This is a genomic window from Burkholderia sp. MSMB1078WGS, assembly GCF_001528895.1.
In the GTDB taxonomy this organism is placed as follows: Bacteria; Pseudomonadota; Gammaproteobacteria; order Burkholderiales; family Burkholderiaceae; genus Burkholderia.
In genome coordinates this window covers 170,631-225,741 of the sequence record NZ_LPDI01000041.1, presented here as the reverse complement: position 1 = coordinate 225,741, position 55,111 = coordinate 170,631, and the positions used below count along the sequence as shown (strand labels likewise).

59 protein-coding genes and 1 pseudogene (2 of these 60 only partly in view) are annotated in these 55,111 nt (G+C 66.7%); 22 read left to right on the top strand and 38 right to left on the bottom strand.

Going from position 1 to position 55,111, the window contains the following annotated elements; genetic code table 11:
• Both clpB and WT24_RS13330 read right to left on the bottom strand, forming a co-directional pair.
• A protein-coding gene (gene clpB, locus WT24_RS13335) for an ATP-dependent chaperone ClpB (RefSeq protein ID WP_059504973.1) crosses the window boundary here: on the bottom strand, window positions 1–1,225 show its 5' portion. It extends 1,373 nt beyond the left edge of the window; the window shows 1,225 of its 2,598 coding nt (coding positions 1–1,225); its start codon is at window positions 1,223–1,225; its stop codon lies off the left edge, out of view.
• Between the two features lie 160 nt (window positions 1,226–1,385).
• Complete coding sequence (locus WT24_RS13330) at window positions 1,386–1,901, bottom strand: Rrf2 family transcriptional regulator (RefSeq protein ID WP_060033914.1); 516 nt, start codon at window positions 1,899–1,901, stop codon at window positions 1,386–1,388.
• Window positions 1,902–2,144: 243 nt separating this feature from the next.
• On the opposite strand from WT24_RS13330, the gene WT24_RS13325 reads away from it, so the two are divergent.
• A complete protein-coding gene (locus WT24_RS13325) occupies window positions 2,145–2,705 on the top strand; it encodes a group III truncated hemoglobin (protein ID WP_059504977.1) in 561 nt (186 codons plus the stop codon).
• Between the two features lie 62 nt (window positions 2,706–2,767).
• Here WT24_RS13325 and WT24_RS13320 read toward each other — a convergent pair whose 3' ends face one another.
• The 6 genes from WT24_RS13320 to WT24_RS13295 form a co-directional block, all read right to left on the bottom strand.
• Complete coding sequence (locus WT24_RS13320; protein WP_059790727.1) at window positions 2,768–3,244, bottom strand: molybdenum cofactor biosynthesis protein MoaE; 477 nt, start codon at window positions 3,242–3,244, stop codon at window positions 2,768–2,770.
• A 115-nt stretch (window positions 3,245–3,359) separates the two neighbouring features.
• Entirely contained in the window at window positions 3,360–3,617 is a 258-nt protein-coding gene (moaD, locus tag WT24_RS13315) for a molybdopterin converting factor subunit 1 (protein WP_060033911.1), read from the bottom strand.
• A gap of 19 nt (window positions 3,618–3,636) precedes the next feature.
• Complete coding sequence (gene glp, locus WT24_RS13310) at window positions 3,637–4,884, bottom strand: gephyrin-like molybdotransferase Glp (protein WP_059504980.1); 1,248 nt, start codon at window positions 4,882–4,884, stop codon at window positions 3,637–3,639.
• Window positions 4,885–5,117: 233 nt separating this feature from the next.
• A complete protein-coding gene (thrC, locus tag WT24_RS13305; RefSeq protein WP_059790721.1) occupies window positions 5,118–6,569 on the bottom strand; it encodes a threonine synthase in 1,452 nt (483 codons plus the stop codon).
• 10 nt (window positions 6,570–6,579) lie between these two features.
• Window positions 6,580–7,908 (bottom strand): homoserine dehydrogenase, encoded by a 1,329-nt coding sequence (locus WT24_RS13300; protein ID WP_059504983.1) that lies wholly within the window; start codon window positions 7,906–7,908, stop codon window positions 6,580–6,582.
• A gap of 54 nt (window positions 7,909–7,962) precedes the next feature.
• Window positions 7,963–9,201, bottom strand: a complete 1,239-nt coding sequence (locus WT24_RS13295) for a pyridoxal phosphate-dependent aminotransferase (protein WP_059504985.1) — start codon at window positions 9,199–9,201, stop codon at window positions 7,963–7,965.
• Between the two features lie 313 nt (window positions 9,202–9,514).
• Here WT24_RS13295 and WT24_RS13290 point away from each other — a divergent pair, with 313 nt between their 5' ends.
• From WT24_RS13290 to WT24_RS13250, 9 genes are all read left to right on the top strand, one after another.
• Window positions 9,515–9,889, top strand: coding sequence for an Mth938-like domain-containing protein (locus tag WT24_RS13290; protein ID WP_059504987.1), 375 nt, complete (start codon window positions 9,515–9,517; stop codon window positions 9,887–9,889).
• 123 nt (window positions 9,890–10,012) lie between these two features.
• On the top strand, window positions 10,013–11,689 hold the full coding sequence (locus WT24_RS13285; protein ID WP_059790719.1) for a glycosyltransferase family 39 protein: 1,677 nt from the start codon (window positions 10,013–10,015) through the stop codon (window positions 11,687–11,689).
• Between the two features lie 12 nt (window positions 11,690–11,701).
• Window positions 11,702–12,073, top strand: a complete 372-nt coding sequence (locus WT24_RS13280) for an EamA family transporter (protein ID WP_006482863.1) — start codon at window positions 11,702–11,704, stop codon at window positions 12,071–12,073.
• A gap of 130 nt (window positions 12,074–12,203) precedes the next feature.
• On the top strand, window positions 12,204–13,355 hold the full coding sequence (locus WT24_RS13275; protein WP_059504991.1) for a DegT/DnrJ/EryC1/StrS aminotransferase family protein: 1,152 nt from the start codon (window positions 12,204–12,206) through the stop codon (window positions 13,353–13,355).
• Between the two features lie 6 nt (window positions 13,356–13,361).
• Window positions 13,362–14,399: a glycosyltransferase gene (locus WT24_RS13270; protein ID WP_059504993.1), complete on the top strand. Its 1,038-nt coding sequence runs from the start codon at window positions 13,362–13,364 to the stop codon at window positions 14,397–14,399.
• A complete protein-coding gene (locus WT24_RS13265) occupies window positions 14,396–15,343 on the top strand; it encodes a formyltransferase (protein ID WP_059504995.1) in 948 nt (315 codons plus the stop codon). The genes WT24_RS13270 and WT24_RS13265 overlap by 4 nt, the downstream gene beginning before the upstream one ends.
• Entirely contained in the window at window positions 15,340–16,395 is a 1,056-nt protein-coding gene (locus tag WT24_RS13260) for a bifunctional UDP-4-keto-pentose/UDP-xylose synthase (RefSeq protein ID WP_059504997.1), read from the top strand. Before WT24_RS13265 ends, WT24_RS13260 begins: the two co-directional genes overlap by 4 nt.
• A 13-nt stretch (window positions 16,396–16,408) precedes the next feature.
• A complete protein-coding gene (locus WT24_RS13255) occupies window positions 16,409–17,305 on the top strand; it encodes a polysaccharide deacetylase family protein (RefSeq protein ID WP_059504999.1) in 897 nt (298 codons plus the stop codon).
• A 96-nt stretch (window positions 17,306–17,401) separates the two neighbouring features.
• Complete coding sequence (locus WT24_RS13250) at window positions 17,402–17,863, top strand: peroxiredoxin (protein ID WP_034207483.1); 462 nt, start codon at window positions 17,402–17,404, stop codon at window positions 17,861–17,863.
• 198 nt (window positions 17,864–18,061) lie between these two features.
• On the opposite strand, the pseudogene WT24_RS35750 reads toward WT24_RS13250, so the two are convergent.
• Window positions 18,062–18,303 (bottom strand): annotated as a pseudogene (locus WT24_RS35750) (hypothetical protein); the annotation flags it as partial.
• Between WT24_RS35750 and WT24_RS13245 the strand changes: the two are divergent.
• Together WT24_RS13245 and WT24_RS13240 are read left to right on the top strand one after the other, a co-directional pair.
• Complete coding sequence (locus tag WT24_RS13245; RefSeq protein ID WP_059790713.1) at window positions 18,199–20,001, top strand: PhoH family protein; 1,803 nt, start codon at window positions 18,199–18,201, stop codon at window positions 19,999–20,001. The pseudogene WT24_RS35750 and the gene WT24_RS13245 overlap by 105 nt on opposite strands.
• Before the next feature lie 237 nt (window positions 20,002–20,238).
• The gene (locus WT24_RS13240; protein ID WP_060033908.1) at window positions 20,239–21,324 is read left to right on the top strand and encodes a C40 family peptidase; all 1,086 of its coding nucleotides are present in this window, start codon (window positions 20,239–20,241) and stop codon (window positions 21,322–21,324) included.
• 150 nt (window positions 21,325–21,474) lie between these two features.
• On the opposite strand, the gene WT24_RS13235 is transcribed toward WT24_RS13240, so the two are convergent.
• The 10 genes from WT24_RS13235 to WT24_RS13190 form a co-directional block, all read right to left on the bottom strand.
• A complete protein-coding gene (locus tag WT24_RS13235; RefSeq protein WP_059505011.1) occupies window positions 21,475–22,485 on the bottom strand; it encodes an inorganic phosphate transporter in 1,011 nt (336 codons plus the stop codon).
• A gap of 10 nt (window positions 22,486–22,495) precedes the next feature.
• Complete coding sequence (locus WT24_RS13230; protein WP_006478627.1) at window positions 22,496–23,122, bottom strand: DUF47 domain-containing protein; 627 nt, start codon at window positions 23,120–23,122, stop codon at window positions 22,496–22,498.
• 138 nt (window positions 23,123–23,260) lie between these two features.
• Window positions 23,261–24,643, bottom strand: coding sequence for a replicative DNA helicase (locus tag WT24_RS13225; RefSeq protein ID WP_034207487.1), 1,383 nt, complete (start codon window positions 24,641–24,643; stop codon window positions 23,261–23,263).
• Between the two features lie 140 nt (window positions 24,644–24,783).
• Entirely contained in the window at window positions 24,784–25,236 is a 453-nt protein-coding gene (gene rplI, locus WT24_RS13220; protein WP_027784634.1) for a 50S ribosomal protein L9, read from the bottom strand.
• Window positions 25,237–25,263: 27 nt separating this feature from the next.
• Window positions 25,264–25,539 (bottom strand): 30S ribosomal protein S18, encoded by a 276-nt coding sequence (gene rpsR, locus WT24_RS13215; protein ID WP_006486248.1) that lies wholly within the window; start codon window positions 25,537–25,539, stop codon window positions 25,264–25,266.
• Window positions 25,540–25,543: 4 nt separating this feature from the next.
• The gene (gene priB / locus WT24_RS13210; protein ID WP_006486250.1) at window positions 25,544–25,843 is read right to left on the bottom strand and encodes a primosomal replication protein N; all 300 of its coding nucleotides are present in this window, start codon (window positions 25,841–25,843) and stop codon (window positions 25,544–25,546) included.
• A gap of 40 nt (window positions 25,844–25,883) precedes the next feature.
• Complete coding sequence (gene rpsF, locus WT24_RS13205; RefSeq protein ID WP_027784636.1) at window positions 25,884–26,258, bottom strand: 30S ribosomal protein S6; 375 nt, start codon at window positions 26,256–26,258, stop codon at window positions 25,884–25,886.
• A gap of 231 nt (window positions 26,259–26,489) precedes the next feature.
• Entirely contained in the window at window positions 26,490–27,383 is an 894-nt protein-coding gene (locus WT24_RS13200) for an anti-sigma factor (protein WP_060033905.1), read from the bottom strand.
• A complete protein-coding gene (locus tag WT24_RS13195) occupies window positions 27,373–28,014 on the bottom strand; it encodes an RNA polymerase sigma factor (RefSeq protein WP_060033902.1) in 642 nt (213 codons plus the stop codon). Before WT24_RS13195 ends, WT24_RS13200 begins: the two co-directional genes overlap by 11 nt.
• A 167-nt stretch (window positions 28,015–28,181) precedes the next feature.
• Window positions 28,182–29,093, bottom strand: coding sequence for a LysR family transcriptional regulator (locus WT24_RS13190; protein ID WP_059790707.1), 912 nt, complete (start codon window positions 29,091–29,093; stop codon window positions 28,182–28,184).
• Between the two features lie 166 nt (window positions 29,094–29,259).
• Here WT24_RS13190 and gcl point away from each other — a divergent pair, with 166 nt between their 5' ends.
• The 4 genes from gcl (at window position 29,260) to lysM (ending at window position 33,753) form a co-directional block, all read left to right on the top strand.
• Window positions 29,260–31,035 carry a glyoxylate carboligase gene (gene gcl, locus WT24_RS13185; RefSeq protein WP_060033900.1) on the top strand — a complete coding sequence of 592 codons (1,776 nt, stop codon included), beginning with the start codon at window positions 29,260–29,262 and terminating at the stop codon, window positions 31,033–31,035.
• 43 nt (window positions 31,036–31,078) lie between these two features.
• A complete protein-coding gene (gene hyi / locus WT24_RS13180) occupies window positions 31,079–31,888 on the top strand; it encodes a hydroxypyruvate isomerase (protein ID WP_034207492.1) in 810 nt (269 codons plus the stop codon).
• Window positions 31,889–31,929: 41 nt separating this feature from the next.
• Window positions 31,930–32,823: a 2-hydroxy-3-oxopropionate reductase gene (locus WT24_RS13175; protein ID WP_006485940.1), complete on the top strand. Its 894-nt coding sequence runs from the start codon at window positions 31,930–31,932 to the stop codon at window positions 32,821–32,823.
• A 459-nt stretch (window positions 32,824–33,282) separates the two neighbouring features.
• Window positions 33,283–33,753, top strand: coding sequence for a peptidoglycan-binding protein LysM (lysM, locus tag WT24_RS13170; protein ID WP_059505022.1), 471 nt, complete (start codon window positions 33,283–33,285; stop codon window positions 33,751–33,753).
• A 103-nt stretch (window positions 33,754–33,856) separates the two neighbouring features.
• Here the strand turns inward: lysM and WT24_RS13165 are convergent, their stop codons facing one another.
• The gene (locus tag WT24_RS13165) at window positions 33,857–34,879 is read right to left on the bottom strand and encodes an asparaginase (RefSeq protein ID WP_060033897.1); all 1,023 of its coding nucleotides are present in this window, start codon (window positions 34,877–34,879) and stop codon (window positions 33,857–33,859) included.
• A gap of 271 nt (window positions 34,880–35,150) precedes the next feature.
• Here WT24_RS13165 and WT24_RS13160 point away from each other — a divergent pair, with 271 nt between their 5' ends.
• The 3 genes from WT24_RS13160 to WT24_RS13150 all read left to right on the top strand — a co-directional run bounded on the left by WT24_RS13160 (window position 35,151) and on the right by WT24_RS13150 (window position 36,976).
• Window positions 35,151–35,441, top strand: a complete 291-nt coding sequence (locus WT24_RS13160) for a PsiF family protein (RefSeq protein ID WP_011549641.1) — start codon at window positions 35,151–35,153, stop codon at window positions 35,439–35,441.
• A gap of 258 nt (window positions 35,442–35,699) precedes the next feature.
• On the top strand, window positions 35,700–36,149 hold the full coding sequence (locus WT24_RS13155) for a hypothetical protein (RefSeq protein ID WP_059505027.1): 450 nt from the start codon (window positions 35,700–35,702) through the stop codon (window positions 36,147–36,149).
• Window positions 36,150–36,388: 239 nt separating this feature from the next.
• Window positions 36,389–36,976: a YSC84-related protein gene (locus WT24_RS13150; protein WP_034207498.1), complete on the top strand. Its 588-nt coding sequence runs from the start codon at window positions 36,389–36,391 to the stop codon at window positions 36,974–36,976.
• 123 nt (window positions 36,977–37,099) lie between these two features.
• Here WT24_RS13150 and WT24_RS13145 read toward each other — a convergent pair whose 3' ends face one another.
• From WT24_RS13145 to mltG, 9 genes are all read right to left on the bottom strand, one after another.
• Window positions 37,100–38,164 (bottom strand): glycosyltransferase family 4 protein, encoded by a 1,065-nt coding sequence (locus WT24_RS13145; RefSeq protein WP_059505029.1) that lies wholly within the window; start codon window positions 38,162–38,164, stop codon window positions 37,100–37,102.
• A gap of 282 nt (window positions 38,165–38,446) precedes the next feature.
• The gene (locus tag WT24_RS13140; protein WP_060033895.1) at window positions 38,447–39,622 is read right to left on the bottom strand and encodes an AAA family ATPase; all 1,176 of its coding nucleotides are present in this window, start codon (window positions 39,620–39,622) and stop codon (window positions 38,447–38,449) included.
• A 43-nt stretch (window positions 39,623–39,665) separates the two neighbouring features.
• Entirely contained in the window at window positions 39,666–40,838 is a 1,173-nt protein-coding gene (locus WT24_RS13135; RefSeq protein ID WP_059506078.1) for a mechanosensitive ion channel family protein, read from the bottom strand.
• 89 nt (window positions 40,839–40,927) lie between these two features.
• Window positions 40,928–41,284, bottom strand: a complete 357-nt coding sequence (locus WT24_RS13130) for a Rap1a/Tai family immunity protein (protein WP_059506076.1) — start codon at window positions 41,282–41,284, stop codon at window positions 40,928–40,930.
• Window positions 41,285–41,402: 118 nt separating this feature from the next.
• Entirely contained in the window at window positions 41,403–42,113 is a 711-nt protein-coding gene (locus tag WT24_RS13125; protein WP_059506074.1) for an ankyrin repeat domain-containing protein, read from the bottom strand.
• 43 nt (window positions 42,114–42,156) lie between these two features.
• Window positions 42,157–42,936, bottom strand: a complete 780-nt coding sequence (locus tag WT24_RS13120; protein WP_060033892.1) for a TatD family hydrolase — start codon at window positions 42,934–42,936, stop codon at window positions 42,157–42,159.
• Between the two features lie 141 nt (window positions 42,937–43,077).
• Window positions 43,078–44,106: a DNA polymerase III subunit delta' gene (locus WT24_RS13115; protein WP_059506070.1), complete on the bottom strand. Its 1,029-nt coding sequence runs from the start codon at window positions 44,104–44,106 to the stop codon at window positions 43,078–43,080.
• Between the two features lie 18 nt (window positions 44,107–44,124).
• Window positions 44,125–44,745, bottom strand: coding sequence for a dTMP kinase (gene tmk / locus WT24_RS13110; protein WP_034207505.1), 621 nt, complete (start codon window positions 44,743–44,745; stop codon window positions 44,125–44,127).
• Window positions 44,745–45,764 (bottom strand): endolytic transglycosylase MltG, encoded by a 1,020-nt coding sequence (gene mltG / locus WT24_RS13105; protein ID WP_060033889.1) that lies wholly within the window; start codon window positions 45,762–45,764, stop codon window positions 44,745–44,747. The genes tmk and mltG overlap by 1 nt, the downstream gene beginning before the upstream one ends.
• A gap of 77 nt (window positions 45,765–45,841) precedes the next feature.
• Between mltG and WT24_RS13100 the strand changes: the two genes are divergently transcribed.
• On the top strand, window positions 45,842–46,876 hold the full coding sequence (locus tag WT24_RS13100) for a folate-binding protein YgfZ (RefSeq protein WP_059790691.1): 1,035 nt from the start codon (window positions 45,842–45,844) through the stop codon (window positions 46,874–46,876).
• Window positions 46,877–46,952: 76 nt separating this feature from the next.
• A complete protein-coding gene (locus tag WT24_RS13095) occupies window positions 46,953–47,795 on the top strand; it encodes an NRDE family protein (protein ID WP_059790689.1) in 843 nt (280 codons plus the stop codon).
• Window positions 47,796–47,811: 16 nt separating this feature from the next.
• Here WT24_RS13095 and WT24_RS13090 read toward each other — a convergent pair whose 3' ends face one another.
• The 9 genes from WT24_RS13090 to WT24_RS13050 all read right to left on the bottom strand — a co-directional run bounded on the left by WT24_RS13090 (window position 47,812) and on the right by WT24_RS13050 (window position 54,134).
• Window positions 47,812–48,258 carry a GNAT family N-acetyltransferase gene (locus WT24_RS13090; RefSeq protein WP_060033887.1) on the bottom strand — a complete coding sequence of 149 codons (447 nt, stop codon included), beginning with the start codon at window positions 48,256–48,258 and terminating at the stop codon, window positions 47,812–47,814.
• A gap of 41 nt (window positions 48,259–48,299) precedes the next feature.
• Complete coding sequence (locus WT24_RS13085) at window positions 48,300–49,259, bottom strand: alpha/beta hydrolase (protein ID WP_060033884.1); 960 nt, start codon at window positions 49,257–49,259, stop codon at window positions 48,300–48,302.
• Between the two features lie 159 nt (window positions 49,260–49,418).
• A complete protein-coding gene (locus WT24_RS13080; RefSeq protein ID WP_006483907.1) occupies window positions 49,419–49,898 on the bottom strand; it encodes a PaaI family thioesterase in 480 nt (159 codons plus the stop codon).
• Window positions 49,895–50,209: a Dabb family protein gene (locus WT24_RS13075; protein ID WP_006483902.1), complete on the bottom strand. Its 315-nt coding sequence runs from the start codon at window positions 50,207–50,209 to the stop codon at window positions 49,895–49,897. The genes WT24_RS13080 and WT24_RS13075 overlap by 4 nt, the downstream gene beginning before the upstream one ends.
• A 741-nt stretch (window positions 50,210–50,950) precedes the next feature.
• Window positions 50,951–51,379: an arsenic resistance N-acetyltransferase ArsN2 gene (gene arsN2, locus WT24_RS13070; RefSeq protein WP_060033882.1), complete on the bottom strand. Its 429-nt coding sequence runs from the start codon at window positions 51,377–51,379 to the stop codon at window positions 50,951–50,953.
• A 21-nt stretch (window positions 51,380–51,400) separates the two neighbouring features.
• On the bottom strand, window positions 51,401–52,123 hold the full coding sequence (gene arsH, locus WT24_RS13065) for an arsenical resistance protein ArsH (protein WP_060033879.1): 723 nt from the start codon (window positions 52,121–52,123) through the stop codon (window positions 51,401–51,403).
• Window positions 52,124–52,143: 20 nt separating this feature from the next.
• A complete protein-coding gene (arsB, locus tag WT24_RS13060) occupies window positions 52,144–53,217 on the bottom strand; it encodes an ACR3 family arsenite efflux transporter (RefSeq protein WP_060033876.1) in 1,074 nt (357 codons plus the stop codon).
• Window positions 53,218–53,281: 64 nt separating this feature from the next.
• On the bottom strand, window positions 53,282–53,776 hold the full coding sequence (locus WT24_RS13055; RefSeq protein WP_060033872.1) for an arsenate reductase ArsC: 495 nt from the start codon (window positions 53,774–53,776) through the stop codon (window positions 53,282–53,284).
• A 22-nt stretch (window positions 53,777–53,798) separates the two neighbouring features.
• Window positions 53,799–54,134: a helix-turn-helix transcriptional regulator gene (locus WT24_RS13050; protein ID WP_059790679.1), complete on the bottom strand. Its 336-nt coding sequence runs from the start codon at window positions 54,132–54,134 to the stop codon at window positions 53,799–53,801.
• Between the two features lie 703 nt (window positions 54,135–54,837).
• Between WT24_RS13050 and WT24_RS13045 the strand changes: the two genes are divergently transcribed.
• Window positions 54,838–55,111: the beginning of a hypothetical protein gene (locus WT24_RS13045; RefSeq protein ID WP_060033869.1), read on the top strand. It continues 1,868 nt past the right edge of the window; only the first 274 of its 2,142 coding nucleotides appear in the window; the start codon lies at window positions 54,838–54,840; its stop codon lies off the right edge, out of view.

Below are 55,111 nucleotides of genomic sequence, written 5' to 3'. Positions count from 1 at the left end.
GCTTCGAATCGATTTCCATCTTGATCTTCGAAGCGGCCTCGTCGATCAGGTCGATGGCCTTGTCGGGCAGGAAGCGGTCGGTGATGTAGCGATGCGACAGCTCGGCCGCGGCGACGATCGCCGGGTCGGTGATGTCCACGCCGTGGTGCAGTTCGTACTTCTCCTGCAGCCCGCGCAGGATCGCGATCGTCGCCTCGACGCTCGGCTCGTCGACGAGCACCTTCTGGAAGCGGCGTTCGAGCGCGGCGTCCTTCTCGATGTACTTGCGGTATTCGTCGAGCGTGGTCGCGCCGATGCAGTGCAGCTCGCCGCGCGACAGCGCCGGCTTCAGCATGTTGCCCGCATCCATCGCGCCTTCGGCCTTGCCCGCCCCGACCATCGTGTGGATCTCGTCGATGAAGACGATCGTCTGCCCTTCGTCCTTCGCGATATCGTTGAGCACCGCCTTCAGGCGCTCCTCGAACTCGCCGCGATACTTCGCGCCGGCGAGCAGCGCGGCCATGTCGAGCGACAGCACGCGCTTGCCCTTCAGCGTCTCGGGCACTTCGCCGTTGACGATCCGCTGCGCGAGCCCTTCGACGATCGCGGTCTTGCCGACACCCGGCTCGCCGATCAGCACCGGGTTGTTCTTGGTGCGGCGCTGCAGGATCTGGATCGAGCGGCGGATTTCGTCGTCGCGGCCGATCACCGGATCGAGCTTGCCCGCGCGGGCGCGCTCGGTCAGGTCGACCGTGTATTTCTTCAGCGCCTCGCGCTGGCTTTCCGCGTCCTGGCTGTGCACCTGCGAGCCGCCGCGCACCGCGGCGATCGCGGCTTCGAGCGACTTGCGCGTGAGGCCGTGCTGGCGTGCGAGCTTGCCGGCCTCGCCCTTGTCGTCGGACACGGCGAGCAGGAACATCTCGCTCGCGATGAACGTGTCGTTGAGCTTCTGTGCTTCCTTGTCGGCCTGGTTCAGCAGTCCGGCCAACTCACGGCCGACCTGGATGTCGCCGCCCGTGCCCGTCACTTGCGGCAGGCGCGAGATCGCTTCGTTCAGCGCGCCTTGCAGCGCCTGCACGTGCACGCCCGCGCGCGACATCAGCGAGCGGGCCGAGCCGTCCTGCTGCGCGATGAGCGCCGCCAGCACGTGAACGGGTTCGATGTATTGATTGTCGCGGCCGGCGGCAAGGCTTTGCGCGTCCGCGAGTGCTTCCTGGAACTTGGTGGTGAGCTTGTCGATTCTCATTTAGTCGAGACCTCCAATTTTCGATTAACACCAAGATGAGGATGGCTATGCGGCTTTCAAGCGAAATTCGGGTTGATTCAGCGCAAAAATTGCCGGATAGCCTGAAAACGGTCCAGCGGTGTGATGAGGGGGTGCGGAGTCGGCGCGCGGCGTCCGCGTGTCAGTGGGTGTTGGACGACGGCTCGGCGGCGGCCGGCGCGTCGTCCGGCACCGGGGCACGCACGAGCGCGACCGGACGGATGCCGAGCAGCGCCACGAGCGGCGATGCGGGCTCGGCCAGTTCGCCGAGCGTGTGGCGATCGAGTTCCGCGAAGAACGCGTCGCGCGCGGCCGCCAGCACGCCCTTCAGCCGGCACTGCGGCTCGATCACGCAGCCGCGCGACTCGCTGCCGTCGGGCGAAAAGCAGCCGACCAGCGCGAAGTCGTTCTCGGTCGCCCGCACGACCTGGCCGACCGTCAGTTCCAGCGAATCGGCAAACAGCCGCAACCCGCCGTTGCGGCCGCGAACGGTGTCGACCCAGCCCAGTTCGCCGAGTCGCTGGACGACTTTCATCAGATGGTTCTTCGAGATGCCGTAGGCGTCCGAGATCTCCTGGATGGTCGCGAGCCCCTCACCGCGCACGGCCAGGTACAGCATCACGCGTAGCGAATAGTCGGTGTAGTCGGTGAGTCTCATGAGCGAATACGGAAAAAATCGATCGTGCCCCGATTACCTGAGCCGGGCGGCGCTCGATGCGTGCAGGGCCGATGATGGTGCCGTGGCGCGGCCGCGGGTTGCCGGGAGCGCGTGCGCGCAATAAGATGCGCAGTATCTACACGTTTTTCAGGGGTTATAGGACGCTATTTTGCGTCAAAATCCGGCCGGCGTCCTGCTCGTCGCCCGCGCCGCCGCCCCGATCCACCGGCCCCTTTTTTTGTCATGACTGCCCTGCCCGCCTCGCCCGAACCCGCACCGGCCCGCCCTCGCGACGCCGAGCCGACCGAAGACAACATCCGCGATCTCGTCTACGCGTTCTACGACCGCGTGCGCGCCGATCCGCTGCTCGGGCCCGTGTTCGACGCGAAGCTGGCCGGGCGCTGGGACGATCATCTGCCGAAGATGGTGACGTTCTGGTCGAGCCTCGTGCTCGGCACCAAGGGCTATCGCGGCAACGTACAGCAAGCGCACCAGCCGCTCGACGGGATCGAGCCGGCCCATTTCAGCCGCTGGCTGGCGCTGTTCCTGAAGACCGTCGACGCGCGCTACGCGCCGCCCGCGGCGATCCGTTTCATGGAGCCCGCATTGCGGATCGCGCAGAGCCTGCAGTTGAGCCGGTTCGGCTGGGACTACCGGATTCCGCCCGAGCAGCAGGCGCTCCTCGACGCGATCGCGCCGCGCCGCCGCGACACGGGCGACGATCCGCATGGGTTGCCGTCGCGCGCCCGCGGCGAGCCGTTTCCGACCAAGATCATCGGGCGCGGCGTCGACCCGGACGCGTAACGCCCCTCGCGCACGACGATGGCGCGCCTGCGGCACATCGCCGCATCGCCCGGGTGCCGCGCTCAGCGCGGCGTGTTGCCCGACTCGACGCCCCAGCGCGCGAGCGCGGCGTCGTCGGTACTGCGCGCATCGACCCAGCGCTCGCCGTCCGGCGTCGTTTCCTTCTTCCAGAACGGCGCTTCGGTCTTCAGATAGTCCATCACGAACTCGCACGACGCGAACGCATCGCCGCGGTGCGCCGCGACCGTCGCGACCATCACGATCTGGTCGAGGGGCAGCAGCCTGCCGACGCGATGCACGATTGCGACGTCGATGCCCGGCCAGCGCCGGCCGGCCTCGGCCGCGATCTTCTCGAGCGCCTTCTCGGTCATTCCCGGATAGTGCTCGAGTTCCATGACGGCAACCGCGTCGCCTTCGTTCAGGTCGCGCACCGTACCGACGAAGCACGCGACCGCGCCGATCTTCGGGTTGCGCGCGCGCAATGCCGTCACTTCGGCATTCAGATCGAAATCGTCGGTCTGGACTCGTACCATAACCATCGTTTGCTCCTGCTCCTGTCGACCCGAGTTGGCGCTTTAGCGCTTACTCGGGTCCCATGCAACGCTGCCGACCCGCGTAAGCGCTTCAGTGCCTACCCCAGGCCCCATGCAAGACTCAACCGCCCGTCACCGGCGGGAAGAACGCGACCTCGCAACCTTCGGTGAGCCGCGTGTCGGGATCGGTCATCTCGTGGTTGCATGCCATGCGCAATGCGCGCCCTTCGGCGAGCGTGCCGGCCCACGCGCCGCCGCGCATGCACAGCCACGCGCGCACGTCGCCGACGGTCGTCACGCTGTCCGGCACGTCGGCTTCTTCGTCGGCCACGCCTAGTGCTTCACGCACGCTTGCAAAAAATTTCAGCTGAATCTTCATGGTTCGGGGAGCCGCCGCGTTACGACAGCAATTCGGAAAACGGAATGAAACGCACGGTCTCGCCTGCGCTGATCGCGTGCTGCGGCGGATTGTCGATCAGGCCATCGCCCCAGACCGTCGACGTGAGCACGGCCGAGCTCTGGTTCGGGAACAGGTCGAGGCCGCCGGCCGCATTGACGCGCGCCCGCAGGAATTCGTTGCGCCGGTCGCCCTTGCTCTGCGAAAAATCGGCGCGCAGCGACAACGCGCGCGGCGCGACGTCGCGCACGCCGGACAGGCGCAGCAGGAACGGCCGCACGAACAGCAGGAACGTGACGAAGCTCGACACGGGGTTGCCGGGCAGCCCGATGAAATGCGCATCGGCGCGCGCGTCGCCGCGGCGCACCGCGCCGTACGCGAGCGGCTTGCCGGGTTTCATCGCGATCTGCCACAGCGCGAGCCGCCCTTCGGCCTCGACGGCCGGCTTCACGTGATCCTCGTCGCCGACCGACACGCCGCCGCTCGTCAGGATCACGTCGTGATCGCGGGCGGCCTCGCGCAGCGTGTCGCGCGTCGCGGCCAGCGAGTCGGGCACGATCCCGTAGTCGGTCACGTGGCAGCCGAGCCGCTCGAGCAGCCCGCGCAGCGTGAAGCGGTTCGAGTTGTAGATCGCACCGGGCTTCAGCGGCTCGCCGGGCATCGTCAGTTCGTCGCCGGTGAAGAACACCGCCACGCGAATCCGCCGCGCGACCGACAGTTGCGCGCAGCCGACCGATGCGGCCAGGCCGAGCGCCTGCGGCGTGAGCCGCGTGCCGGCCGGCAGGATCACCGCACCCCGACGGATGTCCGCGCCCTGCGCGGTGATCCATTCGCCGGCCTTCGGCGTGTGGAGGATCTCGACCGCGTCGCCGTCGGCCGACGTCTGCTCCTGCATCACGACGGCGTCGGCGCCGGGCGGCACCGTCGCGCCGGTGAAGATCCGCGCGGCCGTGCCGGCCGCGAGCGGCGCGGCCGGATGGCCGGCCGGAATGCGCTGCGACACCGGCAAGCGTCGATCGCCGTGCAGCAGATCGGCGACGCGCACCGCATAGCCGTCCATCGCGCTCGTATGCATCGGCGGCACGTCGAGCGGCGAGCTCACGTCGGCCGCCAGCACGCGGCCGAGCGCGTCGAGCGTGGCGACGGTTTCGGCGCCGGGCAGCGGCTGCGCGGCATCGAGCAGCGCGGCAAGCGCCTCGGCGGTCGACAGCATCGGCGCGCGCGGCGCCGCGGGATTCGGGTTCGACATCGATGGAATCGGGAATCGTTGGAGTCAGTACGTCATTGTAGCGACGCCGCCACGCGGGCGCGCGATATGGCGGACATGCGAAGACTGTGATCGGCGCGAACGCGCGGATTTGGCACGTGTTTCGCGCCACCTGCGATGCCGCAGGCCAAACGAAACGGCCGGAACCCCGATCCGTTCGACGAATCGGCATTCCGGCCGTCCTGCACGACCGGGCCCGCAGGCCCGGCCGCGCGTCATGCGCCCGTATGGGCGGCGATGAAGTCCTTCACCTGCTGCGCGTCGGCCTTCACGACCTCGAAGCGCTGCGGCAGCGCCTCGAGCCCGTCGAATGCGGCCGGCCGCTCGGCTTCGCGATCGAGCGCTTCGCGAATCGTCTCGCCGAACTTGATCGGCTGCGCCGTCTCGAGCACGACCATCGGCACGCCGGCCTCCAGATGCTCGCGCGCGACCTTCACGCCGTCGGCCGTATGCGTATCGATCATCGTGTCGTAGCGCGAGAACACGTCGCGGATCGTCGCGATACGATCGGTGTGGCTGCTGCGGCCGGACACGAAACCGAATTCGGCGACGCGCGCGAAATCGCCGCTCGCCGCGAGATCGAAGCCGCCCTTCTCCTCGACGTCGCGGAACAGTTGCATCACGCGGGCCGGATCGCGGCCGAGCAGGTCGAACACGAAGCGCTCGAAGTTCGATGCCTTCGAGATGTCCATGCTCGGGCTGCTCGTGTGATAGGTGTGCTCGGCGCTGCGCACGCGATACGCGCCGGTGCGGAAGAACTCGTCGAGCACGTCGTTCTCGTTGGTCGCGACCACCAGCTTCGCGATCGGCAGCCCCATCATCCGCGCGATGTGGCCCGCGCAGACGTTGCCGAAATTGCCCGACGGCACCGTGAACGATACGCGCTCGTCGTTGGACCGCGTCGCCGCGAAGTAGCCCTTGAAGTAGTACACGACCTGCGCGACGACACGCGCCCAGTTGATCGAGTTGACGGTGCCGATCTTCTGCCGCGCCTTGAACGCATGATCGTTCGACACGGCCTTCACGATGTCCTGGCAATCGTCGAACACGCCTTCGACCGCGAGGTTGAAGATGTTCGGATCCTGCAGGCTGAACATCTGCGCCGTCTGGAACGCGCTCATCTTCTTGTGCGGCGACAGCATGAACACGCGCACGCCGGCCTTGCCGCGCATCGCGTATTCGGCCGCGCTGCCGGTATCGCCCGACGTCGCGCCGAGGATGTTCAGCGTTTCGCCATGCTTCGCGAGCGTGTACTCGAACAGGTTGCCGAGCAACTGCATCGCCATGTCCTTGAACGCGAGCGTCGGGCCGTTCGACAGTTCGAGCAGCGACAGCGCCGCGCCGCTCTCGGTGCCGAGCGTCTTCAGCGGCGTGATGTCGGACGCGTTCTCGCCGTGGCGCGTGTTGCTGTACACGGCGGCCGTATACGTGCGGCGGGTGATCGCGCGCAGGTCGTCGGCCGGCACGTCGTCGCAGAACTTCGACAGGATCTCGAATGCGAGATCCGCGTACGGCAGCGTGCGCCAGCGCGCGAGCTCGTCGGCGGAGACCTTCGGGTATTCGGCCGGCAGATAGAGCCCGCCGTCCTTCGCGAGACCGCCGAGCAGGATGTCGGAGAACGTGTGGCGCTCGCCGATGCCGGCACCGCGCGTGGAGATGTAGTTCATGTCGTCAGCCTCAGTTCAGCGCTTCCATGCGCAGCTTCGTCACCTTCGACACGACGGTCGCGAGGCTCTCGATTTGTGCGATCGCCGCATTGACGTTCTTCTCGACCGTTTCGTGCGTGATCAGGATGATGTCGGTTTCGCCGTTCGCGCCGTCGATCTGCTCCGATTCCTTCTGCAGCAGCGCGTCGATCGAGATGCCCGATTCGGCGAGGATGCGCGTGATGGCGGCGAGCACGCCGGTCTGGTCGGCGACGCGCAGGCGCAGGTAGTAGCCGCTCGTCACTTCCTCGATCGGCAAAATCGGCGTGTTCGACAGGCTGTCCGGCTGGAACGCGAGGTGCGGCACGCGGTGCTCGGGATCGGCCGTATGCAGGCGCGTGACGTCGACGAGATCCGCGACCACGGCCGACGCTGTCGGCTCCGCGCCCGCACCCTTGCCGTAGTACAGCGTCGTGCCGACCGCATCGCCGTGCACGACGACCGCGTTCATTGCGCCCTCGACGTTCGCGAGCAGGCGCTTTTCCGGGATCAGCGTCGGGTGCACGCGCAGCTCGATGCCGTTCGTGGCGCGGCGCGCGATGCCGAGCAGCTTGATCCGGTAACCGAGCTCCTCCGCGTAGCGGATGTCGGTCGCGTCGAGCTTGCTGATGCCTTCGACGTACGCGCGGTCGAACTGCACCGGCACGCCGAACGCGATCGCGCTCATGATCGTCGCCTTGTGCGCGGCGTCGACGCCCTCGATGTCGAAGGTCGGATCGGCTTCCGCGTAGCCGAGTTCCTGCGCGGCCTTCAGCGCGGTCGCGAAGTCGAGCCCGCGGTCGCGCATTTCCGACAGGATGTAGTTCGTCGTGCCGTTGATGATGCCGGCGATGTACTGGATGCGGTTCGCAGTCAAGCCTTCGCGCAGCGCCTTGATGATCGGGATGCCGCCGGCGACGGCCGCCTCGAACGCGACCATCACGCCTTGCTCGCGCGCGGCTTCGAAGATCTCGGTGCCGTGCACCGCGAGCAGCGCCTTGTTCGCCGTCACGACGTGCTTGCCGTTCGCGATCGCGCGCAGCACGAGCTCGCGCGCGATGCCCGTGCCGCCGATCATCTCGGCGACGATCGCGATCGACGGATCGTCGACGACCGCGTTGAAATCGTCGGTGATCTGCGCGGTGCCGGCGTGAGCGCCGAGCGCGGCCTGCGCCTTGGCCGGGTTGCGCACGGCGATGCGCGCGACCTCGATGCCGCGTCCCGCGCGTCGTTTGATTTCTTCCTGGTTGCGGTGCAACACCGTGAAGGTGCCGCTGCCGACGGTGCCGAAGCCCAACAGGCCAACTTTGATCGGTTCCATGCTGCGTGTGATCGATGAGTAAGAAGTAGTGAGTTCCGTGCGGCCCCTGCCCGCTCAGACCGAATGGCGCTTGCGGTAGCCGTCGAGAAAGCGCGCGATCCGGTTGATCGAATCGGCCAGGTCGTCGAGGTTCGGCAGGAAGACCACGCGGAAGTGGTCCGGCGCCGCCCAGTTGAAACCCGTGCCCTGCACGAGCAGCACGCGTTCCTCGAGCAGCAGGTCGAGAATGAACTGCTGGTCGTTCTGGATCGGGTAGAGCTTCGGGTCGAGGCGCGGAAACATGTACAGCGCGGCCTGCGGTTTCACGCAGGTCACGCCCGGGATCGACGTCAGCATGTCGTACGCGAGTTCGCGCTGCTTGTACAGGCGCCCGCTCGGCACGATCAGCTCGTTGATGCTCTGGTAGCCGCCGAGCGCCGTCTGGATCGCGAACTGGCCGGGCACGTTCGCGCACAGGCGCATCGACGACAGGATGCCGAGCCCTTCGAGGTAGTCCTTCGCGCGCCGGCGGTTGTCTCCGCCGAGGCCCGACACGGCCATCCAGCCCGCGCGATAGCCGCACGACCGATAGCTCTTCGACAGGCTGTTGAACGTGACGGTGATCACGTCCTCCGACAACGCACCCAACGCGGTGTGCTCGAGGCCGTCGTAGACGATCTTGTCGTAGACCTCGTCGGCGAACACGATCAGCCCGTGCTGGCGCGCGATCTCGAGCAGCTCAAGCAGCAATTCGTCGGAATAAAGCGCGCCGGTCGGATTGTTCGGGTTGATCACGACGATCGCCTTCGTGTTCGGCGTGATCTTGCTGCGGATGTCGTCGAGATCGGGCATCCACGCGTTCTGCTCGTCGCACACGTAGTGCACGGGCGTGCCGCCCGACAGGCTCACGGCCGCCGTCCACAGCGGGTAGTCGGGCGCGGGCAGCAGCACTTCGTCGCCGTCGTTCAGCAGCGCCTGGGTCGCCATCACGATCAGCTCGGACGCGCCGTTGCCGATGTAGATGTCGTCGAGGCCGACGCCGACGACACCCTTTTCCTGCGTGTAGTGCATCACGGCCTTGCGCGCCGAGAACACGCCCTTCGAGTCCGAATAGCCGGACGACGCCGGCAGGTTGCGGATCATGTCCTGGATGATCTCGTCCGGCGCGTCGAACCCGAACGGCGCGAGGTTGCCGATGTTCAGCTTGATGATGCGGTGGCCTTCTTCCTCGAGGCGCTTCGCGTGCTCGAGCACCGGGCCACGGATGTCGTAGCAGACGTTGAGCAGCTTGTTCGACTTCTGAATCGGTTTCACGACGACACGGTTCCTGGGTTGGCCTTGCGGCCGGGGGACGGGATCAAAACTGGAAAGCGGCCGGTCTGTGCGCGCTGTCTAGACTGGGAAAAAGCGGCGGTCGGACGCGGCTTGTGGCGGCGCACGACGCAAGTGGCGCCCGCAGGCGACCAAAAAGTTATAATTTAGCGGATTTTGGCCGACTTTCGCAATGCACCATAGCCGTGCCGGGCCCGCGCCGTCGGGCGTCCGCGCGTGCCCGAGGGCGCGAAACCGGCCGGCCGGGCCGGTACGGTCCTGCCAACCCATTCCTACGGAACCGCGGAATACCGATTTGAAACTGCACCAGGACACGAGCGGCGCGCTCAACACCGTCACCGGCTACGGCCCCGATTATGTCGACGTCAACCTCGAACGCCATGAAACGAGCGTCATCGTGCTGCCCGGCGCGCCGGTCCAGACCTGGCCCGTGTCGTCGTTCGACGCGCTCGCGCCCGAGCATTTCGCGATGCTGCTCGACCCGACGCCCGAGCTCGTGATCTTCGGCAGCGGCGCGCGGCTGCGCTTCCCGCATCCGCGGCTCGTCGCGGCGCTCACCGCGAAGCGGATCGGCGTCGAGACGATGGATTTCCAGGCCGCCTGCCGCACCTACAACATCCTGATGGCCGAGGGCCGCAAAGTCGCCGCCGCGCTCTTAATTGAACGTTAACCCCCGATGCGGTAAAAATCGGGCCGGCGCAGCGGGTCGATCCCCCGATCGCCCCGGCCAGGCCGCCCGGCCCCGGCGCATCCGCCGGCGGCCCGTCACAACAACCAAACAGGCTGAAAACCCATGAACGATACGCCGTCGAGGCTACCGCTCAATCGCATCACGCTCGTCCTCCTGCTCGTCGCGCTCACGATCGTCTGGTTCGCGCCGCTCGGGCTGCGCCACTTGATCCCGAGCGACGAAGGCCGCTATGCGGAAATGGCGCGCGAGATGTTCGTCACCGGCGACTGGATCACGCCGCGCTACAACGGCTACAAGTACTTCGAGAAGCCGCCGCTGCAAACCTGGCTGAACGCGCTGACGTTCGCGTGGTTCGGCATCGGCGAGTGGCAGGCGCGTCTGTATACCGCGGTGGCGAGCTTCGCCGGCGTGCTGCTCGTCGGCTACACCGGCGCGCGCCTGTTCAACCCGCTGTCGGGCTTCCTCGCGGCCGTCGTGCTCGCCAGCTCGCCGTACTGGAACCTGATGGGCCACTTCAACGCGCTCGACATGGGACTCGCGTTCTGGATGGCGCTGTCGCTCTGCTCGCTGCTGCTCGCGCAACGGCCCGGGCTGCGCCCGAGCGCGGTGCGCGGCTGGATGTGGGCGTGCTGGGCCGCGATGGCGTTCGCGGTGCTGTCCAAGGGCCTCGTCGGCCTGATCCTGCCCGGCGCCGTGCTCGTGCTGTATACGCTGATCGCGCGCGACTGGGCATTGTGGAAGCGCCTGTACCTGGTCAGCGGCCTCGTGATCTTCTTCGCGATCGTCATGCCGTGGTTCGTGCTCGTCCAGCAGCGCAACCCCGAATTCTTCAACTTCTTCTTCATCGTCCAGCAGTTCCGACGGTACCTGACCCCGGAACAGAACCGCCCGGGCCCGCTGTACTACTTCGTGCCCGTGCTGCTGGTCGGCTTCCTGCCGTGGCTGTCGGTCGCGTGGCAGAGCATCCGTCATGCGCTGCGCATGCCGCGCCAGCCGAACGGCTTCTCGCCGATGCTCGTGCTGCTGATCTGGAGCGCGTTCATCTTCCTGTTCTTCAGCGCGTCGCATTCGAAGCTGATCTCGTACGTGCTGCCGGTCGCACCGGCGCTCGCGCTGATTATCGGCGCGTACCTGCCGCTGATGACGGCCGAGCGCTTCCGTCGCCATCTGCTCGGCTACCTCGTGTTCTTCGTCGCCGCGGCGTTCGGGATCATCTTCCTCGCTTATCAAGGCGACGCCCGCACGCCGAACGCGCTGTACCGCGCTTTCCAGATGTGGCTGTACGCCGGTCTCGCGGTCTCGGCCGCGCTGACGCTGGCGGCCGCGTGGCTGAACCGCCGCGCGGGCGTGACCGCCGCGCTCGCCGCGTTCGGCGCCGCGTGGCTCGCGTTCGGCACGATCGGCGGCACCGGGCACGACGAGTTCGGCCGCTACAGTTCGGGCGCGCTGCTCGCGCCGGCCGTGCGCGCCGAACTGGCGAAACTGCCGCCCGACACGCCGTTCTACTCGGTCGAGATGCTCGATCACACGTTCCCGTTCTACATGGGCCACACGACGATCATGGTGCAGCGCCAGGACGAGCTCGCGTTCGGGATCTCGGTCGAGCCGAACAAGTGGATCCCGACCGTCGGCGAATGGATCACGCGCTGGAAGCAGGACGCCCATGCGCTCGCGATCATGGCGCCCGGCCAGTACGACGCGCTGGTCAAGGAAGGCGTGCCGATGCGCGTGATCGCGCGCGACAACCGCCGCGTGATCGTCGAGAAACCGCAATCGTAAGGACGCCCCCGCATGAATCCCGTTTCGTTCGTCTGCATCGTCACCGGCGTGATGCTCAACGCCTGTGCGCAACTTCTGCTGAAAGCCGGCGTCAACGCCGTTGGACACTTCGAATTCAGCCGTGCGAACATCATCCCGGTCGGGCTCAAGATCGCGACCCAGCTGCCGATCATCGGCGGCCTCGGCTGCTACGTGCTGAGCGTCGTCGTGTGGATCGTCGGGCTGTCGCGGGTCGACGTGTCGATCGCGTACCCGATGCTGTCGCTCGGCTACGTCGTCAATGCGTTCGCGGCGTGGTACCTGTTCGGCGAGGTGTTGTCGGTCCAGCGGCTCGTCGGCATCGGCATCATCCTGATCGGCGTGCTCGTGCTCGCGCGCAGTTGAGCACGGCCCGCCGCGTTAAGCGTCCGCCTACAAAAAATCACGGTACGAATCCGCCAACCGGTGTTTAATGCCGGTTTCGGACGGATCGCCCGACCCTTTTATTACACGCCATTACAGGCCAAACGCGTTCATGAGCCAGACTACCGCTCCGTTTCTGCCGTTCACCCGCCCCGAGATCGATGAGGAAACCATCCAGGGCGTCGTCGACGTGCTGCGCTCGGGCTGGATCACCACCGGCCCGCAGTGCCAGAAATTCGAGGCCGCGCTGTCCGAGTACTGCGGCGGCCGTCCGGTCCGCGCATTCAATTCGGGCACCTGCACGCTCGAGATCGGCCTGCGCATCGCGGGCGTCGGGCCCGGCGACGAGGTGATCACGACGCCGGCGTCGTGGGTCTCGACCAGCAACGTGATCATCGAAACGGGCGCGACGCCCGTGTTCGCCGACATCGATCCCGTCACGCGCAACATCGACCTCGACAAGCTCGAACAGGCGATCACGCCGCGCACGAAGGCGATCATCCCCGTGTTCCTGTCCGGCTTGCCGGTCGACATGGACCGCCTGTACGCGATCGCCCGCGCGCACAAGCTGCGCGTGATCGAGGACGCCGCGCAGGCGTTCGGCTCGACGTGGCGCGGCAAGCGCATCGGCGCGATCGGCGACCTCGTGTCGTTCAGCTTCCACGCGAACAAGAACCTGACGACGATCGAAGGCGGCGCGCTCGTGCTGAACGACGAGGACGAAGCCGTGCTCGCGCAGAAGTACCGGTTGCAGGGCATCACGCGCACCGGCTTCGACGGGATGGACTGCGACGTGCTCGGCGGCAAGTACAACCTGACCGACGTGGCCGCGCGCGTCGGCCTCGGCCAGTTGCCGCACATCGAGCGCTTCACCGCGCAGCGCCGCGCACTCGCCCGCGCGTATTTCGCCGCGTTCGACGGCGGCGCGGCCGTGAAGCTCGGCGTCGGCCTGCCGGTCGCCGAATTCGAGCACGGCAACTGGCACATGTTCCTGGTCACGCTGCCGCTCGAGCGGCTGTCGATCTCGCGCGCCGAGTTCATGGCGCAGATGAAGGAACGCGGCATCGGCACGGGCATCCACTACCCGGCGATCCATCTTTTCACGCTGTACCGTGCGCGCGGTTTCAAGGAGGGCATGTTCCCCCACGCCGAACGGTACGGCGCGTCGACCGTCACGCTGCCGCTGTTTACGCAGATGACGGAAGGCGACGTGCGTCGCGTGGTCGACGCCGTCAATCAGATTTGCGAACAATACGGAAAATAAGCGTACATGAGTCACCTTGAAGCACGCGCCGGGCACTCGGGCGCCGCGCACCTGGACGCCGGCCGGCCCGAAGTATCGGTCATCATCCCCGTGTACAACGAGGAAGACGGCCTCGCCGCGCTGTTCGCGCGGCTGTATCCGGCGCTCGACGCACTCGACGCGTCGTACGAAGTGATCCTGATCAACGACGGCAGCCGCGACCGCTCGGCCGCGATGCTCGCCGATCAGTTCCACGTCCGGCCCGACACGACGCGCGTGGTGCTGCTCAACGGCAACTACGGCCAGCACATGGCGATCCTCGCCGGCTTCGCGCAATCGCGCGGCGAGATCGTCGTCACGCTCGACGCCGACCTGCAGAACCCGCCCGAGGAAATCGGCAAGCTGATCGCGAAGATGCGCGAGGGCCACGACTACGTCGGCTCGATCCGCAAGCAGCGCCAGGACAGCCTGTGGCGACGCAAGGCGTCGCAGATGATGAACCGGCTGCGCGAGCGCATCACGCGCATCAAGATGACCGACCAGGGCTGCATGCTGCGCGCGTACAGCCGCCGCATCATCGATACGATCAACGTGTGCGGCGAGGTCAACACGTTCATCCCCGCGCTCGCGTACACGTTCGCGCAGAACCCGACCGAAATCGAGGTCGCGCACGAGGAACGCTTCGCGGGCGAATCGAAGTATTCGCTGTACAGCCTGATCCGGCTGAACTTCGACCTGGTGACGGGCTTCTCGGTCGTGCCGTTGCAGTGGCTGTCGTTCATCGGCGTGATCCTGTCGCTCGGCTCCGCCGCGCTGTTCGCGCTGCTGCTCGTGCGCCGCTTCATCGTCGGCGCGGAAGTGCAAGGCGTGTTCACGCTGTTCGCGATCACGTTCTTCCTGCTCGGCGTGATCATCTTCGCGCTCGGCCTGCTCGGCGAATACGTCGGCCGCATCTACCAGCAGGTACGCGCGCGGCCGCGCTACCTGATCCAGGCCGTGCTCGAGCAGCACGACGGCGTGCCGCCGGTGCCGGCCGCCGCGCACCGCCCGGGAGCCGCGCAATGAAGCCGCGCGCGGTCGTCTTCGCGTATCACAACGTCGGCGTGCGGTGCCTGCAGGTGCTGCTCGCGCGCGGCGTCGACGTCGCGCTGGTCGTCACGCACGAGGACAATCCGAACGAGAACATCTGGTTCGGCAGCGTCGCGTCCGTCGCGGCCGAACACGGCATTCCGGTCGTCACGCCGGCCGATCCCGCCGATCCGGCGCTGCGCCGCGCGGTGTCCGACGCGCGGCCCGATTTCATCTTCTCGTTCTACTATCGGCACATGCTGCCGGTGGACCTGCTCGCGATCGCGCCGCGCGGCGCGTACAACATGCATGGTTCGCTGCTGCCGAAATACCGGGGTCGGGTACCGACCAACTGGGCCGTGCTGAACGGCGAGACCGAAACCGGCGCGACGCTGCACGAGATGGCCGCCAAGCCCGACGCGGGTGCGATCCTCGCGCAGACCGCGGTGCCGATCCTGCCGGACGATACGGCCGCGCAGGTATTCGACAAGGTCACGGTAGCCGCCGAGCAAACGCTGTGGCGCGTGCTGCCCGCGCTGCTCGCGGGCGAGGCGCCGCACCTGCCGAACGATCTCGCGACCGGCAGCTACTACGGCGGGCGCAAGCCGGAGGACGGCCGCGTCGACTGGTCGAAACCGGCCGCGCAGGTCTACAACCTGGTGCGCGCGGTCGCCCCCCCGTATCCGGGTGCATTCACGGACGTCGGCGGCGCGCGCTTCGTGATCGCGCGCGCGCGCCTTGCGGCGCCCGGCAGCGCGGCGGCGACGGCCGCGGCAGATTTGCCGCCCGGCCTGCACGTAAGCGATAATGCGCTATTCGGCGTCTGCGGCGACAGCCGCGCCCTATCCATTCTCGAGCTGTGGCAGCAGCGCGACGGCGGCGAAACCGTCGTGACGCCCGCGGAATTCGCGCAGTTCATTCATTCTTCCCGTCATTCATGAAAGCAAAAAAAGTCCTGATCCTGGGTGTGAACGGCTTCATCGGCCATCACCTGTCGAAGCGCATTCTTGAAACCACCGATTGGGAAGTGTTCGGCATGGACATGCAGACCGACCGGCTGGGCGACCTCGTCAACCACGAGCGGATGCATTTCTTCGAAGGCGACATCACGATCAACAAGGAGTGGGTCGAGTATCACGTGAAGAAGTGCGACGTGATCCTGCCGCTCGTCGCAATCGCGACGCCCGCGACCTACGTCCAGCAGCCGCTGCGCGTGTTCGAACTCGACTTCGAGGCGAACCTGCCGATCGTGCGTTCGGCCGTCAAGTACGGCAAGCACCTCGTGTTCCCGTCGACCTCCGAGGTCTACGGCATGTGCTCGGACGAGCAGTTCGACCCGGATGCGTCGGCGCTCACCTACGGCCCGATCAACAAGCCGCGCTGGATCTATGCGTGCTCGAAGCAGCTGATGGATCGCGTGATCTGGGGCTACGGGATGGAAGGCCTGAACTTCACGCTGTTCCGTCCGTTCAACTGGATCGGCCCGGGCCTCGACTCGATCTACACGCCGAAGGAAGGCAGCTCGCGCGTGGTCACGCAGTTCCTCGGCCACATCGTGCGCGGCGAGAACATCAGCCTCGTCGACGGCGGCTCGCAGAAGCGCGCGTTCACCGATATCGGCGACGGCATCAGCGCGCTGATGAAGATCATCGAGAACAAGGGCGGCGTCGCGTCGGGCAAGATCTACAACATCGGGAATCCGAAGAACAACTTCTCGGTTCGCGAGCTCGCGCACAAGATGCTCGAACTGGCCGCGGAATTCCCCGAGTACGCCGAGTCGGCCAAGCAGGTGAAGCTCGTCGAAACGACGTCCGGCGCCTACTACGGCAACGGCTATCAGGACGTGCAGAACCGCGTGCCGAAGATCGACAACACGATGCAGGAGCTCGGCTGGGCGCCGCAGGCGACGTTCGACGACGCGCTGCGCAACATCTTCGAAGCGTACCGCGGCCACGTCGCCGACGCGCGCGCGCTCGTCGAACAGCAAGGCTGATCGGGACGCTCGCTTGGCTCGTATCGTCCTCAAGATCGACGTCGACACGCTGCGCGGCACGCGCGAAGGCGTGCCGAACCTCGCGCGCATCTTCGACCGCTTCAATGCCCGCGCGACCTTCCTCTTCAGCCTCGGCCCCGATCACACGGGCTGGGCGCTGCGGCGCGTGTTCCGCCCGGGCTTCCTGAAGAAGGTGTCGCGCACGTCGGTGGTCGAGCACTACGGCGTGAAGCAGTTGATGTACGGCGTGCTGCTGCCCGGCCCCGACATCGGCCGCCGCGCGATCGCCGACATGCGCGCGATTCATGAGGCCGGCTTCGAATGCGGGATCCACACGTGGGATCACGTCTACTGGCAGGACAACGTGCGCGTACGCGATCGCGACTGGACCGCGCGTGAAATGCAGAAGAGTCACGCGCGCTTCGTCGAGATCTTCGGCGCGCCGCCCGTCACGCACGGCGCGGCGGGCTGGCAGATGAACGACGCCGCGTTCGAGCAGATCGACGCGTGGGGGATGCGCTACGCGTCCGACGGTCGCGGCCACTCGCCGTACCTGCCCGTGGTCGGCGGCCGCACGCTGTCGCACGTGCAGATGCCGACCACGCTGCCGACGCTCGACGAAGTGCTCGGCGTCGACGGCGTCGACACGCACAACGTCGCCGCGCACCTCCTCAAGTTCACCGAAACCAATCCGCACGACCAGGTGTTCACGCTGCACGCGGAACTGGAAGGCCAGAAGCTCGCGCCCGTATTCGAGCAACTGCTCGCCGGCTGGCGTGCGCAAGGCCACACGTTTGCGACGATGGGCGACTACCATGCAACGCTGGACCGCGACTCGCTGCCATCGTACCCTGTCGCGTGGGGCGAAATCCCCGGCCGCTCCGGTGAACTGATCGTCCAGCCCGACTGAGTTCGCGCGCGAGCCAGCATCGTCGCCGCGCCCTTGCGACGCCCCGCCGAACCGCGCCGCCGCAGCGGCGCTCTTCCATAACAACAGGAGAAACACGTGTCCGTCGAAGTTGACCGTCAAGTTCCCGATTTCACCGCACCGGCCACGGGCGGCGACATTTCGCTGTCCGACCTGAAGGGCAAGAAGCTCGTGCTGTACTTCTATCCGAAGGACAACACGCCGGGCTGCACGACCGAAGGGCTGCAGTTCCGCGATCTCTATCCGAAGTTCAAGAAGGCCGGTGCGGAAGTCATCGGCGTGTCGCGCGACAGCCTGCGCTCGCATGACAATTTCAAGGCCAAGCTCGAGCTGCCGTTCCCGCTGATCTCCGATGCCGACGAAGCGCTGTGCGCGTTGTTCGATGTCATCAAGATGAAGAAAATGTATGGCAAGGAAGTGCGCGGAATCGAGCGCTCGACGTTCCTGATCGACGCCGACGGCGTGCTTCGCCAGGCATGGCGCGGCATCAAGGTACCGGGTCACGTGGACGACGTGCTAAAGGCTGTACAAGCGCTTTGAGGCGCGTTATATTGGGCCGCAATGAATGCCAGTTCGCCCCATATTTCTCGTAGCTGCGCCGGTGCCCGTTGCAATGCTTGCCGGCACCTGACGCGCATCACGACGGCATCAGCCGAGCCGCATGTCCCTGTCGACGGGGCAGCGGCTTTTTTTATGGAACGCGCGCCGGCCCTCCCCGGTCCGGCCCTTACCGCATCGAGGAGCTGATCGACACTTAGGCGAACCGGCTAGACGAAATTCCTGTGCGCCACCGCGCGCAAACTGCATGCGTCTACGTCACGCAGGATGCGATCAGCGGCGCACTTCATGCGACACGATTCCTCCCGAGGGACACCATGCCTTTGCCTACCCCCCCCAGCAAGCTCGGCAGCCTGCTGCCGCCCGACGAATACAAGGCGAAAGCGCGGCCCGCGAAAGCCGCGAAGAAATCCGCCGAAGGGGACGCATCCACAGCCGGTGACTATGGTTCGGCCAGCGTGGCCCCACCGATGATCGAAGCCGCGAACACGGCCGCGCCGTTGCGCGCCGTCGCGTCTTCGGTGTCCGGCGCCGCGAGCGCACCCGCACGCGGCCGCAAGACCAAGCAGACGGCCGCCCTGCTGCAACCGCTGCCGGCGCCCGTCGAGCCCGCGGCGCCGGTCGTCGCACGCAACGACAAGCCGGCCGCCGGCAAACCGGCGGCCGCGCCCGCGCGCGACGCCGGCGCCGCGACGAAGTCGCGCGGCCGCAAACCCGCCGAAGCCGAACTGCAGAAACTGTTCGTGCTCGACACCAACGTGCTGATGCACGACCCGAGCAGCCTCTTCCGCTTCGAGGAACACGACGTCTATCTGCCGATGATGACGCTCGAGGAACTCGACAACCACAAGAAGGGGATGTCCGAAGTCGCGCGCAATGCACGCCAGGTCAGCCGCACGCTCGATGCGCTCGTCGCCGACGGCGGCCCGATCTCGGCCGGCATTCCGCTGTCGCGCCTCGGCAGCCGCGACGCGCTCGGCCGCCTGTACTTCCAGACGAAGCTCGCCGACATCGCGCCCGTCGAAGGCCTGCCCGAAGGCAAGGCCGACAACCAGATCCTCGGCGTCGTGCGCGCGCTGCAGCGCGACCGCCCCGATCGCCAGGTCGTGCTGGTGTCGAAAGACATCAACATGCGGATCAAGGCGCACGCGCTCGGCCTGCCCGCGGAAGACTACTTCAACGACCAGGTGCTCGAGGATTCGGATCTCCTGTACAACGGCGTGCGCGAGCTGCCGCAGGACTTCTGGACCAAGCACGCGAAGGGCATGGAGAGCTGGCAGGACACGAAGACGGGTACCACGTACTACCGCGTGACGGGCCCGCTCGTCGCGTCGATGCTCGTCAACGAGTTCGTCTATCTGGAGCCGCAGAACGGCGAGCCGACGTTCCACGCGATCGTCCGCGAGTTGAACGGCAAGACGGCGCTGCTGCAGACTTTGCGCGACTACAGCCACCACAAGAACAACGTGTGGGGCATCACCGCGCGCAACCGCGAGCAGAACTTCGCGCTGAACCTGCTGATGAACCCCGAGATCGACTTCGTCACGCTGCTCGGCCAGGCCGGCACCGGCAAGACGCTCGTCGCGCTCGCGGCCGGCCTCGCGCAGGTGCTCGACGACAAGCGCTACAACGAGATCATCGTGACGCGCGCGACCGTGCCCGTCGGCGAGGACATCGGTTTCCTGCCCGGTACCGAGGAAGAGAAGATGCAGCCGTGGATGGGCGCATTCGACGACAACCTCGAAGTGCTGCAGAAGACCGACGATGCGGCCGGCGAATGGGGGCGCGCCGCGACGCAGGAGCTGATCCGTTCGCGCCTCAAAGTGAAGAGCATGAACTTCATGCGCGGCCGCACGTTCGTCGACAAGTACCTGATCATCGACGAGGCGCAGAACCTGACGCCGAAGCAGATGAAGACGCTCGTCACGCGCGCGGGCCCCGGCACGAAGATCGTCTGCCTCGGCAACATCGCGCAGATCGACACGCCGTACCTGACCGAAGGCAGCTCGGGCCTGACCTACGTCGTCGACCGCTTCAAGGGCTGGGGCCACAGCGGCCACGTGACCCTCGCGCGCGGCGAACGCTCGCGGCTCGCCGACTACGCGTCGGACATCCTGTAACGCGCGGGTCGGCCGATCGGCCGGCTTTCGACGCCACGCGGCGCTCCGTTTTTTGGAGCGCCGTTTTTATTTAGGGTCGAAGATATAAGTAATGCTTCGTCACGCGACCATGCAGTTTACGCGCGAAACTTCAAGTAAATTCTCAAGAATGGTTGCTTAAGCCCCGCCGGTGCGTCTACCATCGGGTCTGTCTGTCGTCATACGATTCGCGAGCGCGCCGCGCTCGCCCGCCTTGCCATGCTTCGAATCTGGGTTCCCGTCGCCGTCGTCTCCCTGCTTGCGGCCTGTTCCAGCGTGCCGCCGCAGTCGGCATCGCGTTCCGCTTCGGGCATGAAGATCACGACGCCGCGTGCATTCCCCGCGCCCGCCAATTTCCCGAAATTCGTCGACCACAGCGTCGGTCAGGAAGAAATCTCGATCCAGGCGATGAGCCTCGTCGGCGTCCCGTATCGTTGGGGCGGCAACACGCCGGCGAGCGGCTTCGACTGCAGCGGGCTCGTCCGCTACGTGATTGGCCGCGCGGCCGACGTGAACCTGCCGCGCACGACCGCCGACATGAGCGGCCGCGGCGTGGCGATCGAACCCGACGAGATCGCGCCGGGCGACCTGATCTTCTTCAATACGACCGGGCGTCCGCATTCGCACGTCGGCATCTATGTGGGCAAGCTGCGCTTCGTGAACGCGCCCTCGAGCGGCGGCACCGTGCGGCTCGACTATCTGACGAATCCATACTGGGCGAAGCGCTTCGACGGCATTCGTCGCGTCGCGCCGCCGCGCTCGGCCCCGACGCCGTTCGATGCGCCGACCTACGAAGCCAAGCGCGACGAGCCGCGCAATGCGCCGGCGGTCGCGGCCGCTCCCGTGGTCGTGACGGCTGCCGCCGCGCCGCGGCAGCCCGCGTATGCGCCGCCGCAAACGAGAGCGACGCAGGCGCCGGCCGCCCCGACCACGCGGGTCGTGACGGCCGCCGCAGTTGCACCGGCGGCACCGGTCGCCGATCCGTACGAACCGCCGCCGCCGCGGATGCAGGCGGCGCAGCAGCAAGCCACGTCGGCGAATGACGCGATGCCCGCGATGACGGCCAATGCCGCACCGGCCGCCCCGGCGGAAGTCGGCACGCAGATCCCGACGACCGCGCTGACGGCCGCCCAGGCCGCCGCCTTCGATGCCGAACCGCCGCCCGCGACCGCGTCGACACCCCCGCGCGGTATCGAGCCCGCGCCCGTGCAGGTGTGGCGAGCATCGACGCAATCCGCGCCCATCAGCCCGCGCACCGGTACGGCGGACGATCCGATCGCGCGGTTTGCGAACGGCAGTTATTGAGCGATTGCCCGAATCCGCCCGTCAACGACGTTGGCGGCATCTGCCGTCCCTCCCGCCTCGTCGCCGCTCTCTCGCCCAGCCTCCAAAAGAAAATGCGCCGCAGCCTTTCGGCTTGCGGCGCATTTCATGTCGATCCGGCCGTGTCGGCGCTCAGAAGATCTGGCGTCCGAGCCACCACCCGCCAGCCGCGAACAACGCGGCCGCCGGCAGCGTCAGCACCCACGCCCACACGATGTTGCCGGCGACGCCCCAGCGCACGGCCGACAGCTTCTGCGTCGCGCCGACACCGACGATCGCGCCGGTAATCGTGTGCGTGGTCGACACGGGAATGCCGAGGAACGACGCGATGAACAGCGTGATCGCGCCGCCGCTTTCCGCGCAAAAACCGCCGACCGGCTTGAGCTTCGTGATCTTCTGGCCCATCGTGCGCACGATGCGCCAGCCGCCGAACAGCGTACCGAGGCCCATCGAAAGGTAGCACGCGCCGATCACCCAGGCCGGCGGCGCATCGGCGCTCGCCGACGCGTAACCGCTCGCGATCAGCAGCATCCAGATGATACCGATCGTCTTCTGTGCGTCGTTGCCGCCGTGACCGAGGCTGTACAGCCCGGCCGACAGCAGTTGCAACCGGCGAAAGCGCCGGTCGACCTTGCTGGGCGCGGTACGGAAATACAGCCACGACACGCCGAGCATGAACAGCGAACCGAGGATGAAACCGAGCAGCGGCGAAATGAAGATGAACGCGATCGTCTTCAGCAGCCCGTCGATGTTCAGCGCGCTCCAGCCGGACTTCGCGAGCGCCGCGCCGACGAGGCCGCCGATCAGCGCGTGCGACGAGCTCGACGGAATCCCGTAGTACCACGTGATCACGTTCCAGCCGATCGCACCGACCAGCGCGCCGAACACGACGTAATGGTCGACGATCTCGGGGTCGATCGTGCCTTTACCGACGGTCTGCGCGACTTTCAGGTGGAAGATGAAGTACGCGATCACGTTGAACGCGGCCGCGAACACCACGGCCTGCTGGGGTTTCAGCACGCCGGTCGACACGACGGTGGCGATCGAGTTCGCCGCGTCGTGAAAGCCGTTCATGAAGTCGAATACGAGCGCGACGAGCACCAGCGTCGCGACCATCCATAGGGCGAGTTGTATCGAATGCATCGTGGTCCGCTCAGGCGTTTTCCAGCACGATGCCTTCGATGATGTTCGCGACGTCCTCGCACTTGTCGGTGATCTCCTCGAGCAGCTCGTAGATCGCCTTCAGCTTGATGAGCGTCTTCACGTCGTCTTCCTCGCGGAACAGCTTCGACATCGCCGCGCGCAGCACGCGATCGGCCTCCGACTCCCAGCGGTCGATTTCCTCGCACTGCTTGAGGATCTGTGCCGACTGCTTCATGTCGGACAGCAAGCCGACGGCCTGCTGCACGTGTTGGGCCGACTGCGTGACGATGTGCGCGAGCTGGCTCGCCTCGGACGTGACGGACTGCACGTCGTACAGCGACACGGCCGTCGCGACGTCTTCCATCAGGTCGAGGATGTCGTCCATCGTCGTGATCAGCTTGTGGATCTCGTCGCGATCGAGCGGCGTGATGAAGGTCTTGTGCAGCAGATCGATCGCCTCGTGCGTGAGCTTGTCGGCGGCCTTCTCGGCGATTTGCACGTTTTGCTTGTGAATCTCGGCGTCGGCGAGATTGTCGATCAGCAGTTCGAGCTCGCGGCCACCGGAAACGATGTGCTTCGCGTGCGCGTTGAAGAGTTCAAAGAACTTGCCCTCGGTGGGCATGAATCGACCGAACATGGGATTCCTGAGAGATTGTCAAACTACTGTCACGAAAACGGGCGACATTGTACCGTTTCCGGTCGCGACGCGACGTGCGCATATGCGCACGCCGGGATTGGATACAACATTTGGCGAAATAGGTGTTTACAACCGGCTTCACTCGCCGTAGAAGGTTTGCGCCCCGGCAAAGTTGTCGAACTTCGTGTATTGCCCCAGGAACGTGAGCCGAACGGGCCCGATCGGGCCGTTACGCTGCTTGCCGATGATGATTTCGGCCGTCCCCTTGTCTGGGCTGTCGGGATTGTAGACTTCATCGCGATAGATGAACAGGATCACGTCCGCATCCTGCTCGATTGCGCCCGATTCGCGCAAATCCGACATCACCGGACGCTTGTTCGGGCGCTGTTCGAGGCCGCGGTTCAGCTGCGACAGCGCGATCACCGGCACGTCGAGCTCCTTCGCGAGACTCTTCAACGAGCGCGAAATCTCCGAGATTTCCGTCGCGCGGTTCTCGCCCTGCGACGAACCCGACATCAGCTGCAGGTAGTCGACGATGATCAGGCCGAGCTTGCCGCACTGCCGCGCAAGGCGCCGCGCGCGCGAGCGCAACTCCATCGGGTTCAGGCCGCCCGTCTCGTCGATGAAGAGCTGCGCCTCGCTCATCTTCTGCACCGCGTGCGTCAGTTTCGGCCAGTCCTCGTCCGTCAGGCGGCCGGTTCGCATCCGGTGCTGGTCGAGCCGGCCGATCGAGCCGAGCATACGCATCACGAGCTGGGTGCCCGGCATTTCCATCGAGAACACCGCGACCGGCAACCCGTACTCGACCGCGACGTATTCGCCGATGTTCATCGAGAAGGCCGTTTTACCCATCGACGGTCTGCCGGCCACGATGATCAGTTCGCCGCCGTGCATCCCCGACGTCATCCGGTCGAGATCGACGAAGCCGGTCGGCGTGCCGGTGACGTCGCTCGGATTCGCGGTGTGGTACAGCGTGTCGATGCGCTCGACCACCTGCGTGAGCAGCGGGCCGATCTCGAGGAAGCCCTGGTTGCCGCGCGCGCCCTCTTCGGCGATCGAGAACACCTTCGATTCGGCTTCGTCGAGCAGCTGGCGGACTTCCTTGCCCTGCGGATTGAAGGCGTCGGCCGAGATTTCGTCGGCGACCGACACCAGCCGGCGCAGCACCGCGCGGTCGCGCACGATTTCCGCGTAGCGGCGGATGTTCGCCGCGCTCGGCGTGTTCTGCGCAAGGGCGTTCAGATACGCGAGCCCGCCGACGTCGTCGGCCTTGCCGGACGTGGTCAGCGCTTCGTACACGGTCACGACGTCGGCCGGGCGCGTCGCCGCGATCAGCCGGCCGATGTGCTCGTAGATGATCCGGTGGTCGTAGCGGTAGAAGTCGCCCTGCGACAGGAAGTCGGCAATCCGGTCCCATGCCGCGTTGTCGAGCAACAGGCCGCCGAGCACCGACTGTTCGGCTTCGACCGAATGCGGCGGGACTTTCAGCGATTCGATTTGGGGATCTTGCGGCGCGTTCATGGGTTGGGATTATCGCGAATAGATGGCGGCAGCGCTACCACCGCTTGCCGGCGAGCAGGCAATAAAAAAGGCAGGCCCCGGTTGCCCGGGCGCCTGCCCTTGTCCGGACGGCGGAAGCCGCCCGGCAAGCTTGCATACGCTTACGCGTGGTCGCCGATCACGTTGATCGTGACGTCGACGACGACGTCCGTGTGCAGCGCAACCTGGACGTTGTGCTCGCCGATCATCTTCAGCGGGCCTTCCGGCATGCGCACTTGCAGCTTTTCGACTTCGTAGCCTGCCTTCTTCAGCAGTTCCGCGACGTCGCCGTTCGTGACCGAGCCGAACAGACGGCCGTCGACGCCCGACTTCTGCGTGATTTCGAACGTCTGGCCGTTCAGCTTCTCGCCGACTGCCTGCGATGCCGCCAGCTTTTCAGCGGCGATCTTTTCGAGTTCAGCGCGGCGCACTTCGAATTCGGCGATCGCTTCCTTCGTTGCACGGCGAGCCTTGCGGTTCGGGATCAGGAAGTTGCGAGCGTAACCGTCCTTGACCTTGACGATATCGCCGAGGTTACCCAGATTGGCGACTTTTTCCAACAGAATGATTTGCATTCGAATTCTCCTTATTGCGTCGCCTGATTACGCCTTGTGCTGATCGGTGTACGGCAGCAGCGCGAGGAAACGCGCACGCTTGATGGCCGTATCCAGCTGACGCTGATAGTGCGCCTTCGTACCCGTCAGACGAGCCGGCGTGATCTTGCCGTTTTCGCCGATGAAGTCCTTCAGCGTTTCCGTGTCCTTGTAGTCGATCTGCTCGACGCCGGCAGCCGTGAAACGGCAGAACTTCTTGCGCTTGAAGAGCGGGTTTTGTTGCTGACGACGCTTGTCGAATTTCTTACCAGTCGGGCGGGGCATGATTTCAGTCCTTTCCAATGTCCTGCAATGCTGTGATGTGAAACACCAAGGTTCTCGCGTTGCGGCTTTTCTTGGCCAGGAAGCCCGTGAACAGCGTTTCGACGCCCATTTCACGACTTTCCAGCTTGCCGCTCGCCTCACCGGCCGCCACCGCCTCGATCGTCATTTCGACCTGGCGGGGAATGCCTGCTTCGACGACTTCCGTGCGGTGATGCAATGTGGCGCTTGCGATCGGAACACCTGCCGGCGTGTATCGCACCGGTGCGCGTTCGACGACGCTCGCCGTCAATTGCAACCTGTTCACGTGAGTGGCGCGCTCCTTGATGGCTTAATGCGTGACGAACTTAAGCCTGCGCTTCGGCCGGCTGAGCTGCAGCCGCCTTCTTGGCTTCTTCGCGCTGAACTTCCTTCATCATCGGCGACGGGCCGGTTTCGGCCTTCTTCATCTTGACGATGAGGTGGCGCAGCACGGCGTCGTTGAACTTGAACGCGTGTTCGAGTTCGTCGAGCGTCGTCTGGTCGCACTCGATGTTCATGCAGACGTAGTGAGCCTTCGCGAGTTTCTCGATCATGTAGGCCAGTTGGCGACGGCCCCAGTCTTCGACGCGGTGGATCTGGCCGCCGTGCGACGTGATCGTGGTCTTGTAACGCTCGATCATCGCGGGCACTTGCTCGCTTTGATCGGGGTGCACGATGAATACGATTTCGTAATGACGCATTACACACTCCTTGTGGATTAAAGCCACCCGGGCGTCTGAACCGGTGTGGCAAGTGAGAAGCCGAAGATTCTAACCCGGTTACGGGGCGCATGCAAGGCCAATCGACGATTGGCAAACGGATTCGGCCGTGTTTTCAAAGACTTGAACAGGTATGCCGGCGCAAATGCCATCGGTTCGCGCGTTATCGCGCCGGGGTCGGAACAGCCACGCGCCGCGCCGCCGCCGGCGCGGTCATTCGCCGTGCGTGCCCGCAAGTCGCGCGTCGAGCGCCGTCCGGAACGCCGCGAGCGCCGACGGCTCGGCGTCGGTCACGGCCCACCACGTCATCCCGGCCGCGCTCCAGCGGTCGAGCGCATAGCCCTGCGACACCGTCGCATACGGAGCAGCCGGCTGCTCCCCGGCCGGCTGCACGTAGACGTCGACCACGTGCTGCCGGTGGCGATAGACGAGCACCGCGACGCGGCGACGCCCGACGTAGTCGAGCCGGCCGCCGACCAGCGCGAAGCCGCTCGCCGCAAGATCCTCGACCGGCGGCGCATAGTCGAGCCGGCCGTTGAACCACGGCTTAACCGTGTGCCGGTCGGTCGAGATCACGTCGATGTCGCGCGCCGACAGGTCGGCCCGCACATGGCTCGCGACGAGCTCGTCGACCGTTCGGTCGGTATCGGCATGGCGGGCGGACCATGCCATTGCGCCCGCCGCCGCGAGCGCCACCAGCAACGCGACGCCCCAGCCGAGGCCCGGCAACGCGGCCACGCGGGGCCCGGCACCGGTCGATACCGGTCGTGCCGCGCCGCCGCGCCCGGGCAGCCACGAGAACCGGTCGCGCCCGCGCGGCCGCCGCGGCGGCGACCGGGGCTCAGGCCGCGGCTCGGCCCGCGACGGCTCGTGGGCATGCGCGTCGGCCGCCGCCGGCAGGCTCGCGAGGATGCTCGCCCGCAGCGCGTCCGGCGCGCGGTGATAATCGGCCTGCCGTACGGCCTGCACCAGCGCGACGATCCGCGCACGTTCGCGGCGGCACGCATCGCACCCGTCGACATGCTGCTGGACCCGCAACGCATCGGGCGCCGACAGCTCGCGGTCGACATCCGCGTCCAGCAACGCTCGCGCTTCGTTACAGTCCATCGATAGCCTCCGATGCGGTTCCGCCTGCCGGCGCACGGCCCGGCCGGCCTTCGGTCGTCGGCGCAGGCGCGCCGCCCAGCAACGCGGCGAGCTTGCGCCGGCCGCGCGCGAGCCGCGACATCACCGTGCCGACCGGCACGTCCGCGATCGCCGCGATCTCGCGGTAGCTCAGGTCCTCCATCTCGCGCAGCACGAGCACCTCGCGGTATTCGGGCGGCAGCTGCGCGAGCGCCGCATTCACGAGCCGCACGTTCTCGCCGCGCAGCAGGTGCGCCAGCGGATCCTCCGTGGCCGGCTGCCAGTCGTCGGGCACGTCGGCGTCGTCGAGCGTGTCGGGCAGCGCGACCTCGTGCGCATGCGTGCGTCGCCGCCACTCCGTGTACCAGGTGTGGCGCACGATCGTCAGCAGCCACGGCCGCGCGTTGTCGCCGCGACACGAATCGACGAAGCGCAGCGCGCGCATGCACGCGTCCTGGACGACGTCGTCCGCATCGCCGGCGCTGCCGCTCAGCCAGCGCGCGAGGTTGTACGCGGCGTCGAGATGCGGGAGCACGAGCGCGCGAAACCGCTCGCCGCGCGCGATCGCATCGTCCGCCGCTCGTTCATCGACCGCCTGTCCGGCTTGCCCCACATGGCCTCCCTGGTCCCGGCGGCCAACGCCGCGCCCGTTCCGCGCACGGCGCCCGGACAGACCGGCAACGTGCGCGCTCGATGACCTTACCGCCGCTGCGTCGAGTTTATTCCCGCACCGTGCACACGAAGCGTAAAAATCGCCGGACGGCCGCACGGGCTACCCCGTCACGGCGTGGTGCTCCAGTAGCCGGGGCGCGCGTACGCGGCGCGCAGGTAGTCGATGAAATAGCGCACGCGCGCCGGCACGTAGCGTTGCTGCGGGTAGACCGCTAGGATGTCGTAGTCGGGCAGCGCATATTCGTCGAGCACGGTCTCGAGTTCGCCCGTTTCGAGCTGCGCGGCGATTTCCCACGTCGAGCGCCAGCCGAGCCCGAGCCCTTCGGCCACCCAGCGGTGCAGCAGCTCGCCGTCGTTGCAGTCGAGATTGCCGGTCACGCGCATCGTCGCGATCTTGCCATGGCGCTGGAAATACCAGCCGCGGTTCTGGCCGCCCTGCAGGTTGAACGCGAGACAGTTGTGCTTCAGCAGGTCGTCGAGCGACTTCGGCCGGCCGTGCTTGCGGAAATACCCGGGCGTGCCGCACACCACGCGCCGGTTCGACGCGAGCTTCACCGCGACGAAGTTCGGATCGACCGCGCCGCCGATCCGGATCGACAGGTCATAGCCCTCGCGCACGAGATCGACGACGCGATCGGTCAGGTTGAACGACAGCTGCATCTCCGGCTTGTCGGCCAGAAAGCCCGGCGCGTGCGGCGCGACGTGCTTGCGGCCGAACGCGGCCGGCGCCGACACGATCAGGTGGCCGCTCACCGCGCGCCGCCCGGCGGCCAGCTCGTTCTCGGCCTGATCCCATTCGCTGAGCAGCCCGCGGCAGCGCTCGAGGAACGCGGCCCCCTCCTCGCTGACGACCAGCCGCCGCGTCGAGCGGTACATCAGCTTCACGCCGAGGCGCTTCTCCAGCGCGTCGATGCGCCGCCCGAGCACCACCGGCGACACGCCCTCCTCGAGCGCCGCCGCCGCGAGGCTGCCGGCATCGGCCACCCGCACGAACGTCTCGATCTGCTTGAAGCGGTCCATCTTCCGTCTCCGTTCCGACTCCGGCGGGAAGCCCCGTCCGGCGGTCATTCCATACTTTTAGTTTCGAAATAAGCGACTTCGGCTGATCTTATCAAACCTTTCCTGCATCCCTAAAGTGTTCCCAACAGACCGATTCGCAAGATCCGCCACATTCAAGGAGACATTCATGGCCAAGATGAGAGCCGTCGACGCAGCCGTACTCGTGCTCGAGAAGGAAGGCATCCAGACCGCGTTCGGCGTGCCGGGCGCCGCGATCAACCCGTTCTACTCGGCCATGCGCAAGTCGGGCGGCATCAGCCACGTGCTCGCCCGTCACGTCGAAGGCGCGTCGCATATGGCCGAAGGCTTCACGCGTGCGGCAGCGGGCAACATCGGCGTGTGCATCGGCACGTCGGGCCCCGCCGGCACCGACATGATCACCGGCCTCTACTCCGCGTCGGCCGACTCGATTCCGATCCTCGCGATCACGGGCCAGGCGCCGCGCGCGCGCCTCTACAAGGAAGATTTCCAGGCCGTCGACATCGAATCGATCGCCAAGCCGGTCACCAAGTGGGCCGTGACCGTGCGCGAACCGGCGCTCGTGCCGCGCGTGTTCCAGCAGGCGTTCCACCTGATGCGCTCGGGCCGTCCGGGCCCGGTGCTGGTCGACTTGCCGATCGACGTGCAGCTCGCCGAAATCGAATTCGACATCGACACGTACGAACCGCTGCCGGTCTACAAGCCCGCGGCCACCCGCGCGCAGATCGAGAAGGCGCTCGCAATGCTGAACGACGCGGACAAGCCGCTGATCGTGTCGGGCGGCGGCGTGCTCAACGCGGCGGCCGAAGACCTGCTCGTGCAGTTCGCCGAAACGGTCGGCGTGCCGGTGATCCCGACGCTGATGTCGTGGGGCGCGATTGCCGACGACCACCCGCTGATGGCTGGCATGGTCGGCCTGCAGACGTCGCACCGCTACGGCAACGCGACGATGCTCGCGTCCGACTTCGTGCTCGGCATCGGCAACCGCTGGGCGAACCGCCACACGGGCAGCATCGAGGTCTACACGAAGGGCCGCAAGTTCGTGCACGTCGACATCGAGCCGACGCAGATCGGCCGCGTGTTCGGCCCCGACCTCGGCATCGTGTCGGACGCGAAGGCGGCGCTGGAACTGTTCGTCGCGGTGGCACGGGAATGGAAGACCGCCGGCAAGCTGAAGGATCGCAGCGCGTGGGTCGCGGAATGCCAGGAACGCAAGCGCACGCTGCAGCGCAAGACGCACTTCGACAACGTGCCGGTCAAGCCGCAGCGCGTGTACGAAGAGATGAACAAGGTGTTCGGCCGCGATACCTGCTACGTCAGCACGATCGGCCTGTCGCAGATCGCCGCCGCGCAGTTCCTGCACGTGTTCAAGGCGCGCAACTGGATCAACTGCGGCCAGGCCGGCCCGCTCGGCTGGACGATCCCCGCCGCGCTCGGCGTGCGTGCGGCCGACCCGAGCCGCCCGATCGTCGCGCTGTCCGGCGACTACGACTTCCAGTTCATGATCGAGGAACTGGCGGCCGGCGCGCAATTCAAGCTGCCGTACGTGCACGTCGTCGTGAACAACTCGTACCTCGGGCTGATCCGCCAGGCGCAGCGCGCGTTCGACATGGACTACTGCGTGCAGCTCGCGTTCGACAACGTGAACGCGCCGGAACTGAACGGGTATGGCGTCGACCACGTGGCGGTCGCGGAAGGCCTCGGTTGCAAGGCGCTGCGCGTGTTCAAGCCGGAAGAAATCGAGCCGGCGCTGCGCCAGGCGCAAACGCTCGCGGAAGAGTTCAGCGTGCCGGTGGTCGTCGAAGTGATCCTCGAGCGCGTGACGAACATCTCGATGGGCACCGAAATCGACGCGATCAACGAATTCGAGGAGCTCGCCGAAAAGGCCGAGCACGCACCGACCGCGATCTCGATGCTCGACTGAACCGCGCGATATTTTTGACCGACCGACCGAAGAGGCTTAGCTCATGCCGAAGTTTGCTGCAAACCTGACCATGCTGTTCAACGAAGTGCCGTTCCTCGACCGCTTCAAGGCGGCCGCGGACGCGGGCTTCGACGCCGTCGAGTTCCTGTTCCCGTATCCGTACGCGAAAGAGGAACTCGCCGAGCGGCTCGAGACGCACCGCCTGCGCCTCGTGCTGCACAACCTGCCCGCCGGCAACTGGGATCAGGGCGAGCGCGGCATTGCGTGCCTGCCCGATCGCGTGAGCGAATTCCAGGAAGGCGTCGGCCGTGCGATCGAGTACGCGAAGGCGCTGAAGGTGCCGCAGCTGAACTGCCTCGTCGGCATCCCGTCGGCGAGCACCGCGCGCGACAAGACGTTCGTGACGATCGTCGACAACCTGCGCTTCGCCGCCGACGCGCTGAAGCGCGAAGGCATCCGCCTGCTCGTCGAACCGTGCAACAGCTTCGACATCCCGGGCTTCGCGCTGAACCGCTCGTCCGAAGGGCTCGACGTGATCCGCGCGGTCGGCTCGGACAACCTGTTCCTGCAGTACGACATCTATCACATGCAACGCATGGAAGGCGAACTGGCCGCGACGATCGAACGCAACCTCGCGTCGATCGGCCACGTCCAGCTCGCGGACAACCCGGGCCGCAACGAGCCGGGCACCGGCGAGATCAACTACGCGTTCCTGTTCGCGCTGCTCGACCGGCTCGGCTATGCCGGCTACGTCGGCTGCGAATACAAGCCCCGGACCACCACGACGGAAGGCCTCGGCTGGCTGCAAAGCGTGGCCGGCTGCGCACCGGCCTCGGCGCGTCGCGCCGCCTGAGTCGCGCCCTTCCCGTTTTCAGCCCTATAGGAGACTTTCACATGGCAACCATCGGTTTCATCGGCCTCGGCATCATGGGCGCGCACATGGCGCGCAACCTGCTCAAGGGCGATCATCAGCTCGTCGTAAACGGTGCCTTCCCGATTCCCGACGACCTGCGCGGCAGCGCGAAGGTCGTCGCGAACTCGACCGAAGTCGCGCAGCACGCCGACATCATCATCTCGATGGTGCCGGACACGCCCGACGTGCGCAACGTGCTGTTCGCCGACGACGGCGTCGCGAAGGGCCTGACGGCCGGCAAGCTCGTGATCGACATGAGCTCGATTTCGCCGCTCGACACGCAGGCATTCGCGAAGCAGATCAACGCGCTCGGCTGCGACTACCTCGACGCGCCGGTGTCCGGCGGCGAGGTCGGCGCACGCGAAGCGACGCTGACGATCATGGTCGGCGGCCCGGAGAAGGCATTCGAGCGCGCGAAGCCGCTGTTCGAGAAGATGGGCAAGAACATCACGCTCGTCGGCGACAACGGTGCCGGCCAGACCTGCAAGGTCGCGAATCAGATCATCGTCGCGCTGAACATCGAGGCGGTCGGCGAAGCGCTGCTGTTCGCCGCACGTTCGGGCGCCGACCCGGAGCGCGTGCGCCAGGCGCTGATGGGCGGCTTCGCCGCGTCGCGCATCCTCGAAGTGCACGGCGCGCGGATGACCAAGCGCACGTTCGATCCGGGCTTCCGCATCGAGCTGCACCAGAAGGACCTGAACCTCGCGCTCGACGGCGCACGCAAGCTCGGCCTCGCGCTGCCGCACACCGCGAGCGCGCAGCAGCTGTTCAGCGTGTGCGCATCGCACGGCGGCAAGGCATGGGATCACTCGGCCCTCGTGCGCGCGCTCGAGATCATGTCGAACTTCGAGATCGGCCAGACGCCGGCCGCGTAACGCGGCTGCCGCAATGCGCGCTTTCGCTGCGATGGCGCAGGCGCGCGACGCATACACGCGACTCGGCCGCGGCCGGTCGCCTCGATGCGCAACGCACGCGCGCATCACGTTGGGGCGCCCCGCCTCGCATCGCCAACGGCATGCGGGACGGGGCGAAAAACGCCGCTCTGGGCTGAGAGCGGCGTGGTGGGGTCCGCAGCGGCACCCGGCGGCGCCGGGGAAGCCTTGGTCGGTCAGACGTCGTCGTCGGGTGTCCGCCTGTCGGATTTCGCGTATTACATTTCTTTACGTTCGAGCGTGCGATTTTTCATGCAATCGTCGCGTTGAACGCCTACACTTTCGCCACGCCTTTCGAGAAAACCGCCGCGCTTGCGCCCGCCCAGGTGGCCGCATCCAGCGCGGTGTTTTTTTCGCCACTTCATGGCGCGTTTTCTTTTCAACCACCTAAGGAGTGCAGCGATGGGTCTTCTTTCGTTTATCAAAGAGGCGGGTGAAAAACTGCTGGGTCATGCCGACGCGCAAGCGGCGGAAGATCCGAATGCCGCAAACCAGACCGCGGCCGACGCAATCAAGAACTACATCAACACGCAAGGTCTCGACACGTCGAATCTGACCGTCGCGTTCGACGGCGCGTCGCGCACCGTGTCGCTGTCGGGCAGCGTGCCCGATCTCGACACGAAGGCGAAGGTCAAGGTCGCGGCCGGCAACGTGCAAGGCGTCGCGGGCGTCAACGACGACGGCCTGCAGCCGGACGATCCGGAAGTCCAGTACCACGACGTGAAGCCGGGCGACACGCTGTCGGCGATCGCGAAGGAAGTGTATGGCGACGCGAACAAGTACCCGGTGATCTTCGAGGCGAACAAGCCGATGCTGTCGAGCCCCGACCGCATCTACCCGGGCCAGAAGCTCGTGATTCCGCCGCAGTCCTGATCGTGCAATCCTGATCGTTCTCGCAGTACCGACGCAAAAATGGCAGGCCACCGGCCTGCCATTTTTTATGCGCGCCGCACGCCGCCCGAGCGGTGGCCATCCGTCACAGCGTATCGAACGCGTGCTGCAGTGCGTCTCGATCCCGAATGCCGTTCGCCAGCGCGAGCATCAGCAGCACGCGCGCCTTGAACGGGTGCAGCGAGCCCGCGCTCACGAAACCGAGCGCATCGTCGCTCGCGGCGCCGTTGCGCATCACGTGTCCCGAACCGACGCGCGACGCACGGACCACCGCCACGCCCGCGTCCGCCGCATCGGCGAGCGCCGCCTGCAGCACCGCATGGATCGACCCGTTGCCGGTGCCCGCGACGACGAGCCCGCGCACGCCGGCCGCGACGAGCGCGTCCACGGCCGTGCGCGTCACGCCCGCATAGCTCGCGACGACTTCGACCGGCGGCCAGGTCGCGGCGATCGCCAGTTGCGTGTCGCGCGTGCGCGTGACGCGGCGCGCGAATTCGACGCGGCCGTCCTGCACCCAGCCGAGCGCGCCGAGTTCAGGCGACTGGAACGCGTCGACCGCATAGGTGCTCGTCTTCACGACATCGCGCGCGCCGTGGATCCGGTTGTTGAACGCGACCAGCACGCCCTGCCCGCGCGCGGCCGGATGCGCGGCCACCGTCACCGCGTTCAGCAGGTTCAGCGGGCCGTCGGACGACAGCGCGGTGGCCGGCCGCATCGCGGCCGTCAGCACGACCGGCTTGTCGCCCCGCACGACCAGATGCAGTGCATACGCGGTTTCCTCGAGCGTATCGGTGCCGTGGGTGATCACGATGCCGTCGACGGCCGGGTCGGCCATCAGCGCGTCGATCCGCGCGGCGAGCGTGTTCCACAGCGGCAGCGCGAGATCCTTGCTGTCGATGCTGGCGACCTGTTCCGCGTCGATGCGTGCGACCGACGCGAGTGCCGGCACGGCGTCGACCAGGAAATTGACGCCGAGCGCGCCGGCCTGGTAGCCGGCCGTGCTGGCGGCGTCGGGCGCGGCGCCGGCGATCGTGCCGCCCGTGGCGAGTACGGCGATGCGCGGCAGCGGCGCCGCGAACGAAGGGGATGCGATGTTCGGTGTATTCATGGCCGCGATTGTAATGGCTCCCCGCCGCGAGCCGGCAGGTTCCGGCGCGGCGGCCGGCGATAGCCGGCGCGCATCATGGTTTGTCCCGATCTCCGGGCCGCGCGCGGCGTCAACGGCCATGGCGTCCGCAACGTTATAGGAAGTGCCGTTTTGGTGTTTTCACCTTGATTTGCCATAATCGGAGCGCGCGGTGCGATGTGGCCCTGTCCTCATCGCGTCGTGCTTCGTGACGGCGTCGATCACACGCAATTCACCCCATGGGAGTGTCGAAATGAAAATCCAATCGCTCGTAGCCGCAGTGCTTCTCGGCGGCATGCTGGCTTCCCCCGCGTTCGCGGCGAACAGCCAGCAGGACAAGATGAAGGCCTGTAACACCCAGGCAGCCGGCAAGACGGGCGACGAACGCAAGGCGTTCATGAAGGACTGCCTGTCGGCGAAGCCCGCGAAGGCGATGACGCAGCAGGAAAAGATGAAGGCGTGCAATACGCAGGCCACCGGCAAGAAGGGTGACGATCGCAAGGCGTTCATGAAGAGCTGCCTGAGCAACCAGCCGGCCGCCTGAGTCCCGGCGCTCCCGCCTCGAATGCCGCGCCCCGCTTCGGCGGGCGCGGCATTTTCATTTTCGTTGCACGCGCATCGACGCCCGCACTCCCGTCTTTCCCGCCCCGTTTTTTCCGGCAGCCGGCCCCGCGCCGCCACGTGGTGCGGCATTTCGCCGCGTTTTCTTCTATGATGGCTGCAACGCGGCCCACCCAAGACCAAGAAGCGCCATCGGGCCGCCCTCGAGACGGACGCGCACGCGCGTCAAACGGAGGCTTGGATGGCATGGAGACAACACCGCTGGTTCCGCCGCTGGCTGATCGTGATCGTGTTCTGGGCGGTGCCCGTCGCGATCGTCGCCGTACGCGAGATCCGCGAGGAAATGGCCTACAACAAGGCGGACCTGCAGCTCGCGCTGACCACGTGGCAGCTCACCGACGCGCAGCAGGCCGCCGGCGCCGCTGCGAAGTGTCACGGGGAGCCTGACGAAGCGCGCGCGGCCGGCTGCCCGGCCGACGTGCTCGCCGCCAACGCGCCGCGCCAGCAGGCGGCTCGCGACGAATACGTGGTACGCCGCAATACGCTCGCCGGCTATCTGTGGCATGCGTTCGTCGGCTACTGGGTCGTCCCGGCCGCGTTCCTGTTCGCGTGCGGCATCGTGATCGCGCTGATCCGCCGCGCGCTTCGCCGCCCGCCGATCAAGCCGCCCGTTCCGCCCGTCACACACTGACACGGGCGCGCGCTGCAAACGCCGCGCCCTCCCGCCCGATCGTCGCGCGCCCCGCATGCCGACCCGCCCCTCGCGCGTCGGCGCCGCATCGTCCGTTGGCGCGCCGCGACACCCCCACGCGATTTGACGCTTTTTCACGCGGCAACGAAAAGAGGCCGTAATCCGCTGTGATATAACTGCCGACGTGATCCGCTCCTTGAGCGAGACTCACTCCGAACGTCATCCGATGGAGAACAACGATGCAAAAACGGAATCTTGTGCTGAAAGCCGCCGCTGCGCTCATCGTCGGTAGCCTCGCGCTCACCGGTTGCACCACCACCCCGGACAAGCCGGACAACGCCGCGACCAACGCGTCCAAACGCCAGTCGATCGACGCGAGCGTCGACGCCACGCTGTCGCGCATGTACTCCACGGTCAAGGGTTCGCGCGAACTCGTCGCGAAATCGCGCGGCGTGCTGGTCTTCCCCGAAGTGCTCCAGGCCGGCTTCATCGTCGGTGGCCAGTCCGGCAACGGCGCGCTGCGCGTCGGCGGCAGCACGGTCGGCTACTACAACACGTCGTCGCTGTCGGTCGGCCTGCAGGCCGGCGCGCAGTCGAAGGCGATCGTGTTCCTGTTCATGACGCAGCAGGCGCTCGACGAATTCCGCAACTCGGACGGCTGGGCCGCCGGCGCCGGCGCCTCGGTCGCACTCGTGAAGATGGGCGCGAACGGCGCGGTCGATTCCAACACGGCCACCGCACCGGTCCAGGTCGTCGTGCTGACCAACGCCGGCCTGATGGGCGACGTATCGATCAACGGCACGAAGGTCACGAAGCTCAAGATCTGACGTTGACGCCCTGCCCGCGCGGGCCTCGCGCGGGTCATGCACAAACGGCGATGTCCTTGCGGGCATCGCCGTTTTTTTATCCGCCGGCGCGCTGCGCCAACGCGGCCGGGTCGGTCGGGCCGCTCAGGTCGTCGAATCGATCACCTTGAAGCGCGAGCGCTTCTGCGCGCGGATCACCGACTGGTACACGTCCACGTACTGCTGCGCCATCCGGCGCGACGTGAAGCGCTCCTCGAAGCGCTGCCGCACGCGCGCACGCGGCAGCAGGTGCAGCCGGTTCACGGCGGCCACCGCGCTGATTTCATCCTCGACGATGAAACCCGACACGCCCTCGTCCACCACTTCGGGCACCGCGCCGCGGTTGAACGCGATCACCGGCGTGCCGCACGACATCGCCTCGATCATCACCAGGCCGAACGGTTCCGGCCAGTCGATCGGAAACAGCAGCGCATGCGCGCCCGACAGGAATTCAGCCTTCTCGTGATCGGCGATCTCGCCGACGTATTCGACGTGCGGCAACGCGAAGAGCGGCTTGATCTCGCGGTCGAAGTATTCCTGGTCGGCCGCGTCGATCTTCGCGGCGATCCGGATCGGCAACCCGCACTGGCCGGCAATGCGGATCGCGGTGTCGACGCGTTTTTCCGGCGAGATGCGGCCGAGGAATGCGAGATAGCGCGGCTCGACGGGCTGCGGCATGTACAGCGTCTCGGGCAACCCGTGATAGACGGTCGTCAGCCATTTCGCCTGCGGCAACGGCTGGCGCTGCGAATTGGAAATCGAGATCACCGGGGCCGTGTTGAACGTGTCGAACACCGGTTGCTGCTCGGGCAGGTCGAGGCGGCCGTGCAGCGTCGTCACGTAAGGCGTGTCCTGTCGGTTGAAGACCGAGAACGAGTAGTAGTCCATGTGGAAATGGAGCACGTCGAAATCCTTCGCGCGGCGCGCGACCGTCTCCATCAGCAGCATGTGCGGCGCAACCCGGTCGCGGATCGACGAATCGAGTCGCAGCGCGCGCGGCCACACGGGCTCGAGCTTCGCCCGCGTCGTCGAATCGCCGCTCGCGAACAGCGTCACATCGTGGCCGAGCTCGACGAGCGCCTCGGTGATGTAGGACACGACGCGCTCCGTGCCGCCGTACAGCTTCGGCGGTACGGATTCGGTCAGCGGGGCGATCTGGGCAATTCTCATGGTCCACGTCTCCTGTGTCCTGTCCGTTGCGGTACGGCCGGCGGGGCCGCGCTTGCGCGCGCGTCCCGCCTCCATGCCGCGCCGGCCGGCGTGGCACCAGCCGGATATCCCATTATTATTCGCGATCCCGATGAGCGGAACCGCCGGTCTTTCATTTTTTGGGGGTTGTTACAGACCGGATACATTCCGCAGAGCGGGCCCGGCCGCCTCGCATCGAGCCCGTTCGGGGCCGATCCGATGCCTTCGCGCGCCGATCGCGACCCAACGCACGCCATCAGGCCGTCAGCGCGACGGCCACTTCCACGCCGGCAGGTCGCGCGAGTCGGCATCGACGAGCGCGGTCGCGCCGAGCTGCTTGTCGAGCACCAGCGATTCGCAGCCGGCCTCGCGCTCGAGCGTCGCGATGAGCCGCGCCGCGTGCGACACGACCAGCACCTGCGAATGCCGGGCGGCCTGCGCGATCAGGCGGCCGAGCGCCGGCAGCAGATCGGGATGCAGGCTCGTCTCGGGTTCGTTCAGCACCATCAGCGCCGGCGGCCTCGGCGTCAGCAGCGCGGCCGCGAGCAGCAGGTAGCGCAGCGTGCCGTCGGACAGCTCGGCCGCCGCCAGCGACCGCAGCAGCCCCGGCTGGCGCATCAGCACGTCGAAGCGGCCACGGCCGCCCGGATTGTCGATCTCGACCGACGCGCCGGGAAACGCGTCGTCGATCGCCGCGTCGAGCGCCGCCGCGTCGCCGATTTCGCGGATCGTCTGCAGCGCGGCGGCCAGGTCGGCCCCGTCGTCCGCGAGCACCGGCGTATGGGTGCCGATGTGCGACTGGCGCGCCGGCGCCCGCGCATCGGTCCGGAAATGGTCGTAGAAGCGCCACGAGCGAATCCGCTCGCGCACCGCGATCATCTCGGGCGCGCCGGTCGGATCGGCGAACTCGGTCATCATGCTGTCGAAGCTCGCGACCGGTTGCGGAATCGTCCGCCAGTCGCCCGACGCGGTACGCACGCGAATCTGCGCGCCCTGCCGGTCGACCAGCAGCGTGGACGGGCGCGGCAACGCGCCGCCCCAGATGCATTCGCGCTTGATCACCGGATCGAGCGCGAACTGCGAGCTGCTCGGCAGCGGCAGGCCGAGATCGATCGAATAGCCGAAATCGTCGCACGCAAAGCCGAGCTTCAGGCTCACCGGCCCGTTGCGCACGGTGCCCGTCACCGGCACCTCGCCGGCCAGCATCGCGCGCGAGAAGCGCTCGGGCCCGGCCCACAACGTCGACGGCAAGCCGCCCTCGCGCGCGAGCGACGGGATCACGCGGCCCTGCGCGGTGTCGGCGAGCAGCCGCAGCGCGCGGTACACGCTCGACTTGCCGCTGCCGTTCGGCCCCGTGACGACGTTGAGCGCCGCGAGCGGCACGATGAGCTCGCGCAGCGAGCGGTAATTGGCGATGGCGAGCGTCTTCAGCGCGGTCATGGGAATGGGCGATGGGGCATGGCAGGCCGACGCCGGGCCGCGTTCAGCGACCGTCGACGGCCTGCGGGTCGGCCGCGGTGTTGGCCGCCGTGCTGGCGGCAGGCGAGCGCGCGTGCGGCCGTTCGGGATTCGGCGCATCGGGCGCGGATTCGTGCGGATACAGCTCCATCCGGCTGCGCGGCAGGCATTGCGGATAGCGGTTCTGCAGATAAGCGATCAGCCCTTCGCGCACGCGGCAGCGCAGATCCCAGCACGACGACGAGTCGGCCGCGCTGACGAGCGCACGCAGTTGCATCGTGCGCTCCGTCGCGTCGGTCACCTGCAGCACCTGCACGCGGCCGTCCCATTCCGGCGCGGCGTGGACGAGCCGTGCGAGTTCCTCGCGCAGCGGCGCGAGCGGCGTGCGGTAATCGACCGACAGGTAAACGGTACCGATGATCTCCGCGCTACTGCGCGTCCAGTTCGTGAACGGGTTCTCGATGATCCACTGCAGCGGCACGACGAGACGCCGCTGGTCCCACAGCCGCACCGACACGAACGAGCCGGTGATTTCCTCGATGCGCCCCCACTCGCCCTGGATCACGACCACGTCGTCGAGCCGGATCGGCTGCGTGAGCGCGATCTGCAACCCGGCAATCAGGTTGCCGAGCACCGGCCGCGCGGCGATACCGGCGACCAGCCCTGCCACACCGGCCGACGCCAGCAGGCTCGCGCCGATCTGGCGCACGTTCGGGAACGTCATCAGCGCGGCGCCGGTGCCGATGATCACGATCAGCACCATCACGGTCCGCACGAGCACCTTGGCCTGCGTATGGACGCGCCGCGCCTGGAGGTTGTCGGCCGTATCGATCGGATGGGCCTGGATGATCGCGTCGCCGACGCCGGCCGCGAGCCGCACCAGCAGCCACGTGAGCGACACGATGGAGCCGACGGCGGCTGCGGTGCGCATGCCGCGCACGAACGACATGCCGTCGTCCGCCTGGAGCCACAGGAATTCGAGCGCCAGCAGCGCCAGCACGACGAGCGACGGCTTGTCGATGTAGCGCAGGATCGCGCTCATCAGCGGATACGGCTGCGCGACGCGTTTGACGATGCGTGCGCCGAGGCGGTGCACGACCGTGACGACCAGTATGACGATGACCGACACGCCCAGCGTGCCGAGCCACGAATGCAACGGCGCATCGGCGATGCGCTGCAGTTCCTCGATTGAAATCATCGGCGCCCTCGAGTGATGAAGCGCACAGGCTTCGTCCTGGATGCGTCGGCGACGTCCGGGCCACGCACGCGCCCGGACACGGCGTCAGATCAGCTGCCGCTCCTGCAGGGAAACGCCTTGCCGAGACCGAGCGACACCGCGGTGCTCGCGTTGTAGTCGGCCAGCTTCGGATTTTCCGCGATGTACTTGCGCACCGCGTCCGTCATCTGTTGCGCCCGGATGTCGGGCGGCAGGCAGAAGTACTGACCGACGCGCGGCCCCGTGGTGCCGCCGATCGCATCGATCGTGTTGTAGACGCCGTCGGCGGCGCCTTCGATATAGGCCGCGCACGACGCCCGCGACTTGACGTCCGTCTTCGCGCACAGCCGGTCGAGATCCGCGCCCGTGAAAGCCGCCGCCGACAACGGCACGGCAAACGCCGCGGCACAAAACATTGCGCGCAACATGGTGTTCCTTATGTCAATGCGGCGGGGGACCGCCTGCTGCGTTGGCCGGTGCGGCGCCGGATGCCCTGTTCCGGCCGGAAGGCGGCCGGGCGGACAGGCGCCGCCGCACCAAAAACCGTTATTTTGCACTCTTTTGAGCATCTGCCGGCGTCGCCGCACCGATACGCGTCGTCCGCTTGCTCAGGATCTCGATCGCGTCCGGCGCGTTGTAGTGCTTCGCGAACTCGAGCGCGGTGATGCCGAGCTGGTTCTTCACCTGCGGATCGGCGCCCTGGTCGAGCAGCAGCGTGACCGTCGACGCATGGTTGCCGCGCGCGGCCATCATCAGCGGCGTCGTGCCGTTCGGCGACGCGGTGTCGATGTACGCGTCGTGGTCGAGCAGCACCTTGACGACCGCGTCGTGGCCGTTGGTCGCCGCGTAGTGCAGCGGCGCCCAGCCCTTCTTGCTGACTTCCGCGCCCTTGTCGATCAGCAGCTTGACGAGGTCGAGGTCGCCGTTCAGCGACGCGAGCATCAGCGCGTTTTCGCCGGCCTTGTCTTCCTTCTCGAGATCGACGTTCGGCGTCGTGGCGATCGCCGCCGCGACCTTGTCGGATTTCTCGCGTGCGGCGATCACGAGGATCGGGTCGCCGTTCGGCGCGAGCGTGTTCGGATCGAGCTTGCCGCTCTTGAGCTGCTTGCCGATATCGGCGATGTCGTCGAACTTGACGGCCTTGACGATCGCGTCGAGCGACTCGGCATGCGCGCCGGCGGCGGCGAACAGCCCGCTCGCGACGAATGCGGCCGCAACGAGTGCGCGTTTGGGCAGGTGGTTGGTCGGCTTCGTCATTGTTGTGGGCTCCTTCCCTGGGTTGTCGGCTGCGCGCCCGTCGTTAGCGGGCGATCTTGAACAGCCGGAAAAAGTTCTGCGTCGTCGCATCGGCGAGCACCTCGACGGCGATCCCGCGTTCGGATGCGATAAAGCGTCCGACATGGCTGACGTACGCAGGTTCATTCGGCTTGCCGCGATACGGCACCGGCGCGAGGTACGGCGAGTCGGTCTCGATCAGCAGCCGGTCGAGCGGCACGCGCCGCGCGACGTCCTGCACGTCGGTCGCGCTCTTGAACGTGACGATACCCGACAGCGAGATATGGAAGTTCTGCGCGAGCGCCTGCTCGGCGACCGGCCACGGCTCGGTGAAGCAGTGCATCACGCCGCCCGGCACGTCCGCGCGTTCCTCGGCCATGATTCGCAGCGTGTCTTCCGACGACGCGCGCGTGTGGACGATCAGCGGCTTCATCGTCGCGGTCGCCGCGCGGATGTGCGTGCGAAAGCGCTCGCGCTGCCATTCCATGTCGGCGATCGAGCGGCCTTCGAGGCGGTAGTAGTCGAGGCCGGTCTCGCCGATCGCGACGACCTTCGGGTGCGCGGCCAGCTCGACGAGCTCCGCGAGCGTCGGCTCGCGCGCATCCTCGTGATCGGGATGCACGCCGACCGATGCGTACACGTTGTCGTGCGCTTCGGCGATCGCGAGCACGTCGGGCAGCGTCTCGAAATCGACCGACACGCACAGCGCGTGCGTGACGTCGTGCTCGCGCATGTTCTCGAGAACGGCCGGCAGACGATCGGCCAGGCCCTTGAAATTGATGTGGCAGTGAGAGTCGACGAACATCGTGTTTCCTGAATACGTGAGACGAGCGCTCATGCGCCCGCCGGCATGCGGCACCGGGCGACGTGGGCGGACCGGCCGGCCACGCTCGCGCCCGCGCGTGACCCGTTCATCGTTTCGCAACCCATCGGAAACAATGTCGGATCAAGCGAACATTTCCCGATATCCGAGAAACAATTCCTCGAATACGAGCCGTGCGTTGAGCGGATGGTTCTCGACCGTCCGCTGCCGCGTCACGGCTTTCATGAAGCGCGCGAATGCGTTCGCGTCGACCGCTTCCGCGCAGCGCGCCAGGGCCGCCGCATGCATCGGGAAGTAGCGCGGCGCACCGGCCATCCGCTGGGCGAGCAGATCGTACAGCCAGCGCTGCAGCCAGCCGAGCACCAGCGGCACCGGCAGCTTCTGCAGCGTCTCGCCGCACGCGAACGGATCGCAGGCCGCACCGGCGGCCAGTTGCCCGAGCGTGTAGTCGCGCAGCGGACGGTTCTCGTCGCTCGCGAGCGCCAGCGCGGCGAGCGGCGCGCCGCCGGCTTCGGCGAGCAGCGCGCTGGCGTGGTCGACACCCTGCGCCGCGAGCCACGCGGCGGCGGCCTCCGGCGCCGGCACGGTCATCGGCCACTGGCGGCAGCGGCTGATGATCGTCGGCAACAAGCGATCGATGCGCGCCGACACGAGCAGGAACACGACGCCGGGCGGCGGTTCCTCCAGCGTTTTCAGCAGCGCGTTCGACGCGGCGACATTGAGCGCCTCGGCCGGATACAGCACGACGACGCGTGCGCCGCCGCGGTGCGAACCCACCCCGCAGAAGTCGAGCAGCGCGCGCACCTGCTCGATCTTGATTTCCTTGCTCGGCGCCCGCGTCTTCTTGCCGCCTTCGTCCGCGTCGGCCGGCTTCGCGTCGTCCGCCGCACCCGGCGCCTCGCCCGCCAGCGCCTCGGGCAGCACGATCCGGTAGTCCGGATGGTTGCCCTGCGAGAACCAGTTGCAGGCCGCGCAGGCGCCGCACGGCTCGCCGTTCGGCTGCGGCGATTCGCACAGGAAACCCTGCGCGAGATGCTGCGCGAACTGCAGCTTGCCGATCCCGGCCTGACCGTGCAGCAGCAGCGCATGCGGCCATTGCGCGCGCAGTTGCTGCAGGCGGTTCCAGTCGTCGGTTTGCCACGGATAGATCATGGGGGCGTTCCTTGCGGGTTACAGCGCGGCGAGCACGCGTTCGAGCTGCTGGCGGATCTCGGGAATCGATCGCGTCGCGTCGACGACCGCGAAGCGATGCGGCGCCTCTTCCGCGCGCCGCAGGTATTCGGCGCGTGTGCGGGTAAAGAACGCGTCGGACTCGCTTTCGAACTTGTCCGGCATACGCGCGGCGCCGCGACGCTCGCTCGCGACCTGCGGCGCGACGTCGAACAGCACCGTGAGGTCGGGCTGGAAACCGCCCTGCACCCAGCGCTCGAGCGTCTCGAGCTTGTCGCGCGGCAGCCCGCGGCCGCCACCCTGGTACGCGAAGGTCGCGTCGGTGAAGCGATCCGACACGACCCAGTCGCCGCGCGCGAGCGCCGGCTCGATCACGAGCGCGAGGTGCTCGCGACGCGCGGCGAACATCAGCAGCGCTTCCGTCTCGAGATCCATCGGCTGGTTTAGCAGGATCTCGCGCAGTTTCTCGCCGAGCTGCGTGCCGCCCGGCTCGCGGGTGACGACGACCTGCCGGCCGGCTGCGGCCAGCCGGTCCTGGAGGCGTTCGCAGAACCATGACAGGTGGGTGGTCTTCCCCGCCCCGTCGATGCCTTCGAACGTGATGAATTTACCGCTCGCCATTATTGACCTCGTATGTACTTGTCCACGGCCTTGTTGTGGTCGCCGAGCGTGTCCGAGAACACGCTCGTGCCGTCGCCCTTCGCGACGAAATAGAGCGCGCTCGTCGGGGCCGGATTGATCGCCGCCTGCAGCGCGGCAACACCCGGCAACGCGATCGGCGTGGGCGGCAGCCCGCGTCGGGTGTAGGTATTGTAAGGAGTGTCGGCCTGCAGGTCGCGCTTGCGCAGACGGCCGTCGTACGCGTCGCCGAGCCCGTAGATCACCGACGGATCGGTCTGCAGCGGCATGCCGATGCGCAGCCGGTTCGCGAACACGGCCGCGACGAACGCGCGGTCGGCCGCATGGCCGGTTTCCTTCTCGACGATCGACGCGATCGTCAGCATTTCGTAAGGCGTCTTGTACGGCAGCCCCGGCGTGCGCGCGGCCCATGCCTCGTCGACGCGCGTCTGCATCAGGCGGTATGCGCGCCGGTAGATGTTCAGGTCGCTCGTGCCCTTGTCGAACAGGTAGGTATCGGGAAAGAACAGCCCCTCGCCGCTACCGCGCTGCACCGCGCTGTCCGATGCGCCGATCGCGCGCAACAGCTCGGCGTCGCTCATGCCGGCCGTCGCATGCGCCAGATCGGGGTTCGCGTCGAGCTCCGCGCGCATCCGCTTGAAGGTCCAGCCCTCGATGACCGTCGCGACGTACTCGTTCACGTCGCCGCGCGCGATCTTCTGCAGCACGTCGTACGGCGTGATGCCGGTCTTGAATTCGTAGTTGCCCGATTTGAGCCGGCTCGACAGCCCGAGCACGCGCGTCATCGCGACGAAGGCGAACGGCTCGACCGGCACGCCGCCGCGCTTGAGCTGCGACGCGACGCTCTTCACGCTGCTGCGCGGCTTGATCGTGACGTCGAGCGATGCCGAACCCAGCGACAGCGGCCGGGTCGCCCAGTAATACCCGCCGCCCGCGCCGGCAGCGGCCACAACGACGGCCAGCGCCACGATCGTCGCGGCGCATTTCTTCAGTAGGGACATGGAAACGTGACTCAGGTAAGACCCATATAATACTTGCTCGCCTCCGTCAAAGTCAGGGTTGACTGTTCCCTCATTCCATGAGCACACCGTTCGCTTCACCGGCTGCCCAGGCCGCATCTGCCTCGCTCCCCGTTTTCCCCCGCCCGTCCGCCGCCGATTTCGACGCGCCGGGCGCCTGCATGCCGCTGCCGCAGTTCGGCGTGATCGACGTGGCCGGCGACGACGCCGCGACGTTCCTGCACAGCCAGCTCACCAACGACATCGAGCATCTCGATGCCGGCAGCGCGCGGCTGTCCGGGTACTGCTCGCCGAAGGGCCGCCTGCTCGCGTCGTTCCTCGCGTGGCGGGCCGGCCACGGCGTGCGCCTGCTCGTGTCGAAGGACGTGCAACCGGCCGTGCAGAAGCGGCTGTCGATGTTCGTGCTGCGTGCGAAGGCGAAGCTGACGGACGCGAGCGACACGCTCGCGGTGGCCGGCTTCGTCGGCGACGTGCGTGCCGCGCTGTCGGGCATCTTCGATGCGCTGCCCGACGGCGTGCACGTGAAGGTCGACGGCCCGGCCGGCGCGCTGATCCGCGTGCCCGATGCAGCCGGCCGCAAGCGCTATCTGTGGATCGGCCCGCGCGCCGAAGTCGACGCGCGCGTCGCCGCGCTGGCCGGCACGCTGCCCGTCGTGTCGCCCGCCGTGTGGGACTGGCTCGACGTTCGCGCGGGCGAGCCGCGCATCACGCAGCCGGCTGTCGAGCAGTTCGTCCCGCAGATGGTCAACTTCGACGTGATCGGTGCCGTTAACTTCAGGAAAGGGTGCTACCCGGGCCAGGAAGTGGTGGCGCGCAGCCAGTACCGCGGCACGATCAAGCGCCGCACCGCGCTCGCGCACGTCGCCGGCGAGACCGATACCGTGCATGCCGGCGTCGAGCTGTTCCACAGCGACGACCCGGGCCAGCCGTGCGGGATGATCGTCAATGCGGCGGCCGCGCCGGCGGGCGGCGTCGACGCGCTGGTCGAGATCAAGCTCGCCGCACTCGACAGCGGCACGGTGCACCTCGGTTCGGCCGGCGGCCCGGCGCTCGCGTTCGATGCGCTGCCGTACGCGTGGCCGACCGAAGCGTGATGCACTGACAACCCGTTCGCGGGCCGGCTCGCGAGTCGCAGCCGGCGCACGACGTTTCCTGCGAGAGATTCGCCCGATGTGCCTGATTGCCTTCGACTGGCAGCCTGATGCCGCCGCCGGTCCCGTCTTTACCCTCGCCGCCAATCGCGACGAATTCTTTCGCCGGACCAGCGCGCCGCTCTCGTGGTGGGAGGACGTGCCGGGCGTACTGGCCGGTCGCGATCTCGAAGCGGGCGGCACGTGGCTCGGCGTATCGCGCGACGGCCGCTTCGCCGCGCTGACCAACTACCGTGCGCCGTTCGACATTCGCGCGGGCGCGCCGACCCGCGGCAAGCTGGTATCCGACTTTCTCGGCGGCTCGTCGGTCGCCCCGCTCGACTATCTCGAGCAACTTGCCGAACATGCGGCCGTGTACAACGGCTTCAACCTGCTGGTCGGCGACTGGCGCCGGCGCGAACTCGCATGGTTCTGCAACCGCGCGCCCGAGGGCGAAAGCCGTGTCGCCGCGCCCGTCGCGATCGCGCCGGGCGTGCATGCGCTGTCGAATGCGCGGCTCGACACGCCCTGGCCGAAAGTGGTGCGCAAGCGCGCGGAGCTCGGCACGCTGCTCACCGACAACCCGACCCCGTCGCTCGACGAGCTGATCGCGCTGATGCGCGACCCGCACGTCGCCGCCGACGACGCACTGCCGCACACGGGCATTCCGATCGAGCGCGAGCGCGCGCTGTCGGCCGCGTTCATCGAAACGCCCGAATACGGCACGCGCGGCACCACGGCGCTGCGCGTCACGATGAAGGAAGGCGTGCGGCTGACGGTCGAGGTCAAGGAGCGCAGCGACGACGACGGCTCGCACCGGACCGTCCGCCCGGGCGCGTTCGAGCGCGCGTTCACGTTCGATATCGACACGACGCGGCGCTGAACGCACGCGTTGCGCGCTACGGCGCGCGCGCCATCTCGACGTGCGGCACGCCGGCTTCGACGAACGGCTCGCCGACCGTCGCGAAACCGTGCCGCAGATAGAACGACACCGCCGAATCCTGGGCGTACAGCCGCACGACGGCTTCGCCGCGGCGCCGTGCGGCGTCCAGCAGCGCATTCAGCACGGCCGATCCGACACCCTGCCCGCGCACGTCGGCCAGCACCGCGACGCGGCCGATCGTGCCGGACGGCAGCAACCGCCCCGTCGCGACCGCGCGACGCAGCCCGGTCGCCGCATCGGTCCGGTACGCGACCGCATGCAGCGACAACGGATCGTCGTCGTCGAGTTCCCATTCCGGCGGAATCTGCTGCTCCCGCACGAACACCGCGTCTCGGATTCGCGCAGCGTCGCCGCCCAGCACCGTCCAGTCGCCCGTTTCCACCACGCCCGCGCCGTTCGTCATCGCAGCTCTCCCGCGGCCTGCACGCCGTCGCGCGCTCGCCGTCAAACTTCGTCGAATGCAGCCTTCAGCGCCGCGACCGCATCGGCATGCGCGGCCCGCACCTCCGGCACGTAGCCGCCCATCTTGAAGAATTCGTGGATCATCCCCGGATAGCGGACCAGCGTGACCGCGTTGCCGGCCGCGCGCAACTTGTCCGCGTACGCGGCGCCCTCGTCGCTCAACGGATCGAATTCAGCCGTCGCGATCCATGCCGGCGCGATACCCGCGAACGACGGCGCATCGCGCGTGCCGTCGAGCGGCGCGAAACGCCAGTCGTCGCGGTCCGCCCGATCGCGCACGTATTGCGTGAAGAACCACTGGATCGTGTCCTGCGTCAGCAGGTAGCCGTTCGCGAGCCGTGCATGCGATTCGGTGTCCTGGTAACCCGTCACGCCCGGATAGATCAGCAGTTGCAGCGCAAGACGAATGCCCGCGTCGCGCGCGAGCACCGCGCAGACCGTCGCGAGCGTCCCGCCCGCACTGTCGCCGCCGACGGCCAGCCGCGCGGCGTCGATGCCGAACGCGGCGGCCTCGCGATGCAGCCACTGCAATGCGTCGTCCGCGTCGTTCACCGCGGTCGGAAACCGGTGTTCGGGCGCGAGCCGGTAGCCGACCGACAGCACCGCGCATTGCGCATCGTGCGCGAACATCCGGCACAGCGCATCGTGCGTGTCGACGCTGCCGACCGTGAAGCCGCCGCCGTGGTAGTACACGAGCGCGGGCAGCGGCTCCGCGAGGCTCGGCTCGACCGGCAGATACAGCCGCGCACCGATCGTGCGGCCGTCCCGCGTCGGCACGACGCATGCCTCCACCGAATGCATCGGCGCCGGCGCGACGTCGAGGATCGGCGCGCTCTTCTCGTACGCGGCGCGCGCCTGCTGCGGCGTCTGGTGGTGATACGACGGACGTTTCGCGCGCTCGATCATGTCGAGCACCTGGGCGATCTTGGGATTCAGCGGCATCGGTGTGGACGGCGCCCGCGTGGCGCCGTGAACGGACAAGCGTGACATGATGCCACGCGCGCGCCCGGCGAGCGCGGCACGCGGTGCGCCGGCCCGCCCGTGCGCCAAAACGAGACGGCCCTGCGTCATCGAAGGGACAGGGCCGTGCGTGATGGATGCTTACGCGTCGCTCGGGCCGGGCTGGGCGTCCGGCGCGGTGCGCGAACGTTGCCGCTTGATGTCGCGGCCGACCGCGAGCCGCCGCATGTACTTGAACGTACCGAGCGCCTTCGCGACGAAATTGCCGTCGCTGTCGCGCACTTCGCCTTCGCAGTAGGCCATCGTCGTCGAGCGGTGCATCACGCGCCCGTAAGCGCGCAATTCGCCGCGGCCCGGCTGCATGAAGTTCACCTTCATCTCGACCGTGACGACGCCGACGCCGTCGTCGGTCAGGCTGCGCGCCGCCATCGCGAGCGCGATATCGGCGAGCGTCATCGTCACGCCGCCGTGCGCGATGCTCCACGTGTTCATGTGGCGCTCCTCGAGCGGCAGCACGATCTCGCTCGCGCCGTCCTTCGCGGACACGAGCTGCACGCCGAGCAGATCGACGAACGGGCTTTCGATCGACGGGCCTTCCGTCGGGGTTGCCGCGTCGCTCATCGTGCGTTGTCGACGATGTAGTCGACGCACTCGCGCGATTCGGCCACCGCGACGACGAATTTCTTCACTTCCTGGTGAACCGGATGCACCTGGTACGCGTCGAGCGCGGCCTTGTCGGCGAAATCGGAGACGAGCACGATATCGGCGGTCGCGTCGAGGCCCGGCGTCGCCACGCCGACGTCGATCTGCAGGGTGCCCGGCACGAGGTCGCGGCAGCCTTCGAGCTTCTCCTTCAGCTTCAGCGCGTTCTGCGCACGCGTCGCGCCTTCCGCCGATTCCTTCAACTTCCACATGACGATATGTCTGATCACTTCGTTCGCTCCTGTTCGTGTTGGTTCGGTGGTTTGCCTGAAACCGTTGCCGGTTGGGCGCGTTCCGCCCTTTCACCGTTCGCTCGCATTCGCTCGAAATCGCGTTCGGCCGAGAAAAACGGGTATCGCCTGCAATCTTCAAGGGCGGCACCCGCATCTCATCGTGCCACTTGCCGACGTCGAGATCGGACGAGCAAGCCCAGGCGACAAGCCTACCAAACTTACCGGCACCGATGGCGCCGTATCTCGGGGTTCGCCCATCCGGCACCAAACTCCGGCGCCACCGATACATAGTTGACGGAAAGGAGAGTTTATTCGCGATTGGGAAATGTCCGCCGCTGGTCTTCAAGACGGCTGGTCGATACGGACCCCGCGTCCTTCTCGCGCCATTCGGAACCGGCCGATAACCCGCAAACGACAATACCGATAGCGCCCCTCTCGTACAGGGACGAGCATGCGGGCAACATCAGCAAGCCACCGAGGTGATGGCTCGACGTTCGGATCAGATGGGTCAATGGCGATCTCGACAATGACAACGCCTGGAGGAGGAAATGCGCTTCAATTCGACCCGATTCCGGATCGATCCGATACCACGCGGGGCCGATCGGACGTACGTCGCATACGGCAGGATCGCCGCGATACACGTGGACGGAGCGAAGCAAGAAGCACACGCCGGCGGCGATTTGGCGGCCTTCGAGCGTCGCGACGATGCAGTTGCGTACGCAACGATCGCCGTAACGCTCAAAGAACCCGCAGCATTGAAACGGCCGATCCCGGACACACACCCTGGTACTGAGGTGACGCGAGCACCGAAGACGGCACGTCCCCTCGTGCAACGCACACGAAACCCAGACGGGCAAAATAGTCCTCTGCGGTCGTTGTGAGCAGCACCAACGACCGCACGTCGAGGGAACGGCATGCATCCACCAGCCGCGACACGATGGCCCGCCCGACGCCGGAACCGCGCATGTTGGCGGAAACCGCAACGGAACGCAGAAGCGCGGCGTCACCGTAATACTCGACACCGCCGCATCCGCATACCGTCGAATGCTCGATCGCAACGACGAAACGTTGCACATGACCTGCGACGCCGGCGACCGGCAGGCCGCCCTGGCGCAGCAATGCTTCAATCGACGGCAAGTCGTCGACAGTGGCGCAACGGATCTCCATCCTGGCTCCTTCCGTCGGCCGCTAGATGCTTCGCTGATTCACACGCCGTGAAAGCGCTTCGGCGCTCTCCTTCCGCTCGCTGTACCGATCGACCAGGTACGGGCTGATATCTCTCGTCAGCAACGTAAATTTCACCAATTCTTCCATCACGTCCACGACACGATCGAAATAAGCGGACGGCTTCATCCGCCCCGCTTCGTCGAATTCCATGAAAGCCTTCGCCACCGACGACTGGTTCGGGATGGTCAGCATGCGCATCCAGCGTCCGAGCACACGCATCTGGTTCACCGCGTTGAACGACTGCGACCCGCCGCTGACCTGCATTACCGCGAGCGTCTTGCCCTGCGTCGGCCGCACGGCGCCGACCGACAGCGGAATCCAGTCGACCTGCGACTTCATGATGCCCGTCATCGCGCCGTGCCGTTCCGGCGAGCACCACACCATCCCTTCCGACCACATCACCAGTTCGCGCAGCTCGACGACCTTCGGATGACTGTCGGGCGCGTCGTCCGGCAGAGGCAGTCCGCTCGGATTGAACACGCGGACTTCGGCGCCCATCGCCGTGAGCAAGCGTGCCGCTTCCTCGACCAGCAGGCGGCTGAACGAGCGCTCGCGGAGCGAGCCATAGAGCAGCAGAATCCGGGGAGGATGCGTCGACGCCGCAGCCGGCCGCAATTGGGCGGCATCCGGCACGCGGAACAGCGCGGTGTCGAGTTGCGGTAGATCGTTCATGTCGTCGGTCATCTGCGGATTCTCCGATGTACTCAGGCCCGATGCTCATACCAGCCCTTCGAACGGTTGACGACACGCACGACCAGCAACATCGCCGGCACCTCGACCAGCACGCCGACGACGGTCGCCAGCGCGGCGCCCGAGTGAAATCCGAACAGGCTGATCGCCGCGGCGACGGCCAGCTCGAAGAAGTTGGATGCACCGATGAGCGCCGACGGACATGCAACGCTGTGCTTTTCGCCGACCGTGCGATTGAGCCAGTAGGCCAGCGCGGAATTGAAGAACACCTGAATCAGGATCGGTACCGCCAACAGCGCGATCACGAGCGGCTGCGCCAGAATCGCCTCGCCTTGAAAGGCGAACAGGAGGACGAGCGTCGCGAGAAGCGCAGCGATCGACCAGGGAGCAATCCTCGCCATCGCGGCATCGAATGCAGCCGCGCCGTTGGCGAGCAGGTGCTTGCGCCACAGCTGCGCGAAGATGACCGGAATGACGATGTACAGCACGACCGATGTGAGCAGCGTCGCCCACGGTACGGTGATCGCCGACATACCGAGCAGCAGCCCGACCATCGGTGCGAACGCGATCACCATGATGCTGTCGTTCAGTGCGACCTGCGACAACGTGAACAGCGGGTCGCCCCCCGTGAGTCGACTCCACACGAACACCATCGCCGTACACGGCGCCGCGGCCAGCAGAATCAAGCCGGCGATGTAGCTGTCGAGCTGGTCCGTCGGCAACATCGGTGCAAACAGGTGGCGAATGAACAGCCAGCCCAGGCATGCCATCGAGAACGGCTTGACGAGCCAGTTCACGACCAGCGTGACGCCGATGCCTTTCACGTGTCGACGTACCTCGTGCAACGCGGCGAAATCGACCTTGACGAGCATCGGAACGATCATCACCCAGATCAGCAACCCGACGGGCAGATTGACCTGCGCGTATTCGATCCGGCCGATCTGCCGGAACAAACCGGGCAGCGCCCGGCCGAGCGCGATACCCGCGACGATACACAGCGCAACCCAGAGCGTGAGGTAGCGTTCGAAGAAATTGATGGCCGGCTTGGTAGCGGCCTTGCGCGGCGGGGCGGTGTTGTACGCGGTCATTGCACGGGATTCGGTCTCGAATGCGTCGCCCGACGCTCACGCCGGCGGGCCATCGTACGGGCGATCAATGTCGCGCGATATCGGTCAACGCGCGTTGAAGCTCGGCATTGCTCATGCGCTCGAGCGGCAACGCCAGCAACTGCAGCATGCGATAGCCGATCGCTTGACGCGTCAGGTCGAACGCAAGTCGCCTGCCTTCGTCACCGCCGGCCGCATTCGACGGATCGGCGTAACCCCAATGGACCTTGACGGGGCTGCCGGGCCAGTACGGACACGTTTCGGCTGCCGCACTATCGCACACCGTGATGACGACACGCATCTCGGGCGCGCCGTCGCCGGCGAATTCGTCCCAGCTTTTGCTGCGGTATCCGTCGACGTCGACGCCGGCGTTCCTCAACGCCTCCAGCGCGAACGGGTTGACGCGACCGCTCGGCGCGCTGCCGGCGCTATACGCCCGGACGTCCTTGCCGAGCGTCGCAGCCCAGAAATTGAGCATGCCCTCCGCCAGCACGCTGCGGGCGGAGTTGTGGGTGCAGAGAATCAGTACGTTCGTGGTCATGGGCGATGCACGCGCATGCGCGTCAGGATTGGCAGCGATCGGGCGTCGGGCACGCCGACACCGGCGAACATGGATTCCCGCCGCAGCAGTTCTCGGTGAGGTAGGCCAGCAAGCCGTTCATCGTCGCGAAATTTCCGCAATAGAACACGAAGCGGCCTTCTTGTCGGCTCGTCACGAGTTGCGCATACGCCAGCTCCTTCAAATGGAAGGACAGCGACGACGGCGGCACGTCCAGCAACGTGGCGATCTGCCCGGCGGACATGCCTTCCGGCCCGGCCTGGACGAGCGCGCGGAACACGGCGAGCCGGGACTCATGCGCGAGCGCTGCAAGTGCAGCGATGATCTGGTTTGCTTCCATATTTCTATAATAGTCGAAATATGGAACTTTGCGTAGCGATTCGCGTGAACCACGGTAGCCGCCATGCCTGCCCGACCTGCCGGTTCCGATGAGCGAACGCACGATTCCGGTCGAACGGCAGGAACGCAAATTGCGCGGCCTCGTGCTCATCGCCCCGGTGCGAGCCGGCTCCTTGCCCAAAAAGGCGATATGAACATGGCGATTCCTTTCCTGCCCGGCATCAATCGCCGGCGCGATACGGTATTGCCGATCAGTTTCGTCATCGGATATCCGGAGTAAATTATCCGCATCCGTTAAATCGCACATTTTACCGGCGAGACGGGTAATAATTGCGGCCAGCTTTTCAATTCAATATTCGAAAACCAAAACATTATTGACTTCGACTTTCCCGTAAATTTAGAATCGCCTACGACGGCTTACGTATCATCTTCTTCGCCGCCCCGGATTCGCCACTCACCCGCGCGAAGGGCTTGTGTATTGCCTTTGTCGCGGAGCATCGACGCGTCGCCCCTGTCGTTTCCAGCTTGCGGCATTTATCGGCCATTCGGCTATTTGCCAACCCATTTTCTTTTCGAAGAATCGCAACATCCCGATTAACTCCCGTCATTCGCCAGAATGAATACAAACCGGGATCAAGCGGACCCGAGATCCGTCGATTAGAACATCCAGATAAAAATCGCCAGTCATCAGGAGGGACATCAACATGCATCGCCTTGCGAAGTCGCTGTGTCTCGGGCTCGTCTGTGCCGGTCTGCTGTCGGCCTGCAACGACGACGACGTCAAATCGAACAGCCCGCCGTCGAACACCGCCGCGCTGTCGTTCCGTATGGATACCGGCGGCCAGATCAATGCGTTCTACCGGCAGGACAAGGTCGCCGCGCACCTGCTCGTGCGCTCGTCGACGAAACCGCGCCTGCTCGTGGTCTTCCCCGCCGGCAACAGCGGCACCGGGCTGTGGTTCGACGACACCGCGCAGC

Excerpts from the sequence above, each read along its gene's own strand:
- WT24_RS13330 (WP_060033914.1), bottom strand. The coding sequence starts at position 1,901 with ATGAGACTCACCGACTACACCGACTATTCGCTACGCGTGATGCTGTAC.
- WT24_RS13325 (WP_059504977.1), top strand. The coding sequence starts at position 2,145 with ATGACTGCCCTGCCCGCCTCGCCCGAACCCGCACCGGCCCGCCCTCGC.
- WT24_RS13320 (WP_059790727.1), bottom strand. The coding sequence starts at position 3,244 with ATGGTTATGGTACGAGTCCAGACCGACGATTTCGATCTGAATGCCGAA.
- moaD (WP_060033911.1), bottom strand. The coding sequence starts at position 3,617 with ATGAAGATTCAGCTGAAATTTTTTGCAAGCGTGCGTGAAGCACTAGGC.
- glp (WP_059504980.1), bottom strand. The coding sequence starts at position 4,884 with ATGTCGAACCCGAATCCCGCGGCGCCGCGCGCGCCGATGCTGTCGACC.
- thrC (WP_059790721.1), bottom strand. The coding sequence starts at position 6,569 with ATGAACTACATCTCCACGCGCGGTGCCGGCATCGGCGAGCGCCACACG.
- WT24_RS13300 (WP_059504983.1), bottom strand. The coding sequence starts at position 7,908 with ATGGAACCGATCAAAGTTGGCCTGTTGGGCTTCGGCACCGTCGGCAGC.
- WT24_RS13285 (WP_059790719.1), top strand. The coding sequence starts at position 10,013 with ATGAACGATACGCCGTCGAGGCTACCGCTCAATCGCATCACGCTCGTC.
- WT24_RS13280 (WP_006482863.1), top strand. The coding sequence starts at position 11,702 with ATGAATCCCGTTTCGTTCGTCTGCATCGTCACCGGCGTGATGCTCAAC.
- WT24_RS13275 (WP_059504991.1), top strand. The coding sequence starts at position 12,204 with ATGAGCCAGACTACCGCTCCGTTTCTGCCGTTCACCCGCCCCGAGATC.
- WT24_RS13270 (WP_059504993.1), top strand. The coding sequence starts at position 13,362 with ATGAGTCACCTTGAAGCACGCGCCGGGCACTCGGGCGCCGCGCACCTG.
- WT24_RS13265 (WP_059504995.1), top strand. The coding sequence starts at position 14,396 with ATGAAGCCGCGCGCGGTCGTCTTCGCGTATCACAACGTCGGCGTGCGG.
- WT24_RS13260 (WP_059504997.1), top strand. The coding sequence starts at position 15,340 with ATGAAAGCAAAAAAAGTCCTGATCCTGGGTGTGAACGGCTTCATCGGC.
- WT24_RS13245 (WP_059790713.1), top strand. The coding sequence starts at position 18,199 with ATGCCTTTGCCTACCCCCCCCAGCAAGCTCGGCAGCCTGCTGCCGCCC.
- WT24_RS13240 (WP_060033908.1), top strand. The coding sequence starts at position 20,239 with ATGCTTCGAATCTGGGTTCCCGTCGCCGTCGTCTCCCTGCTTGCGGCC.
- WT24_RS13235 (WP_059505011.1), bottom strand. The coding sequence starts at position 22,485 with ATGCATTCGATACAACTCGCCCTATGGATGGTCGCGACGCTGGTGCTC.
- WT24_RS13230 (WP_006478627.1), bottom strand. The coding sequence starts at position 23,122 with ATGTTCGGTCGATTCATGCCCACCGAGGGCAAGTTCTTTGAACTCTTC.
- WT24_RS13225 (WP_034207487.1), bottom strand. The coding sequence starts at position 24,643 with ATGAACGCGCCGCAAGATCCCCAAATCGAATCGCTGAAAGTCCCGCCG.
- rplI (WP_027784634.1), bottom strand. The coding sequence starts at position 25,236 with ATGCAAATCATTCTGTTGGAAAAAGTCGCCAATCTGGGTAACCTCGGC.
- rpsR (WP_006486248.1), bottom strand. The coding sequence starts at position 25,539 with ATGCCCCGCCCGACTGGTAAGAAATTCGACAAGCGTCGTCAGCAACAA.
- rpsF (WP_027784636.1), bottom strand. The coding sequence starts at position 26,258 with ATGCGTCATTACGAAATCGTATTCATCGTGCACCCCGATCAAAGCGAG.
- WT24_RS13200 (WP_060033905.1), bottom strand. The coding sequence starts at position 27,383 with ATGGACTGTAACGAAGCGCGAGCGTTGCTGGACGCGGATGTCGACCGC.
- WT24_RS13190 (WP_059790707.1), bottom strand. The coding sequence starts at position 29,093 with ATGGACCGCTTCAAGCAGATCGAGACGTTCGTGCGGGTGGCCGATGCC.
- gcl (WP_060033900.1), top strand. The coding sequence starts at position 29,260 with ATGGCCAAGATGAGAGCCGTCGACGCAGCCGTACTCGTGCTCGAGAAG.
- hyi (WP_034207492.1), top strand. The coding sequence starts at position 31,079 with ATGCCGAAGTTTGCTGCAAACCTGACCATGCTGTTCAACGAAGTGCCG.
- WT24_RS13175 (WP_006485940.1), top strand. The coding sequence starts at position 31,930 with ATGGCAACCATCGGTTTCATCGGCCTCGGCATCATGGGCGCGCACATG.
- lysM (WP_059505022.1), top strand. The coding sequence starts at position 33,283 with ATGGGTCTTCTTTCGTTTATCAAAGAGGCGGGTGAAAAACTGCTGGGT.
- WT24_RS13165 (WP_060033897.1), bottom strand. The coding sequence starts at position 34,879 with ATGAATACACCGAACATCGCATCCCCTTCGTTCGCGGCGCCGCTGCCG.
- WT24_RS13160 (WP_011549641.1), top strand. The coding sequence starts at position 35,151 with ATGAAAATCCAATCGCTCGTAGCCGCAGTGCTTCTCGGCGGCATGCTG.
- WT24_RS13155 (WP_059505027.1), top strand. The coding sequence starts at position 35,700 with ATGGCATGGAGACAACACCGCTGGTTCCGCCGCTGGCTGATCGTGATC.
- WT24_RS13150 (WP_034207498.1), top strand. The coding sequence starts at position 36,389 with ATGCAAAAACGGAATCTTGTGCTGAAAGCCGCCGCTGCGCTCATCGTC.
- WT24_RS13145 (WP_059505029.1), bottom strand. The coding sequence starts at position 38,164 with ATGAGAATTGCCCAGATCGCCCCGCTGACCGAATCCGTACCGCCGAAG.
- WT24_RS13140 (WP_060033895.1), bottom strand. The coding sequence starts at position 39,622 with ATGACCGCGCTGAAGACGCTCGCCATCGCCAATTACCGCTCGCTGCGC.
- WT24_RS13135 (WP_059506078.1), bottom strand. The coding sequence starts at position 40,838 with ATGATTTCAATCGAGGAACTGCAGCGCATCGCCGATGCGCCGTTGCAT.
- WT24_RS13130 (WP_059506076.1), bottom strand. The coding sequence starts at position 41,284 with ATGTTGCGCGCAATGTTTTGTGCCGCGGCGTTTGCCGTGCCGTTGTCG.
- WT24_RS13125 (WP_059506074.1), bottom strand. The coding sequence starts at position 42,113 with ATGACGAAGCCGACCAACCACCTGCCCAAACGCGCACTCGTTGCGGCC.
- WT24_RS13120 (WP_060033892.1), bottom strand. The coding sequence starts at position 42,936 with ATGTTCGTCGACTCTCACTGCCACATCAATTTCAAGGGCCTGGCCGAT.
- WT24_RS13115 (WP_059506070.1), bottom strand. The coding sequence starts at position 44,106 with ATGATCTATCCGTGGCAAACCGACGACTGGAACCGCCTGCAGCAACTG.
- tmk (WP_034207505.1), bottom strand. The coding sequence starts at position 44,745 with ATGGCGAGCGGTAAATTCATCACGTTCGAAGGCATCGACGGGGCGGGG.
- mltG (WP_060033889.1), bottom strand. The coding sequence starts at position 45,764 with ATGTCCCTACTGAAGAAATGCGCCGCGACGATCGTGGCGCTGGCCGTC.
- WT24_RS13100 (WP_059790691.1), top strand. The coding sequence starts at position 45,842 with ATGAGCACACCGTTCGCTTCACCGGCTGCCCAGGCCGCATCTGCCTCG.
- WT24_RS13095 (WP_059790689.1), top strand. The coding sequence starts at position 46,953 with ATGTGCCTGATTGCCTTCGACTGGCAGCCTGATGCCGCCGCCGGTCCC.
- WT24_RS13090 (WP_060033887.1), bottom strand. The coding sequence starts at position 48,258 with ATGACGAACGGCGCGGGCGTGGTGGAAACGGGCGACTGGACGGTGCTG.
- WT24_RS13085 (WP_060033884.1), bottom strand. The coding sequence starts at position 49,259 with ATGCCGCTGAATCCCAAGATCGCCCAGGTGCTCGACATGATCGAGCGC.
- WT24_RS13080 (WP_006483907.1), bottom strand. The coding sequence starts at position 49,898 with ATGAGCGACGCGGCAACCCCGACGGAAGGCCCGTCGATCGAAAGCCCG.
- arsN2 (WP_060033882.1), bottom strand. The coding sequence starts at position 51,379 with ATGGAGATCCGTTGCGCCACTGTCGACGACTTGCCGTCGATTGAAGCA.
- arsH (WP_060033879.1), bottom strand. The coding sequence starts at position 52,123 with ATGACCGACGACATGAACGATCTACCGCAACTCGACACCGCGCTGTTC.
- arsB (WP_060033876.1), bottom strand. The coding sequence starts at position 53,217 with ATGACCGCGTACAACACCGCCCCGCCGCGCAAGGCCGCTACCAAGCCG.
- WT24_RS13055 (WP_060033872.1), bottom strand. The coding sequence starts at position 53,776 with ATGACCACGAACGTACTGATTCTCTGCACCCACAACTCCGCCCGCAGC.
- WT24_RS13050 (WP_059790679.1), bottom strand. The coding sequence starts at position 54,134 with ATGGAAGCAAACCAGATCATCGCTGCACTTGCAGCGCTCGCGCATGAG.